Source organism: Azorhizobium sp. AG788, from assembly GCF_943371865.1.
GTDB lineage: Bacteria > Pseudomonadota > Alphaproteobacteria > Rhizobiales > Xanthobacteraceae > Azorhizobium.
Window position 1 is genome coordinate 1 of record NZ_CALRWL010000055.1, and the last position, 41,659, is coordinate 41,659.

General features: G+C 66.5%; 36 protein-coding genes, 1 tRNA gene and 1 pseudogene. 11 read left to right on the top strand and 27 right to left on the bottom strand.

The features are described from left to right. Positions 1–1,387: DUF6600 domain-containing protein (locus AAG816_RS23320; RefSeq protein WP_341992085.1), on the bottom strand; the 1,387-nt coding region annotated here is incomplete at its 3' end. Between the two features lie 368 nt (positions 1,388–1,755). On the opposite strand from AAG816_RS23320, the gene AAG816_RS23325 reads away from it, so the two are divergent. From AAG816_RS23325 to AAG816_RS23340, 4 genes are all read left to right on the top strand, one after another. Further along, the gene (locus AAG816_RS23325; protein ID WP_341992123.1) at positions 1,756–2,727 is read left to right on the top strand and encodes a tripartite tricarboxylate transporter substrate-binding protein; all 972 of its coding nucleotides are present in this window, start codon (positions 1,756–1,758) and stop codon (positions 2,725–2,727) included. 141 nt (positions 2,728–2,868) lie between these two features. Further along, a complete protein-coding gene (locus tag AAG816_RS23330; protein ID WP_341992086.1) occupies positions 2,869–3,330 on the top strand; it encodes a tripartite tricarboxylate transporter TctB family protein in 462 nt (153 codons plus the stop codon). A gap of 10 nt (positions 3,331–3,340) precedes the next feature. Then, the gene (locus tag AAG816_RS23335; RefSeq protein WP_341992087.1) at positions 3,341–4,840 is read left to right on the top strand and encodes a tripartite tricarboxylate transporter permease; all 1,500 of its coding nucleotides are present in this window, start codon (positions 3,341–3,343) and stop codon (positions 4,838–4,840) included. 154 nt (positions 4,841–4,994) lie between these two features. Further along, positions 4,995–5,070: transfer RNA gene (locus tag AAG816_RS23340), tRNA-Lys, on the top strand. Positions 5,071–5,078: 8 nt separating this feature from the next. Here the strand turns inward: AAG816_RS23340 and AAG816_RS23345 are convergent. From AAG816_RS23345 to AAG816_RS23360, 4 genes are all read right to left on the bottom strand, one after another. Continuing rightward, complete coding sequence (locus tag AAG816_RS23345) at positions 5,079–5,471, bottom strand: hypothetical protein (RefSeq protein WP_341992088.1); 393 nt, start codon at positions 5,469–5,471, stop codon at positions 5,079–5,081. Positions 5,472–5,528: 57 nt separating this feature from the next. Continuing rightward, positions 5,529–6,227, bottom strand: coding sequence for a DJ-1/PfpI family protein (locus AAG816_RS23350; RefSeq protein ID WP_341992089.1), 699 nt, complete (start codon positions 6,225–6,227; stop codon positions 5,529–5,531). Between the two features lie 431 nt (positions 6,228–6,658). Continuing rightward, positions 6,659–7,618, bottom strand: a complete 960-nt coding sequence (locus AAG816_RS23355; RefSeq protein WP_341992090.1) for a GTP-binding protein — start codon at positions 7,616–7,618, stop codon at positions 6,659–6,661. Next, positions 7,615–9,102 carry an amidohydrolase family protein gene (locus AAG816_RS23360; protein WP_341992091.1) on the bottom strand — a complete coding sequence of 496 codons (1,488 nt, stop codon included), beginning with the start codon at positions 9,100–9,102 and terminating at the stop codon, positions 7,615–7,617. Before AAG816_RS23360 ends, AAG816_RS23355 begins: the two co-directional genes overlap by 4 nt. Positions 9,103–9,326: 224 nt before the next feature. On the opposite strand from AAG816_RS23360, the pseudogene AAG816_RS23365 reads away from it, so the two are divergent. Further along, positions 9,327–10,266, top strand: a pseudogene (locus AAG816_RS23365) (GlxA family transcriptional regulator). A gap of 142 nt (positions 10,267–10,408) precedes the next feature. Here the strand turns inward: AAG816_RS23365 and AAG816_RS23370 are convergent. Then, positions 10,409–12,541 (bottom strand): TonB-dependent siderophore receptor, encoded by a 2,133-nt coding sequence (locus tag AAG816_RS23370; protein WP_341992092.1) that lies wholly within the window; start codon positions 12,539–12,541, stop codon positions 10,409–10,411. A 317-nt stretch (positions 12,542–12,858) separates the two neighbouring features. Then, positions 12,859–13,245, bottom strand: a complete 387-nt coding sequence (locus AAG816_RS23375) for a hypothetical protein (RefSeq protein ID WP_341992093.1) — start codon at positions 13,243–13,245, stop codon at positions 12,859–12,861. Between the two features lie 307 nt (positions 13,246–13,552). On the opposite strand from AAG816_RS23375, the gene AAG816_RS23380 reads away from it, so the two are divergent. Next, the gene (locus AAG816_RS23380; RefSeq protein ID WP_341992095.1) at positions 13,553–14,683 is read left to right on the top strand and encodes an alpha/beta hydrolase; all 1,131 of its coding nucleotides are present in this window, start codon (positions 13,553–13,555) and stop codon (positions 14,681–14,683) included. 542 nt (positions 14,684–15,225) lie between these two features. Here AAG816_RS23380 and AAG816_RS23385 read toward each other — a convergent pair. The 17 genes from AAG816_RS23385 to ccoN all read right to left on the bottom strand — a co-directional run bounded on the left by AAG816_RS23385 (position 15,226) and on the right by ccoN (position 33,235). Then, positions 15,226–16,440, bottom strand: coding sequence for an FAD-dependent oxidoreductase (locus AAG816_RS23385; protein ID WP_341992096.1), 1,215 nt, complete (start codon positions 16,438–16,440; stop codon positions 15,226–15,228). 137 nt (positions 16,441–16,577) lie between these two features. Next, complete coding sequence (locus AAG816_RS23390; RefSeq protein ID WP_341992097.1) at positions 16,578–16,826, bottom strand: hypothetical protein; 249 nt, start codon at positions 16,824–16,826, stop codon at positions 16,578–16,580. Positions 16,827–17,156: 330 nt separating this feature from the next. After that, positions 17,157–18,371: an ABC transporter substrate-binding protein gene (locus AAG816_RS23395; protein ID WP_341992124.1), complete on the bottom strand. Its 1,215-nt coding sequence runs from the start codon at positions 18,369–18,371 to the stop codon at positions 17,157–17,159. Between the two features lie 258 nt (positions 18,372–18,629). Further along, entirely contained in the window at positions 18,630–19,691 is a 1,062-nt protein-coding gene (locus AAG816_RS23400; RefSeq protein WP_341992098.1) for a Glu/Leu/Phe/Val dehydrogenase dimerization domain-containing protein, read from the bottom strand. Further along, positions 19,688–20,437, bottom strand: a complete 750-nt coding sequence (locus AAG816_RS23405) for a DJ-1/PfpI family protein (protein WP_341992100.1) — start codon at positions 20,435–20,437, stop codon at positions 19,688–19,690. The genes AAG816_RS23400 and AAG816_RS23405 overlap by 4 nt, the downstream gene beginning before the upstream one ends. A 500-nt stretch (positions 20,438–20,937) precedes the next feature. After that, entirely contained in the window at positions 20,938–23,187 is a 2,250-nt protein-coding gene (locus tag AAG816_RS23410; protein ID WP_341992101.1) for a TonB-dependent receptor plug domain-containing protein, read from the bottom strand. Between the two features lie 285 nt (positions 23,188–23,472). Further along, positions 23,473–23,892 carry a DUF2946 family protein gene (locus AAG816_RS23415; RefSeq protein ID WP_341992102.1) on the bottom strand — a complete coding sequence of 140 codons (420 nt, stop codon included), beginning with the start codon at positions 23,890–23,892 and terminating at the stop codon, positions 23,473–23,475. 487 nt (positions 23,893–24,379) lie between these two features. After that, on the bottom strand, positions 24,380–25,078 hold the full coding sequence (locus AAG816_RS23420; RefSeq protein ID WP_341992104.1) for a sulfite exporter TauE/SafE family protein: 699 nt from the start codon (positions 25,076–25,078) through the stop codon (positions 24,380–24,382). 9 nt (positions 25,079–25,087) lie between these two features. Beyond that, a complete protein-coding gene (locus tag AAG816_RS23425; protein ID WP_341992105.1) occupies positions 25,088–25,672 on the bottom strand; it encodes a hypothetical protein in 585 nt (194 codons plus the stop codon). Further along, positions 25,669–25,827 carry a cbb3-type cytochrome oxidase assembly protein CcoS gene (gene ccoS, locus AAG816_RS23430; RefSeq protein WP_341992106.1) on the bottom strand — a complete coding sequence of 53 codons (159 nt, stop codon included), beginning with the start codon at positions 25,825–25,827 and terminating at the stop codon, positions 25,669–25,671. Before ccoS ends, AAG816_RS23425 begins: the two co-directional genes overlap by 4 nt. Then, a complete protein-coding gene (locus AAG816_RS23435) occupies positions 25,827–28,046 on the bottom strand; it encodes a heavy metal translocating P-type ATPase (RefSeq protein ID WP_341992107.1) in 2,220 nt (739 codons plus the stop codon). Before AAG816_RS23435 ends, ccoS begins: the two co-directional genes overlap by 1 nt. Beyond that, positions 28,043–28,543 carry a FixH family protein gene (locus AAG816_RS23440; protein WP_341992109.1) on the bottom strand — a complete coding sequence of 167 codons (501 nt, stop codon included), beginning with the start codon at positions 28,541–28,543 and terminating at the stop codon, positions 28,043–28,045. The genes AAG816_RS23435 and AAG816_RS23440 overlap by 4 nt, the downstream gene beginning before the upstream one ends. Further along, positions 28,540–29,994, bottom strand: coding sequence for a cytochrome c oxidase accessory protein CcoG (gene ccoG, locus AAG816_RS23445; RefSeq protein ID WP_341992110.1), 1,455 nt, complete (start codon positions 29,992–29,994; stop codon positions 28,540–28,542). The genes AAG816_RS23440 and ccoG overlap by 4 nt, the downstream gene beginning before the upstream one ends. Further along, a complete protein-coding gene (gene ccoP, locus AAG816_RS23450; protein ID WP_341992111.1) occupies positions 29,991–30,860 on the bottom strand; it encodes a cytochrome-c oxidase, cbb3-type subunit III in 870 nt (289 codons plus the stop codon). The genes ccoG and ccoP overlap by 4 nt, the downstream gene beginning before the upstream one ends. Next, positions 30,847–31,029 (bottom strand): cbb3-type cytochrome c oxidase subunit 3, encoded by a 183-nt coding sequence (locus AAG816_RS23455; protein WP_341992112.1) that lies wholly within the window; start codon positions 31,027–31,029, stop codon positions 30,847–30,849. The genes ccoP and AAG816_RS23455 overlap by 14 nt, the downstream gene beginning before the upstream one ends. Before the next feature lie 2 nt (positions 31,030–31,031). Further along, positions 31,032–31,769, bottom strand: a complete 738-nt coding sequence (ccoO, locus tag AAG816_RS23460) for a cytochrome-c oxidase, cbb3-type subunit II (protein WP_341992113.1) — start codon at positions 31,767–31,769, stop codon at positions 31,032–31,034. 11 nt (positions 31,770–31,780) lie between these two features. Next, positions 31,781–33,235, bottom strand: a complete 1,455-nt coding sequence (ccoN, locus tag AAG816_RS23465) for a cytochrome-c oxidase, cbb3-type subunit I (protein ID WP_341992114.1) — start codon at positions 33,233–33,235, stop codon at positions 31,781–31,783. Positions 33,236–33,425: 190 nt separating this feature from the next. Between ccoN and AAG816_RS23470 the strand changes: the two genes are divergently transcribed. Further along, positions 33,426–34,283 (top strand): DUF2189 domain-containing protein, encoded by an 858-nt coding sequence (locus AAG816_RS23470; protein WP_341992115.1) that lies wholly within the window; start codon positions 33,426–33,428, stop codon positions 34,281–34,283. Between the two features lie 42 nt (positions 34,284–34,325). Further along, positions 34,326–34,586, top strand: a complete 261-nt coding sequence (locus tag AAG816_RS23475) for a hypothetical protein (protein WP_341992116.1) — start codon at positions 34,326–34,328, stop codon at positions 34,584–34,586. Between the two features lie 246 nt (positions 34,587–34,832). Here the strand turns inward: AAG816_RS23475 and AAG816_RS23480 are convergent, their stop codons facing one another. The 3 genes from AAG816_RS23480 to AAG816_RS23490 all read right to left on the bottom strand — a co-directional run bounded on the left by AAG816_RS23480 (position 34,833) and on the right by AAG816_RS23490 (position 36,113). Further along, positions 34,833–35,030: a hypothetical protein gene (locus AAG816_RS23480; protein WP_341992117.1), complete on the bottom strand. Its 198-nt coding sequence runs from the start codon at positions 35,028–35,030 to the stop codon at positions 34,833–34,835. Between the two features lie 40 nt (positions 35,031–35,070). Next, positions 35,071–35,628 (bottom strand): copper chaperone PCu(A)C, encoded by a 558-nt coding sequence (locus AAG816_RS23485; RefSeq protein ID WP_341992118.1) that lies wholly within the window; start codon positions 35,626–35,628, stop codon positions 35,071–35,073. A gap of 95 nt (positions 35,629–35,723) precedes the next feature. Beyond that, positions 35,724–36,113 carry a DUF2946 family protein gene (locus AAG816_RS23490; protein ID WP_341992119.1) on the bottom strand — a complete coding sequence of 130 codons (390 nt, stop codon included), beginning with the start codon at positions 36,111–36,113 and terminating at the stop codon, positions 35,724–35,726. A gap of 240 nt (positions 36,114–36,353) precedes the next feature. On the opposite strand from AAG816_RS23490, the gene AAG816_RS23495 reads away from it, so the two are divergent. The 3 genes from AAG816_RS23495 to AAG816_RS23505 all read left to right on the top strand — a co-directional run. Beyond that, the gene (locus AAG816_RS23495; RefSeq protein ID WP_341992120.1) at positions 36,354–37,472 is read left to right on the top strand and encodes a cytochrome c peroxidase; all 1,119 of its coding nucleotides are present in this window, start codon (positions 36,354–36,356) and stop codon (positions 37,470–37,472) included. 568 nt (positions 37,473–38,040) lie between these two features. Then, positions 38,041–39,009 carry a helix-turn-helix domain-containing protein gene (locus AAG816_RS23500; protein ID WP_341992121.1) on the top strand — a complete coding sequence of 323 codons (969 nt, stop codon included), beginning with the start codon at positions 38,041–38,043 and terminating at the stop codon, positions 39,007–39,009. 77 nt (positions 39,010–39,086) lie between these two features. Continuing rightward, the coding region (locus tag AAG816_RS23505; RefSeq protein WP_341992122.1) for an autotransporter-associated beta strand repeat-containing protein at positions 39,087–41,659 on the top strand (2,573 nt) is incomplete at its 3' end.

Consider the following 41,659-nt stretch of genomic DNA (forward strand, 5'->3'; position numbering starts at 1 on the left):
CCGCTGGGGGCGGCGGTGGCGCACCGGGGGGCTGGGCCGCGGGCGCGCCCGGGGGCGGAGCTGCGGGCGCACCGGTGGGCTGCGCGGCTGGCGCGCCGGGCAACAGGCGCCCGCCGGGGGCGCCGGGCGCCTGCGGCAAGGCCGGGGGCACCGCGTTGGGCCGCTCTTGTTCCAGGCGCTGGATCACGTCAGCCGCACGCTGCTGGCGCTGCTGAAGCACCCGCTGCTGCATCTGTTCCTGCCCCCGCATGCGCTCCAGGCGTCCCCGCTCATAGCGCTCGCGATTGCGCTCCGCCTCGGCCCACTCCTGCTGGAGTTGCTGGGTGCGAGCGTCGCGGAACTGGTCCAGGTCGCGGCGGTAGGCCTGCTGGTTGCCGGAGAAGCGGGCATCGCGGAGGGACTGGCGCTGGTCGACGCTCAGCACGGAGAGCAAAGCCGCAGACGGCGCCAGACCGTTGCCGGGGTCCGGCCCCACATATTGGCGAATGATCACCCGCCGGTCCTGCGGCACGCTGCGCATCACTTCCCGCGGCGGCGAGATCTGCTGGGCGCGGGCGATATAGGGCCGGTAGATGCCGATGCGGGCGCCGGCGGAATCGTCGAATTCCTCCTGATAACGGTCCACATAGACCAATCGGCGGGTGACCACCTCCCGCTCCACGGTGGGACCGAAATCGGTGGGCGGCACAAAGCGCGTCGCCACGCGGCCATTGCCGAAGCTGGGATCATAGACCCGCGGATCGCTGCGCAGCCAGCCGGCCAAGGCGGCGATGGGCAGCACGCGGGCGGTGAGGTCCGGGGCCACCAAATACTGGTCCTGCACAAAGACCCAGCTTTCCGCCACCGGCACGTCATAGCGGCGCGGGGGGCCGTAGGCATAGCCAGGAGCGTCCGGGGCGATGGGCGCCCAGCCGGTATGGCCGCCGCCGCGGCGCCATTTCACCCAGGCGGGCGCCCAGGTGTCACCGGGAACCCAATACCAGCCATAGTCGGGCTCATAGCCCCAGCGGCCGTAATGGTAGGTGGCCCAGGCGAAGGGCTCGGCGGAATCCCAGTACCAGCCGTCCTCGGTCCACAGCCAGCGGCCTTCCTGATAGGGCCGCCAGGCGGCGTCCAGGTCGGCGGGCACCCAGACATATTGATAGACCGGATGGACCACCCAGCTGCCGTGCTCCGCCAGCGGCGCGTAAAAGACGTTGATGTCTACCCGCGCGGCGCCGGGGTTCGCGGGGGAGCCGGGAGGCAGGGGGGCGCCCTGGCCGGAACGGGGGGACACCTGTGCCTGGGCAGGGGCCATCAGCCCCGCCAGAAGAAAGCTTGCCGCCACCCCCGCCACCAGCGCCTGCCTCGGTGTGGATTGGGGGTTCGCGTCGCGAACGGTCTTCATCGGCGTCGCCTCCAGTTTGCTGTACGCTCAACGGTGAAGATGAAGGCGGGGTTCCATGACGTCTCTTGGAAATAACAATGGTAAAACAAGGTGTTATTGAGATGGGTGGGGCGGCGCTGCGGCAGCTTTGCGGCGGGTGGTAGCTGTGCACGGCGAACGGCAACTGCACGGAACGGCGGCAGCCGCACCAGAGATTTTCCGCCCTTGCCCCGTCCCGGACGAAAGGAGGACTTGACGGACGGTATGGCGCGCCGTTCAACAAGCATAAGGCGCATGACTTAGCGTCAGAGAAGCCCCGGGAGGGGATAGACCAGGAGAGTGGTATGACCTTCAAGATGGCTCACGCGGCCCGCGCCGCGATCCTCACGATGGTGGCGGCGAGCGCCCTGGGCATCGCGTCCCTCGGGGTGACATCCCGGCCCGCGCTGGCGCAGGCGGCCTACCCCGCGCGTCCGATCACCGTGGTGGTGCCGTTCGCCGCCGGCGGACCCACCGACACAGTGGCCCGCCTCGTGGCCGAATCCATGACCAAGACCCTGGGCCAGCAGGTGGTGGTGGAGAATGTGGGCGGCGCCGGCGGCACCCGCGGCGCCGGGCAGGTGGCGAAGGCCGCGCCCGACGGCTACACGTTGCTGCTGCACCATATCGGCCAGTCCACCGCCCCCAGCCTCTATCGCAAGCTGCCGTACAAGCTCAGCGATTTCGAGGAGGCCGGCCTCATCACCGCCGTGCCCATGACGCTGATCGCCAAGCCCGGCTATGAGCCGAAAACCATCGCCGACGTCATCGCCTATGTGAAGGCGAACAAGGACAAGGTCACCTATGGCAATGCCGGCGTCGGCTCGGCTTCCCATCTGTGCGGCATGCTGTTCATGTCCGCCGTCGGCACTCAGGTCACCACGGTGCCCTATCAGGGGACGGGCCCGGCCATGAACGACCTCGTGGGCGGGCAGATCGACCTGATGTGCGACCAGACCACCAACACCACCGGCCAGATCAAGGGCGGCAAGGTGAAGGCCTATTCGGTGACCACCAAGGACCGGGTGAAGTCGTTGCCGGACCTGCCCACCATGGAGGAGGGCGGCCTGAAGGGCTTCGAAGTGGCGGTGTGGCATGGCCTCTACGCGCCCAAGGGCACCTCGCCCGAGACCATCGCCAAGCTCAATGCGGCGCTGACCGTGGCGCTGGATGACCCCAAGGTGGTCGCCCGCTTCGCCGACCTCGGCACCGAGCCGGAGCCGAAGGATCGCCGCTCGCCGGCCTTCCACAAGGCGTTCCTCACCGCGGAAGTTGCCAAGTGGAAGCCGGTGATCGAGGCTGCTGGCGTCTACGCCGACTGATCGGTCGGCTGATCGCCGTCACATCCGTTACCAAACGGCGCGCCGTCGTGGCCGCTGCGATTTCCCTGACGCTGCGGCGGCCGGGGGAAACGCGGCGGCAACGGCGGCGCAACGTCATCTTAAGCGAGGGAAAAGCGGGCCATGGGCTTCGTACGCAATCCTAAGGATGTCATCTCAGGCCTGTTGTTTATCGCGCTGGCCGGGCTGTTTGCCTGGCAGTCGCGCGAATTGAACATCGGCACCGCCATGCGCATGGGGCCGGGCTATTTCCCGCTGTTCCTGTCCATACTCCTGGGTGGCCTCGGCCTGATCGTGCTGGTGAACGGGCTGCGGGTGCCGGGGGAGGCGCCCAGCGGTATCGTCTGGCGGGCGCTGATCCTGCTGACCTTGAGCACGCTGCTGTTCGGCTTTGCCATGCGGCCGCTGGGCTTTCTGCCCGCGCTGGCGGCGACTGTGTTCCTGGCGACCCTGGCCAGCCGCAAGTTCAACCTGGTGACCGCACTCAGCATCACCGGGGTGATGTGCGTGTTCTGCTGGGCGGTATTCATCCTCGGGCTGGGGTTGCCGATACCGCTTCTCGGCCCGTGGCTCGGCGGTTACTGAGGAGACGCCCGTGGAACTCATCGACAACCTCTCGCTCGGCTTCTCCGTCGCGCTTTCGTTCCAGAACCTGCTGTATTGCTTCGTGGGTGTGCTGCTGGGCACGCTGATCGGCGTGCTGCCGGGCCTGGGGCCGATCGCCACCATCGCCATGCTGCTGCCCATCACCTTCGGGCTGCCGCCGGTGTCTGCCCTCATCATGCTGTCGGGCATCTATTACGGGGCGCAATATGGTGGCTCCACCACGGCGATCCTGATCAACCTGCCGGGGGAATCGTCCTCCGTGGTGACCGCCATCGACGGCCACCAGATGGCCCGCCAGGGCCGCGCCGGGGCGGCGCTGGCCACCGCTGCGCTGGGCTCCTTCTTCGCCGGCACCGTGGCCACCTTGCTGCTGGCGGTGTTCTCGCCGCCGCTGGCGGAACTGGCGCTGAAGTTCGGCCCGCCGGAGTATTTCTCGCTGATGGTGCTGGGGCTGGTGGCCTCGGTGACCCTGGCCTCGGGCTCGGTGGTCAAGGCGCTGGCGATGATCGTGCTGGGCCTGCTGCTGGGCCTCTCGGGCCAGGACATCTACACCGGCGTGCCGCGCCTGACCTTCAACATCGACGAACTGGCCGACGGCTTCGACTTTGTGGCCTTGGCCATGGGCATGTTCGGCATCGGCGAGATCATCCGCAATCTGGAGGATGAGAGCCAGCGCTCGCTGGTGGCGGCCAAGGTCAAAAGCCTGATGCTGACCAAGGACGAGTTCAAGGCCATCATCGCGCCGGTGCTGCGCGGCACCATCCTGGGCTCATTCCTGGGCATCCTGCCGGGCGGCGGGGCGATGCTGTCTTCGTTCGCGGCCTATTCCATCGAGAAGAAGATGTCCAAGACCCCCGGCCGCTTCGGCAAGGGGGCCATCGAGGGCGTGGCGGGGCCGGAGAGCGCCAACAATGCCGGCGCGCAGACCTCCTTCATCCCCATGCTCACCCTGGGCATTCCCTCCAACCCGGTGATGGCGCTGATGATCGGTGCGCTGATCATCCAGGGCATCACCCCCGGCCCCAATGTGGTGACCGACAAGCCGGACCTGTTCTGGGGCGTCATCGCCTCCATGTGGATCGGCAACTTCATGCTGGTGCTGCTGAACCTGCCCCTGATCGGGATCTGGGTGCGGCTGCTCACCGTGCCGTACCATGTGATGTATCCGGCGATCATCGCGTTCTGCTGCATCGGGGTTTACAGTGTCAACAACAACACCTTCGACGTCTACACCATGGCCCTGTTCGGGGTGCTGGGCTACGCGCTGGTGAAGCTGGATTGCGAGCCGGCGCCGCTGCTGCTGGGCTTCGTCATCGGGCCGATGCTGGAGGAATATCTGCGCCGGGCGATGCTGATCTCGCGCGGCGATCCCATGGTGTTCGTCACCCGGCCGATCTCCGCGGTGCTGCTGGCGCTGGCCGCGGCGGCGCTGGTGATGGTGCTGTTGCCCTCCATCCGCCAGAAGCGGGAAGAGGCGTTCAAGGAGTAGTCATGGGCCCCGGCCGCCGGTCCTTCCGGGCCGACGGCCGGGGTTTTCCACAGGCGCCGCATCCAGATGGCGTTTTCCGGTTCCGGTACTGGACAGGGTGGGGGGAGGCTGTTACATCACCGTCCTCCCACACGGGGTTCACACCTCAGGGCGGGGGCGCATAGCTCAGTTGGTAGAGCAGCTGACTCTTAATCAGCGGGTCCTAGGTTCGAGCCCTAGTGCGCCCACCACTTAACTCTCAAAGACTTAGGTGGTGGTTCGGCCGGTCCAGAAGTGGAACGGATTGGCCGGTTTGCAACTCAGTTTGCAGTTTTTCCCAACCATACTGTGAATCGAGCGTCAGGGCGGCGCTTTCGGCCAGCTCGAATCGCCCGCACGAATAGTGCACATCCAAAATCGCATTGACGTCATCAAGCTCATGGCCGGTGTCCCCCTGTCCACCAGCGAGGTGAACCGGGTGGCCGTCGCCATTGCTGCCGCCTTGCCCGATCCCAAGGCTCTGGAGAGCCTGTGGCCGCAGCTGGCGCGCTATGCCATTTCCGCCGCCGGGACTGCGCTGGCCACGCGCGGGATCGGTGGTGTCGCCGACTGGCAGGCCCTGGCATCCGCTGCTCAGGACAATTGGCGGCACTGCGACCGCTCTTCGTCGCCTCGCCGCGCAACGGCGATCCGCGGTGCCGTGGCCTCGTTACCCGGCTCGCCCAGCGAGCCGGGCCGCTGCCTGGTTCACAGCCTCGAGGCGCCGCGCCTGTCCGGGCGCCATCTTCTCGCGCATGAGGGCGAGAACCTCAGCCGGGGCTGTATCCGGCGAGCCCGACGTGAAGGGGGGGGCGGGATTGTATTCCATCCTGAGCTGGACCATCTCCGCCGTTCGCCGGTCGATCAGCAGGGAGACCAGCGTCAATGCGAAATCGATGCCGGCCGTGATGCCGCCTCCGGTAACGCGGTCACGGTCGACGCACACCCGCTCTTCCGACAGCGTCGCACCGAACGGGGCCAACGCGTCCCGTGCGCTCCAGTGCGTCGCCGCGCGGTAGCCCTGCAGCAATCCGGCCGCGCCGAGCACCACGGAACCGGTGCAGACGGACGTGATGTACTTCGCGCCGTCGGCCTGCCTGCGCAGGAAATCCAGAACGTCCTCATCATTGAGGAGCGCATCTGTCCCGTAGCCACCGGGGACGCAGATCACATCGAGCTGGGGGCAATCGGCGAAGGTGCAAGTCGGCGTCAGCGTTAAAACGGAATCGCTCGGCACCGGTTCGATGCGCTTCCAGACCAGATGCACCTCGGTGCCGGGCGCACTGGAGAAGACCTGGAGTGGACCTGTCAGGTCCAACTGCGTGACCTGAGGAAAAACGAGTAATCCGATTTGAATTGATGTTTTCAAGAAGGTCTCCCGTGTTTTCATGAGGGAAAGAATGACATCACATTATAAATGTCGGAAATGCCTTATTTCCCTCAGAAGCTGCCAAATTCGGTCCATTGGCCCGACGCCGCGGGCTATCTCGCCTTGAATCCGCAATGCGTCGCGGACTGCGAAGGCCCACTCATGCAGCCGCCGCCACGGCAGTCGGGACCGGTGCTCCGCGGGAGTAACGTCAGAATGCCGACCGGCGATCGCGCGCAAACGACTCGACGAAGACTATCGGGTGACGCGGAATCTCGGCCCAAGCGGCGCTGAGAGAGGAACGATACATAGAAAATATTTGGGCGATTGCATCGGGGGCGGGCATCAGTTGGCCGCCCGTCCACGCGCCACCGGCCACCAGCGCCTGTCCGGCACGTCGATGCCAGTGCGGCGCGTTTACGCCGACACCGTCATTTAATCGCGACCGCTGCGTTTGCGGGCGCCATCACCGCGGCGTCCAGGAGCGTCGTGACCTTGCCGCGATCCAGGCGTCCGATCTCGGCAATCAACACCAGACGGTTCATAGGGCCGTCCCCTGCCGTGTCGACGCCGGGCGAGATCGTGACGCGGGTGCCCACAAGCTGGAACACCACAGGCTGGTCGGGCTGATGATCGAAGGTGACGAAGCCCTTGCCGCGGAGCAGGACCGACGAGAGCTGGCCGACGGCCCGCTGGAAGCGTGGGAGCGATAGGGGCGTGGATGCCGTCCAGCTCATGGTCTCGAAGCGCTCGGTGGCCTCAATGGCCCGCAGCGATGGTCGGACCGCCGCAGCGTGATGACCCTGTGAGAAAAGGACCGGCGAGGGGACCGCGCCGTCGATCGCGTAGAACGTCCGTTTCCCGGCGTGCCGGGCGGCGACGCCCGCTTTTGCGTCCTCAAGCTCCGCAGGCGCCACCAGGTCCGCCTTCGTGACGATGACGAAATCCGCTGCACGCAGTTGCGATCGCCAGAGTGGATCATCCAGGAGCGCTGGCCTGTCCGCAATCTGCCTGGCATCGACGACGCACACCACGGTGTCGAGAGGTGTGGCTACGAAAACCACCGGATCGAGCAGCGCGCTCGCGATCGCGGCGGGATCGGAGGCGCCGCTCGTCTCGATGATGATCGCATCGGGGCATGGCCGCCGGCGCGTCAGCGTCACGAGGGTCCGCAGCAGATCGCCTTCGAGACTGCAGCAGATGCAGCCGTTCTTCAGGCTGACAATCCCGTCCGCCGACGGCGCCAGGAGGGTCGCGTCCACGTCTATGGCGCCGAAATCATTGACGATCGCGGCAATTCGCCGGCCATCCGGGTTGCGCAGAAGGTGGTTGACCAGCGTGGTTTTCCCCGCGCCGAGCGCTCCCGCCACCAGCAGGACGGGAATTGTCATTGCGCCAGGGGCCGGCGGACCGGGCGGCCCGGCCGTGCCTCCCGGATCAAGTCCCCGTTTGCGATGACGGGCTCACCGCCGACCAGCAAGTGCCGCACCCCTTCAGATGGGCGGTTCGGATTGCGAAAGTCGGCTCTGTCGGTCAGCGTATCGAGATCAAAGCACACGATGTCGGCATCGCAGCCCACCTGAATCCGGCCCTTGCGGCGCATCGCGGGCGCGCTCTCTTCGAGCAGTCGGGCCGGAATCAGGGTGCACTTGCGTACGCCCTCCAACAGGGACATCGCTTGGCGCTCCCGCACCCATTTGCGCAGGAAGCGCGTGAACGTCCCGCTGGAACGCGGATGGGAGATCACGTCTTGCGGCAGCGGCCAGTGATCGCCGAGATAGGTCGAGCCGTCGGGAAGCAGCCAGGAGACGGCATCGGACGCGATGGCGCCGCCCGGATAGAGAACGGAAACGTCGAGGAGATCCCGGTGGCGATCGTTCATCGCGACGTCCAGGAAATGCCACAGCACGAGCGCGCCGGGATCCTTCGCCTGTGCGGTGACGAGGTCGTCACGATCAAGGAAGCGGTGGCCCGAGGTCAAATGCTCGATCGTGTCGTAGCCCCCGCCCGTGCGTTCTGGAAATGCCGGATCGCCGAAGAAGGCCGCCCCGATGACCGTCGAACCGGTTCCGTAAGGATAGGCTTCCACTGTGACCTTGAGGCCCTGCGCCTGGGCGTTGGCGACGAGCTCGGCCGCGCGCTCCACGTCCTGAAGGCTTGTCGAGTTGAAGTGACAGATATGCATGTGTGCGCCGGTCGAGCCCGCAAGCCCGATCAGGCGCGTGTAGGCGTCGATGGAGCTTTGTGGATCAACGTTCGACATGTAGGCGATATGCGTGAAGGTCGGCACACCGATGGAGGATGCCAGACTGCAGAGTTCGGAGATCTCCTTGACCCCTGCGCCCGGCGCATAGGCATTCGGGAAGCCGATGCCGAGACCTCCTTGATCAAGCCCATTCCGCACCCGCTCCAGAATATTGGCCATCTCGGCTGGCGTCGCGACGTCCACGGTCCAGCGGCTGTCCGCCATGGCCCGTCCCATCCCGGCGAGGCTCGACTCGGTTTGTTGCGCGGTCATCGCGGCGATGCGGGTGAAGATCCAGCCTGTGGAGGCCCCGTAATTCAGGACGCGCCCCGCGTGGGCTTGCTCGTCGTACCAGCGCGCAACCGGCCACACACCGACCTCAAGTTCCAAGGTCGTTGTTACGCCGTCGAACGCCTGCATCCGGTCTGCGGGGAGGCACTGCCCGTGCGCGTGCAGATCGATGAAGCCGGGCGCGACCACAAGGCCATGGGCCGGAATAAGGTGCGCCGCCGGTTCCAGATCGCACCCGACCGCTGCGATGCGGCCGTCGCGAAGCGCTACGTCGGCAATTCCATCGTGGCCCGTCTCGGGATCCAGGACCCTGCCGCCGACGAAGACAATGTCATACATGCCGGGGCCGCTCTCTCCGACCAAGGACGCTCTCATCCTCGCAAGAGAGGGGGAGCTCGGCACCGCGCGCAGCTCCGTCGAGCCGGTCGACACGTGGCGACGCGAGCAATCCGATCGGGAAAGCGCTCGGCAATGACATCTCCCACCATGAGGTTGATCAACACATGTTGCCATGAGTACGGCAATGGAAAAATGTCGTTGTTCCCTCACTTTCGGTCATCCTCATGATTGGAATCCTTGTCTTTCCCGATTTCCAGATCCTGGACGTCGCCGGGCCAATCTCGGTTTTCGAGATTGCAAGGCGCGACGCGGCAAAGATTCCAGAGATGCAGGTTGTCGCCCTCACTGAAGGGCCGGTGCGCAGTTCGTCGGGCGCCGCAATGCTCGCCTGCGATATTCACTCCTGCCCCCCGATCTCCACGCTGATCGTGGTTGGAGGAGAGGGCGTTGAGCAATCTTTGGCCTGCTCAGCGACCTTGGCCTTTGTGCGCCGGGTAGCGGCGGGCGACGCGCGCGTCGGCGAGTGTCTGCAGCGGCGCCTACATCCTGGCCGCAGCGGGGCTGCTGGACGGTCGCCGTGCCACGACCCACTGGTCGCTCACACGCGATTTCGTGTCTCGCTTTCCGAAAGTCAGGTTCGAGCCCGACAAGATCTTTACGCGCGATGGCCGGATCTGGACGTCGGCGGGCATCTCCGCGGGCATCGACCTTGCGCTCGCGATGGTGGCCGAGGATCAAGGTGATGAGGTTGCCCGGCAAACCGCTCGCCACCTCGTGCTCTATCAGCGCCGCAGCGGCGGGCAGTCACAATTCTCCTCTCTTCTGGAATTGAAGGCACCCAATGGCCGCTTCGCGGCACTCCTGTCGTGGGTTCGCGAGCACCTCGACGCGTCGCTCACCGTGGAGCAACTTGCGGAACGTGCCGGCATGAGCCCGCGCCATTTTGCGCGCGCGTTCGCCGCAGAGACCGGAACGAGGCCATCCAAGGCGATCGAGAAGCTGCGGCTTGAGGTGGCACGCGAACGGGTCGAGTTTTCAAGCGAGACGATCGACGTCGTCGCGCAATCAGCGGGATTTCGTGACCCTGAGCGGATGCGGCGTGCTCTCATCCGAGCCTTCGGTCAACCACCGCAAGCCATTCGTCGCTCCGGTCGCGCCGATTGAGAGCAGCTGAGCGCGAGCTCAGCTTGCCGCAAAGCTTACGGATATCTCCTGCGGGCTTGCCAAAACGCCCGACGGCCGAGTGCGCGCCGGGCTGCACCGGCGGCGAATTTCGCCGCCGGTCCGAGGTCAGGGGCTCTCGCGCTCAGTAGCGCTGCGACAGAGTGAGGTAGACCGTACGTCCCGGCGCGGCGGCCACAGAGCCCATCATATACTGGTACGGCAGATAGTATTGCGCATCGGCGATGTTCTTGATGGCAAGATTGGCTGTGAACCCCTTGTTCTTGTAGCGGATGGCGGCATCGACCGTCACATAGCTCTCGGTGATGTAGGTGTTTGTCAGCTCGATCGGTGCCCCCGAGGCGGCATGCAGCCCGGCACCGGTGCTCCAGCCCGCAAGCATCCCGCCGCCGAAGGTGTAGTCCACCCAGAACCCACCGGAGTGCAGCGGAATGCCCACCAGCTTGCTGCCAGCCGGGGCGCCGTTGGGGATGTCTTCCGTCAGCTCGGCATCCACATAAGCGTAGTTGGCCATGAGCTTCCAGTGGCTGTCGGGCTGCCAGATGATATCGGCGTCAAAACCGCGCGAGCGCTGCTCGCCGATGGCAAGGCTGGTCAGCCCGAACGGGTCACTTGGATCGGTAACGGGCACATTCGAGCGGTTGATCTGAAATATGGCGGCACTGCCGGACAGGCCGTTCTTGAAGTCGAACTTGATGCCGGCCTCGACCTGCTTGGAGAGCTCGGGCACCGCTGCGCCCGAGTAGAAATAGAAGGGGTTGCCTTTCATGCCCTCGCTATAATCGGCGAAGATCGAGAAGTCCTTGGTCAGGTCAAAGACCGCGCCGATGCGGGGCAGGAGCCGGGTCTCGCTGGTGGTGTCGCTACGCAGATAGGTCGGTGAATACTGATCGATCTCAAGCCGTGCCAGGCGCAGGCTGCCCAGGACGTGGAGCCGGTCCGCGATGGTGGACTGCAACTGCACATAAGCGCCGAGAGTCTGATACTCATTATCGCCGTCGCTCATGGCGACGCCGGTCGGTGCCTCCCAGGCCGGCCATGAGGTGGGGGCAAGCAGATCGACCGTGGCCAACGGGCCGCCCATATACATGGTGGCCTTCTCGGACATATGGCTGTAGTCGGCACCGAAAAGCAGCTTGTTATCGAACATGCCGGAAGAAAATTCCGCCAGGAGGTGCGAGGACGCCGAAAACTCGGCGCGGTTTTCCTTGACATTGGAGCTGTAGAGCGGCCACGACGCAGTGCCCGGATCCGGCTCGTTGGAGATGATGATCTGCGAAATCTGATCGTAATGGGTCTCGCCGTAGCGCATCTTGGTGCTGCTCGACCAGATGTCATTGAACCTATGGTCGAGCGTGGCCGTGATGCTTCTGCTGTCGATTGTGGTGGGTGGGATGTCCGGATTGCCGATGAAAAGGTCGCGGTTGAGCCGGAACGGCCCGGTGAGGGTGCCGACCGCGGGCAAGCCCTGATAGTCCTGCTGCTGCCAGTGCGAGACGAGCCCCTGAATGGTCAGCGACGTATCTTCATTGTTGGTGAGGGTGAGGGTCGGGTTGAACGAATAGCGCTTGGCCTCGATGACATCGACGTTTGATCCAGCCCAGATATAGGTGCCGGTGGCCCGGAACAGAGCGGTGCCGGCGCTATTCAGCGGCTGGTTGATGTCGAAGTAAGGCGCGTAATAGCCGTCGCTGCCCACGGTGCCGCCAAACTCGTAGAAGCGGTTGGCGGTGGGCATCTTGGACACCACGTTGATCACGCCGCCAATGGGCGATCCGACGCCGCCGCCATAGAGGATGGCATTGGGGCCCTTGAGCACTTCGATCCGTTCCACGTTCGCGAAGGAGTTCGGGTCACCCGTGTTCAGGTAGGTGGTCATCCCGTCGAGATATTGCTCGGCGACGAAACCGCGGATGTAGTTGCCGTTGTAGACGGGCGTTTGCAGCGGATTCTGACCGACCGCGCCGCTGACGTTCTGCAGTGCCTGCTGCATGGAGGTGACGCCCTGGTCGTCCAGCACGCTGCGCGGAATGACCTGGATCGACTGCGGGATCTCGCGCAGCGGCGTGGCGGTCAGGGTGGCGCTGGACGCGGTCAGGGCGCGGTAGCCCTCCACATCGCCGGCCGTGGTCGCGGTGATGTCGGACAGCGTACTCTGGACGATGACCGGTTGGAGGCTGATCTCCTGGATCTGCTGGGCGAACCCGGAGGTGGGGATGGTCGCGGACGCGAGCAGGGCGATGGTCCGGCCATTCATGCGGCGTCTCTTCGAGCGTCTCACAAGGCTGTTCATGGGGCTTCTCTTGGGGCTTTTCGGTCCTGCCGCCGGCGGCCGCTCCGCGGGCTGCGGAGCCATGCGCATCGGCGCCGGGGGCATGAGGATAAGGGTGGGGGCGTATGCCACGGCTCGGCACGTGGCGGACGCGGCGCCGCACCCCGGGTTCAGGGCCGAACCCGGAACCCGATCGGCAACGGCGGATCGCCGCGTGTCAGACCTTGACGGTCGCGCGCGTGGTCGTGCAGCGGAAATGGCGATGGCCGGTCAGGCACCGACGTCGGCCGGCGGGCGGCCGGTCAGGCCGCGGACGGCGGCCCGCGGGCATGGAAGCTCGCGGTCTCGATCTGCGGGCCATGGCGGGCGTCGGGACGCGTGAAAAGCTCTGCGGCACGCGCCAATCGCGCTGGCGCTGATGCCGCCGGCGCGTGGGGCGGCAGGCCGATCGCCGCCACCATGGGGCAGGCGATGGAGCAGCAGGGCGGAAACCCCCAGCCGGCATCTTCCGGAGGTTCATCGTGCCCGGAGCGTTCGCCGGCGCACCAGGCGGTCGCGTCGACATCGGCCGTCGCCGCCACACTGAAGCGCGTGCCGGCGGACACGCCGATGAGCAGCAACTGGAAGACGAGCAGATACGCCACGCTGAGCGCGGTCAGGTATCTCCATGTCTTGGGCCTGCTGCTCACGAGTGATCCTCAACGGGGTCAGGACGACGCCCCTGCAGGTGGGGATGATCCGCCCACGCGCTGCTGAGCTATCGATTATTCGATGACGTGTCGATGGAGGGTGACGCCTCCTGCAGCTCATGTCCAGCGCTGAGTTCGCGCGAGCGGCGAGTGAATTGCGCGCACGGGCGGAATGTCGTTGAACCTCCTTGGCTGTGGCAGCAAAGGAGGGAAAAATGTCATTTCGATCCGTTGCCTGCTGCTTCTAGATTGCTCCAGTGGATACGGAGGGTGCCTTGGGCAACGCAGTGCCCGGCGCGCGGAATAAATGCTGCTCTGGTGTGTCATTCCGCAGTTGGAAGGTCGTTTTGCGGTCTTGAATTGGCGACAGATGGTTCCCTCACGTGCTTCGCTGACCGGCCAGCCCGATCGTTCGGGCATCCAGCCGAGCGCCGTGGTGAATGGCCAATATCCAGCAATTCCTGCTACGCCACGACCTACGGTCACCCCCAAAGCGGGGTTTCGAAGGCGAAGGACTGTTATGAGCCCACGCTCCAGAATTGCCAGTCTCGGCCTTGCCGCGACGCTCCTGTGGACCATGGCGTCGGCGCCGGCCACTGCCGCCGGCGGATCAATCATCCCGCTCTATCCCAAGGGCAGTGTCGCACCGCTCGGCGTTCCCGAGTCCCAGACAAAGCTGAAGGCGGGCCCCACGCTGATCTTCAATGTCAGCGAACCGACGCTCGAACTGTTCCGCCCTGCGCCCGGGCGGGCCAATGGTACGGCCATGATCGTCGCGCCCGGCGGCGGGTTCGTCGGCCTGGAATATGACGCCGGCGGGACCGACATCGCCCGCCGCCTCGCGCAGCAGGGCATTACTGCGCTGGTGCTCAAATATCGCACGATCCAAAGCTCCGGCGATCCGATGCAAATGCCCGAAGCCCATCTGAAGGAGATGGACACGCTCATGGCGCGGGTGAAGACCGGCCTTCCGGTCGAAATGCCGCCCTTTGCCGGCGAGCCCCATGCGGTGGAGGACGGCGTTCGCGCCATGGCGATCGTGCGGCAACACGCGCAGGAATGGGGCATTGATCCCAAGCGGGTCGGCGTCATTGGCTTTTCCGCCGGAGCCTATCTCGCCGCCGATCTTGCGATCGGCGACAAGGCGTCGCGACCGGATTTCGTCGTTCTGCTCTATGGCGGACTGCGAACGCCGGTGCCGGCCGATGCCTCTCCCGCCTTCATCGCCGCCGCGGCAGATGACCCGTTTCAGCCGAACGATGCCGTGCAACTGTTCACCGCATGGCGCAAGGCCGGGGTGGCGGCCGAACTCCATGTATATGCGCACGGCGGGCACGGGTTCGACCTCAAGCCCAATGGCGCGACGAGCGATCACTGGTTCGACGAACTGCTCTGGTGGATGCGCTCTCGCGGCCTCATGTCGCCGGCGAAAAAATAGCCGAGCGACGCCGTGGGGCCGGTTTTGAGGAATGCCCATCGAAGCTCGACAATGCCGCATGCACTGATTTCACGTCGAAGCCCTGACTCTGCGATATGCGCGCCGCCGCTCATATGAAGCGCCCCGAGAATCCTGGACGCCTTCTTGAATGCGGGACAAGCCTGCACTCCCGATCACGGAGACCGGTCGACTCGGTCGCGCGCTCACTCCGCTGGCTGTACGATGTACCCGCTCGCACGCCACTTCCGGCCGGATACGCTCTATGGCCGTTGAGGGGGAGCCGGTCTTGGCTCTGAACATTCGCGCGACGTGGCGGGGGCTGAGCCCGGCTTGGTCGGCGCGGGGGCAGAACGGGACCGCTTCAGGTGGGCTCGCCTGCTGGATGCCGGTGTCCACCTGATCTGGCAGCGCCTTGAGCCGGTGTCCAGCGACACCGTCCCCACCATCCTGCCGACGACCACCTTCGCCGCGCCCCGTTCTGCCCGGCAGCATCGGCTGGAGCGTCCCAGCGGTGCGCAAGGGGGCGTTGAGCGGCGCAACGATTATCGCACGCCGCCATCGAGCCCCGTGATCGCGCTGGCGTCGCCGTCCATCGCCCGCGCTAATCTCGCGGCGGTGACAGGGCCGAGAGTGAAGCCTTGGTGTCCATGCCCGAAGTTGAGCCAGAGACCGGGATGACGCTTGGCCTGGCAGACCAGGGGCAGCATGCCCGGCAGGCATGGGCGGGTCCCCGACCATGGCGACGGCGCGATGGGGGCCCCAACGTCCACCAGAGACCGCGCCGCTGCCTCTCCGCGCGCCAACTGCCGCGGGTGGTCTTGGGGCGCGGCGGCGGACAGCTCGGCCGCCGTGGCGATCTGCAATCCCTCCAACATGGGCGACAGCACCACCGAATGATCCGCCAGCAGCATGGGGCGGCGCAGACCGGCATCGCCCGCATAGCGCCGGTGATAGCCCCGCTTGCGCACCATCGGCACGTGATAGCCGAACGTCTTGAGCAAGGCCGGCGACCAGGGCCCGAGGGCGATGACCACATGTTCCGCGCCTTCGCCGGCCACGTGCCACCCTTTGCCGACGGGCTTCAGCGAGAGTGCGTCGCCAACCACGATTCGGCCGCCCCGTTTCGCAAACAGCTGGGCATAGGACGCCACCAGTTCGCCTGGCGCGAGGCAACTCCAGGGCGCGGTCCAGTGGATTGCGCCCGCCAGGGGACGACGCAGGCCCGGCTCCGCGCGGGCCAAGGTGGCCGGGTCGGCGAGCGTGAATGCGGCGGCGTAGCGCTGCTGGCGCCGTTCCGCCTCCAGGATGGCTGCGGCGAGACCGCGCTGCGTGTCATGGGCCTCCCAATAGCCGTCCCTGCGGATCAGATTGTCGGCCCCGGCCGCCGCGATCAGATCTGCATGACGCGGGACCGCTTCGGACACCAGTTGCTGCCAAATGGGAATGACCTTCTGCAGGGAGCTCGGCAGCGATGATCGCCAATAGCTGAAGAGGGCCGGCGCCTCGCTCGGCAGCGAACGCCAGTTCAGTTCGACCGCATTCTTGGCGCCAAACGCCATGCGCATCAGCGACAGCGGGTTGGCCGGAAGGGCGTAGGGCTCGACCGCTTCCGCCTGGATGAGCCCGGCGTTGCCGTAGCTGGTTTCGCGGCCGGGCGGCGACCGATCGACGACCACACAGTGGTGGCCCCGGTCCTGCAACGCAAGGGCGGTCGAGATGCCGACCATGCCGGCCCCAAGAACAGCGATCTGTGCCATATGGTCCCCTCAAAACCCTGGTGGGGGCGCACATGGCGCCCCCTTTGCGCTCGCCCGGCCGAGCCCCTGGAGACTGCCGCGCACGATCTGCGCGTGAACTCTGGATCATGCCTGCGTGATGGATTCAAGCGCGGACGTCATCGCGAGGCATCGAACAGCCCGGTCTTGCCGATGAACACGCGTTGTGTGCCGCTGCGCGGCGCGCGCGCCGGCGTCAGACTGGCGGCATCCGTTTCGACCACGAGCACCTTGTGCATGGGGGCCAGGTTCACTCGGAGCGCAGCAAGATCGCGGGCTGGCCGTGTGCCTGCCTTGGCGAGGCAGATGAAGTCGGCCGCAAGCACCTGCGCCGTGCAATGGGCTTCCGCGTCGATCACTGTCACCAAGGGGCCGGCCACTGCGGCGTGAAGGGCAGGCCGATGGCTGACGTCCGCAGCCCTCCCATTCCCCCGCGATGCCGATCTCCGCAATCTCGTCGCGTCCCGTTTCGGGATCGATCAGTCGTCTCACGATGATCAACAGATCAATAACACCGCTCGACACGCTCTCCTGGCCCCGCAGAAGAGGAAGACGACACATGATGCGCTCGGGCGGGGCCGCCGTGGGTCTGCGGATTTTCCCCGCCCGAGGGATGGAAGAGGGAACCACCAGCCGGCGACGGGTGCAATGGGCCATCTCACGACAGGCACCCGCAGCGGCCCCGCTGGTTCAGGGCCTCACTTCGCCTTCGCGACGACCAGGGGGCATTCGCTTTCGCTCAACGGCCGGTAGGCGTCGGCAGCAGGGATTTTCTCGACGACCTTGTAGTAGGCCCAGGGCTTCTCCAGCTCCGCGGGCGCTTTCGCCTGGACGAGGTAGAAGTCGTGGACAAGCTTGCTGTCAGCGCGCAGCATCGCTCCGGGCGCATAGAAATCATCCACGGGTGTGGCGCGCATCTTCGCCAGCACGCGATCGGTGTCGTCGGACTCCACCGCCGCAACCGCCTTCAGATAGTGCAGCACTGCCGAATAGACCGACGCCTGCGGGGCCGTGGGCATGGTGCCGCGCACCGCGAAAAAGCGCTTCGCGAACGCGCGGGTATCGTCATTGAGGTCCCAGTACCAGGAGGTGACGGTGGTCAGTCCCTGCGCGGTCTTGAGGCCCATGCTGTGCACATCGGTGAGGAACATGAGCAGGGCGACCGGCTTCTGCGGTCCCGAACTCATGCCGAACTCGTTCCACTGCTTCATGGCGGTGACGAGTTGCTCGCCGGCGTTGGCGAAGGCCACCACCTTCGCGCCGGAACCCTGCGCCTGCAGCAGGAAGGAGGCATAGTCCGCGTTCCCGATCGGATGGAAGACCGCTCCCACCGACTTGCCGCCGGCGGAGGTCAGGACCCGCTCCGATTCCGCCACCATGTTCCGCCCGAAGGCATAGTCGGCGGCGATGAAGAACCAGGAGGTGAGGCCCTGTCCGGCGAGCTTGCGCACGGGGCCGGCGACAAGATTGTAGTTGTCGTGCAGCCAAGCCAATCCGGTGGGCGAGCATTGCTTTCCCGTGATGTCTCCGGTGCCGACAGCCGCGTAGATCACCAATTTGTTCTTCTCGCGGGCAATGGACTGGATGGCCAGCGCGACCGCCGAGTTCCCGACGTCCGCCACCATGTCCACGCCGTCTTCCCCATACCACCGCCGCACGATCTGCGCGCCGATATCCGGCTTGTTCTGATGGTCTGCGGTGACGAGTTCGACCTTGAGCGAGGGCGAGAGCTTGTGGAAATCCTCGATGGCCAGTTTCGCGGCCGCCACCGAGCCCGGCCCGGCCAAATCGGACAGCGGCCCGGACTGATCATTGATCACCCCGATCTTGACCACCCCGCCGGAAATCTCCGCAGCCGCTGGCCCGGCCAGTATCGCTGCGAGGGTGAATGCACCGACGGTCGATTTTAGCATCCTGCGAAATGCGCCGCCCCGAAACGATGGTTTGCGATCCTGCGCCATGTTGTCATGTTCCCCTGATGGCTGGATTTGTCGCGGGTTTTTGTAGTGCAGGCCGGCACGCGAAAATGACCTTGCATGTCGGCAGCCATGCCGTTCGACGATGGAAGCTTGCGCCGTGTGTCGATGGCCTACAACGGCGCAATTCCATCATTTTCTGCCATCACCCGGCGCTGTTGCCGCGCCGGGCCGGCAGCGTCGATCCAACGCTTTCTACGCTGGCGATCGCTGGCCGGGCGTGGCGGCACCGATCAGGTCCAGGGCCATGGCATCGGCGACCCGCGACGGCGATTGTCCCGTTGCCTCCGCCCGATCCAGCACGGCTGCGAGCCGGTCCGGAATGCGGCGAACGCGATCGCGGACTTCGCCCTGCTGGTTGCCCAGATATTCTGCCGCGACGTTGATGATTCCACCGGCATTCACAATATAATCCGGCGCATACAGAATTCCGCGGCTGCTCAGGTGCTCATCATCGGACGTCGATGCGAGTTGATTGTTGGCCGCGCCCACCACGAGCCGTGCCTGGATGTGGGGTATGGTCTCCGGATTGAGCCCGCCTCCCAGCGCACAGGGCGCGAAGAGGTCGACAGCGCTGCGGTGAATGTCCTCGGCAAGGACGACCTCCGCGGGGACATCGGCGAGGAGACGCTCGACCGCATGCCCATGGACATCGGCCACGATCAGCCGCGCGCCATGGTCGTGCAACGTGCGACACAGACCTGCCCCCACATTCCCGAGGCCCTGCACGGCGATCTGGCTTCCCGCAAGGGCAATCCCACGACGGGCGAGAGCGTGCTCAATGCACAGAAAAACCCCCAGCGCGGTCCACGGCGAGGGATCGCCACCGGCTGTGGTGCCATTGGCGGGCAGTCCGAGGACAAAGGGCGAAACCGCGCGCGCGATTTCCATGTCGCGCGGGGACGTTCCCACGTCCTCCGCCGTGAGATAGTCCCCTCTCAATTCATCGAGCACCCGGCCGAACGCGCGGAACAGAGCCTCGCGATCGAATGGGCCCCGCGGTCGCTGGATCACGGACTTGCCGCCCCCCAGCGGCAGCCCCGCCATGGCATTCTTGTAGCTCATCCCGCGCGCGAGCCGCCGCGCATCGCGCAACATGTCTTCTGGGTCGTCATAGTGCCAGAACCTGCACCCGCCGGCGGCCGGACCGAGCGCGAGGGAATCGAGGGCGATCACGCCCGACAGATCGGAACTCTGATCTTCGAACCAGACGATGCGTTGACCGTCCTCGTCCGATGTCCGGATCTGCAGCGTCATCGCGGAACTCCAGGGCGGCTCGATGGCACGTCCGCATCGTCCGGATGCACCGGAAGGTGGCCGTCGCGCAGTCGCGCAGCGGCTTTCTCACTGGAAAGTCGCCGCTCTTCGAGCATCGGACGTGCCGCCGATCGAATTTCAGCCAACAATTCGGGTGGGGCGTTCTGCTCGGTGATGTCGAAGGGTGGTTTCGGGGCGTATTCCAGCATCAGTTGCAGGCGCTTGGCGACATCGTCCCCGCACAGTTCCGCCGCCACCTGAAACGCGAAGTCGATACCGGCCGTGACCCCGCCGCCGGAAATGCGATTGCGATCCACCACGATGCGTTCCGCGATTGGGATGGCTCCGAAGATCGCCAGTTGATCGCGCGAGAGCCAATGGCACGCTGATTTGTAGCCATTGAGAAGGCCGGCGCCCGCGAGGATAAAGCAGCCCGCGCACACCGACGTGACGTACCGCGCATTCGCGCCGGCATGGGCCACGAAGCCGATGACCTCAGGATCGTCCATCAGCGCCATCTGTCCAGGACCGCCGCCGACACAGAGCACATCGAGCGGCGGACAGTCCTCAAACGTGGTTGTCGGCATCAAGGTCAGGCCGACATCGCTCGTGATCGGCTCGATGCGCTTCCAGAGCAGGTGCATCCGCGCCCCCGGCAGGCGCGCGAGCACTTCGAACGGCCCAGTGACATCGAGCTGCGTCATCCCGGGGAAGAAGAGAAGTCCGATCTCCAGTGTTGCTTTCACGGATGTCCCCAGTTTGCTGAGCCCTCATCCTAAAACGCGACACGTGGCGGCGGATACGCCGTTCTTCCCTCCTTTCCGGTCACGCGATCTCGTACCCCATGGAGGGATCGATCGGCGCGGCCCCCCTTTGCTGGAACGCGGGCGGTCACTTTCACGCGCTGATCAAAGGAATAGTAATCCAGTCATATGATTGGATTGTCACCGTCACCATGTGAGTCTTCCCTCACAGCGCGTCGATGCTGTCGGGTGATTGGGCCCGCTCTGCTCCGTCTCCCTCAGGCCTTTGTCCACAACTGCGCGACCTGGCTGAAGCTGGTCGGTCGCGCTCTCGCACCCGGTCTCCGCCGCTTCCGCCGCGGTTCATCGCCTGATCGACGGCATTGGAAAATGCCGTCGATTTCGCGCTCTGGGCGCCGCAGGTCGTCGTTCCCACGGGCGCCACCGGCCACATTGTGGCGAAGGATTGCGTTGCGTGAGCAGGTGCTTACGGTGATGACCCGTCAGAAGTTCACGGTCACCCGCGTGTTGAACGAGCGGCCCGGCCCCGCCACCGGGTATCCCCATGCCGGGGATGTCCCCATCATCGATGAGACCTGGTAGTTCACGAGATTGGCGCCACCGAGGGGTAAGTTGTATTCGGTGTCGAGGATGTTCGCGATGCCGAAGTCCACCTTGAGCCGCTGCACCTGATAGCTGGTGCGGAAGTTCAACAGCGCATAGGCCGAGGTTTCCACCTCATTGTGGACCTGGCTGACCTCGGTCTTCTCGCCGACCAGTTGCACTTCCAGCGTGTTGGTCCAATGGCCCAAGGTGTGGTCGAGGGCCAGCGTCGCATTCACGGGCATGATCTGGTAGAGATTGACGCCGTCGGTGCGCTGGCCGCGCACGAAATTCAGCGCCCCCCGGAAGACGCCCTGGCCCAACTGCGGATTATCCCACAGAGCGAGTTTGCCATCGATATTCACGCCGTACAGCCAGGCGTCGACATTGGCGAACTGCAGGAACACGAAGCTGTCGGTGGCGGTCAGATTGTTCGACAGGTTGGCGAGGCAGCCCGGAAGCGCGCAGCGCTGGACGTCGATATAGTCCTGCACATAGCTGTAGTAAGGCGAGACGCGCAGCTCCCACGCCTTCTTGGCGGGGTCGTTCCAGGTGGCGGTGAAGCTCACCGTATTGGCCTTCTCCGGGACCAGATTGATGTTGCCAACATAGCCGTTGCCGTCGCCGAACCAGCCGATCATGTCCATGGCCATGGCGTTGGTGGACCAGGCGTAGCGCTCATAAAGGTTCGGCGAGCGGGTCTTGCGGGCAAGGCCCAGTTCGTACGTGCTGGAGGCGTTGGGCTGGTAGCGCAGGATGGCGGAGCCGTCGATATTGAAATCGGTGCGGGCATGGTCGAGGGCGTTGAAGGCGGCGGCGTTGGCGCCATACATCATGGCGTTATAGCCCTGCACATCGCCGGTGTTCATCCAGACGATGTCGTTGCGGGCGCCGATGATGGTGGACCATTGCGCGTTCAGCGCGTGCTCCCACTCGGCAAAATATCCAAAGCGCAGCCGCTGACCGTTGTTGATGTTATAGAAGGTATTTGGCCCCATCATCATGGATCCGCTCACCGGCGGCCACCAATCATCGAGCTTGTTGTAATAAAGCTCGTTGCCGATCCGCGCGATGTCGCTGGGGGACAGGCCGATGGTGGCCTTCACCGCATATCCGAGATCGGTGCTGCGGGTATCCATGGGCATGTCGCCGCTCTTGTCCGGCTCGATGAAGCCCATGGTATGCCGGACCCGGCTAAAGAAGGTCTTCGCTTCCAGCTTGCCCCAGTCGAACATGCCTTCATAGGCGCCGTTGAAAAAGATGCTCTTGTTCTCGGTCATGTCCATATATTGGTTCACATACCCCTGGTAGGGAATGAACTGACCGCCGATCTGGAAGGTGAAGATCTGGTCCTGGAATTGCTTGGAGATGCTCAGGGCGTGGTTCTGCGTCTCGTACATGGTGGACTTGATCACCGTGCCGTTGCCGGAGCTGTAGTCGCTCGCCCGCGCCCAGCCGCCGGTGTAGGTGATGTTGGTGTCGGCGTTGGAGACGGTGGCATTGACGTCGGTGCCGTAGGAATTGCCGTTGCTGCGGTAGAAACCCGACACGCTGCCGCTGGTGGTCAGGGCCTGCCCGGCCGTGAAGGTGGGCTGGGCCAGGGTGACGTCGGCGCGGGCGCCGGTGAAGTCCCCGCCGACGCTCACGGGCGCCGTGGCCGTATAGACCTTCACCTTCGAGACCATGGCCGGGTTCAGATAGGATAGCGGCGGGTTCATCTCGTTCGGGCATGCCGGGCTGAAGATCATGCCATTGATGGCCACCTGCACCCGGTCAGCGCTCATGCCATTGACCTGCGGCAGGCTGGAGACTCCGCCCGCGCCCCAGGCCGCCCCGCCGGGAATGCGGGAGATCAGCGAGCCGGTGTCGCTGGTGAAGACGGTGGCGCGCGCGGCCTCATCCCCGGTGATGATCCCGGTGTCCGTGGGCGTGACGCCTCCGATGCCGTCGCCTTGGCCGCTGGTGCCGGCGGGGGGCCTCACGACCACGGTCGTCAGTTCGACCGGCGCCGGTGGCTGGGTCAGCGTCTGGCCCGCGGCACCGGTGGCCGCCAGGGACGAGAGCGAAAGGGTGAGCAGAACGGGGGAGACCAGGGACGTCTTCGCGCGCCCGCCCCGGCGCAAACGACCGCGAACATAAGAATAAGCCATGGAGAACTCCGGAATTTATGAACGTGTCCGTGTCCGGGGCGCACATGTGCTGCCGGTGCAGATGACGGACCTGAAAGCGGTGATGACAGGGGCCTGCGCGGAAGGCAGGCACGAGGATGCCGGCGCGATGCGCGCGCCACGGCGCGACGACGCTCACTCCCTTCGGAGCGAGCGTCTGGCGGGGCGGCGCAGACGCAACGGAACAGTCCAGGGAAAGGGACCGGCACCGCCTAAGTGGCGACCGGCCAGTGCGCGCCGAGGGTCTCGAAGGGACGACGGCTGCGCTTATATCGACAGGGGTGGGGCTCGGGGCCGGTGGTCGCGGCGCGTTAAGGCCTGCGGAACCGTGGGTGTCGGCGGCACATGCGCCTGACTGGCGATGGCGATGCGCACCAGCATTGGCGTGGCCGGCGGCGGCGGCAAGATGGCCACATCCACCCGCGACAGGCACTGCGGGCAATGGACCGCAGCTTTCCCGCCTGTCCCGCCGTCGCTGTCCGCGCGCCCGCCGGCAGGATCATTGATGCAGATGGGAACGGGATCGGCCCGCACCGCACCAGCCTGCTGGGCGACGACCGCTGAGGTGAGGAAAATCTGGAAGACGAGCGAAAACGAAATCAGCCACGGCAGGGAGGCCGCTACCGATCTCTGCATGGTTTTCGCGACGTGACGCGCCCATCCATTCATTGGATGCAGACGACTCATGAACTCAGCCCCCACAATGGCTGAACTATGGCATTTCTGCCCAAGGAATGACACAAATTATTCAGCGGTCCCTACGCTCGTTCAAGCTGTCACGCCATCATCGTCAACAATGCGCGTTGTTGGCCCACCCATCCGGCTACGGGACTGAGCATAGGAATGCAACGTCAGACCCCGGCGACGTTCAAACGGCTTTTGGACTGAAATGTTTCCAATGATGCGAAGGGGCGCAGGTCAATCCGCCTGCGCAAACATCTGCATGTTCTGAGAGGTTGCCGGCAGCGGCAAGTATAGGCGCCGCTTGGCGCGCTTCATGGGCCATGCCGTAAGCCAAACGGCGGACGGATCAGGAGACGCGCTCGATGGGCGCGTGCCCGCGGAACCCCGCGGAACAAGGGCGGTCGGAACCCGGCAACGGCGGCTCGCCGATCGGTTCGCCGCCGCAGGGAAAATGCGATCCGGCCTCGGACATCTCACGCCATGGTCGGGGCTACAGACTCCGGCACAAAGCGGCCCAGCCGGAGGTTGGAACCACGACGCTGGCCGTGGCGAGGGCAACCAGGGCCAGGCCAATGGCGATGCGGGTTCCCGGGCGCGCTCCCAGGCGGCGCAGGGTCAGGATTCCCAACGCGGTGGCGGTCACCGCCGGCAAGGCGCCCAGGGCGAAGCCGGTCATCACCAGCGCCCCGCCCGTGCCGTTGCCGCTGAGCATGGCGTAGAACAAGGCGCCATAGACCATGCCGCAGGGCATCAATCCCCAGGCCACGCCCGCCAGCACCGGCGCGGCCGGCCCCGCCTGCGCCAGCCGGAACCGCCCTGTGGTGATCCAGCGGCTGAGCGGCGCCAGCAGCCCATCAAGGGCGCTGAGCGGTGGCGCCAGGCCGGTGAGACTGAAGCCGATCCAGGCCAGGCACAGCGCCGCCACCACCCGCAGCCCCTGGTGCAGCGCCGCCTGATCGAAGGCCCCGTAGAGCACCGAGCCGAACAGGCCGAGGATGCCGCCGGCAGCCACATAGGCCAGCGCCTTGCCCCCCTGGGCCAGCAGAAGCGTGCGGATGCGCGTGCCCGTCCCCGTGTCCGGCGACAGGACGAACATCAGGCTCGAGGCGATGCCGCCGCACATGCCGGCACAATGCAGGCTGCTGGCGACGCCCAGCAGCAGTCCGCCCAGGAAGGTGAGGCTGTCCACCCGATGACCTCAGGCCAGATCGTCTTCGGGTTCGGCGCTGAAGTCGATGGCAACCATGACCAAGGTCAGGATCATCACCGGCACCGCCGCCAGCGCCACATAGAACGCCACCTGGATGCCCACCAGGACGCAGGCGATCACCAGGATCATCAGCAGATTGGCCACGGTCAGCGGCAGCACGTCCGGGCGGGCGAACGAGCGCAGGAAGGCCCCCGTCGCCCGGGCCACGCCGCGCCCCCGCCCGGCGGGAAAGGGCGCGATCCGGCGCAGCGGCTGGGCGAGTGTCCCCCACAGATGGGCCACCGTCATGTAGGCGATGGTGAACACCAGAACGAACGGCAAGGCGATGAGCGCCCCCCCGGTGCGCAGCAGTTTCAGCCCCAGGCGCAACGCGCCCCGGATCTGGGTCTGACGCCCCCTTGCGGCGCGGACCAAGCGGGGCACCAAGGCCGCGCACAGCCAGACCAGAAGGCCGCCCAGCAGGCCCCAGGGGCCGAAAAACACCCCTCCGATGGTCATGCAGAGCGCTGCGTTCAACAGGAACACCACAGCGCTTTTGATGGCGGCGGGGTTGGCGGGGGAAGGCGAAGTCATGACCTGGGCTCCGGGTGATCGTCGTCGAGAAGAATGCGCTGCGCCGCCCCGTCGAGGTCGTCATATTGGCCATGCCGCAGCGTCCAGAGGAACGCCAGCAGGCCAAGACCGCCGAGGGCCAGAGCAAGGGGAACAAGAAACAGCAGCGCGCCCATCAGATCGCCCCTTTGGGGGCGCGGCCGGCGCGCAGGGCATTGAGCGTAACGGTGAGCGAGCTTGCCGCCATGGCGAGCGCCGCGCCCAGCGGCGAGACCAGCCCCAGCACCGCCACCGGCACCAGCGCCACATTGTAAAGCGCCGCCAGCACCAGGTTTTCCCGGATGATGCGCAAGGCCCGCCGCGCGATGTCGATGGCATCCACCAGGGCCGCGAGCCGCTGGGACGGCAGCACGATGTCCGCGGCGCTCTGGCTGGCCCCGGCGCCATGGGTGAAGCTGGCCGAGACATGCGCCGCGGCGAGCGCCGGGGCATCGTTCAGGCCGTCGCCGACCATGAGCACCCGCCGGCCCGCCTGACGGGGGTCGTTCAGATAGGCCATCTTGTCCGCCGGCAGCAGGGCGCCGCGGGCCTCCTCCAGGCCCACCTGCGCGGCAAAGGCGGCCACCGCCCCAACCCGGTCGCCGGACAGCAAGGTGACGCCCAGACCACGCGCTCGGATGTCGCCCACCACGCCGGCCGCGTCGGCGCGGGGCGGATCGGCAAAGGCGAAGCGGGCGGGCGCATGCCCCGGCCGGGTGAGCCAGACTTCGCTATGGGACGAGGTGTCGGCGGGCGCCACGCCGCAGAAGGACGCGCTGCCCAGACGGCATTCGCCCCCCGCGCCATCCAGAACAAGGCCCTGGCCGGGCCATTCCACCACATCGGCGGCCGGTACCACGCCGGGGACGGCGGCGCTGATGGCGTGGGCCAAGGGATGGCGGCTGCCGGCGGCCATGCGCGCGGCAAAGGGGATCGCCTCCGCATCCTGCGGCCAGGACACCACATGCGGCTGGCCTTGGCTCAAGGTGCCGGTCTTGTCGAACACCACCGCGTCGATGCCCGCCAGCCGCTCCAGGGCATCGCCGGAGCGCAGCAGCACCCCGCGCTTCAGCAATGCGCCCGTGGCCACCACCTGCACCGCCGGCACCGCCAGACCGATGGCGCAGGGACAAGCGATGATGAGCACGCTGACCGCAACCTGCAGCGCATCCGCCGGCCCCACCCCCACGCCCAGCCACCAGCCGAGGAAGGTGGCCAGCGCAATGCCGTGGATGACCGGGGTCCACAGCCCGGCCACCCGGTCGGCCAGGGCCACGGCCGGCCCGCGCTGGGCCTCGGCCTGTTCCACCAGCCGCACCATCTCCGCCAGATGGCTGCGGTCGATGGCATGGGTGGCGCGGATGCGCAGCACGCCGCCGCCATTGACGCTGCCGGCGAGCACGTCCCGCCCCGGCGCCACGTCCACCGGCAGGCTCTCGCCGGTGACGATGGACACATCGAGGCTGGAGCGCCCCTCCACCACCTGCCCATCCACCGGCAGGCGCTCGCCCGCCCGCACCAGCACCACCATGCCCACGCGCACCTGATCGGCCGGCACGATCTCCACCCGGCCATCGTCGCGGCAGACGGCGGCGCCATAGGCCCGCAGCATCAGCAGCCGCTCCACGGCGCCCCGCGCCCGCGCCCGCACCCGGAAATCGAGATAGCGCCCCACCAGCAACACGAACAGCAGCGCGGTGGCGCTGTCGAAATAGACATCCCGGCCCTGGCGCAGCAGTTCCACCAGGCTCATGGCGGTGGTGAGCAGGATGCCCAGGGCGATGGGCACGTCGATATTGGTGTGGCCGCCGCGCACCGCGCGCCAGGCGGAGCGGAAAAACGGCTGCCCGCCCAGCGCCACCGCCGGCAGCGTGACCATAGCGGACAGCCATTGGAACAGGGATTGCGTGGCCGGCGCCATGTCCTGCGCCTGCCCGGCCCACACCGCCAGCGACAGCATCATCACATTGGAGGAGGCGAAGGCGGAAATGGCCAGCGCCCGCAGCAGCATGCGCCCGGTTTGGTCATCCACGCGCTCCAGATGCGCCGGATGGAACGGGGCCACGTCATAACCCAGCGCCTCCACCCGGCGGGCCAGAGCATCGGCATATTCGGGCGCGCCGGAGAACTCCACGGTGAGGCGGCGCAAGGTCAAATTCAGTCGGGCGCTGCGCACGGCGGGATCGCCGGTCAGCGCGTCCTCCACCGCACGGATGCAGGCGGCGCAATGGGCGCCCTCCACCAGCAGATGGATGCGCCCTCCCGCCGCGCACGGGTCCACGAATGCCGCCACCGAGCGGGTCGGTTCCGCGAGGGCGTCTTGGCGAGGAGAGGACGCTGCAACGGCGGCGGTCACGGCAGCACATCCACTTCGAAGATGCGATGCAGAACCTCTGCGCCCCGTTCGATCCGCACCCGCACAAACCAGCGACCCGCGAGCGGGGCGGCGAACATCGCCGTCTGCTCCCCCGGTTTCGTCGACGCGAATGCGAGCGGCAGAATCTGCGGAAACTTGGTCATCCGCTCCACCGTGCCGCGCACGACCATGTCGGTCAGCGGCGTGTGGTCGGAGCCGGTCACGGTCAGGGTGATGCGCCCGGTCAAGGCGCCGGTGGGCGTGAAGGCGACTGCCGCAGTCCATCCCTGCGCCGTCTCGGCCTCGCGCGCGGCGATCACCGCATCATAGGCAAGGCCGGTGCTGTAGGGCCGATCGGTCACCAGCCCGCTGAACGTGCCATAGGCCAGCATGACGAACCAGGCCTGGAGCCCGGCCAGTGCCAGGAAGAAGCCGACGAAGGCGAACGGAATCCAGCGATCCCGGCGCTCCGGCGGCGCGTCTGCCCCCGGCCTCATGCCCCCGGTCCCCAGAAATAGCTGTCCACCGTGCCGATGCGCGCTCCGGTGGCGGGATCGGTGAACACGAAGGTCACCGGGGTCCGGCCGGAGGGAACATTGCCTTTGGGCACAGTAATCAGCAAGCGGTCTCCGGCGGTGCGGTCCGCATCCACCGGCAAGGTCAGGGTGGACGCCCCTGCGCCCTCCTGCGAGCCGGCCCGCAGCGTAGCGGCTGGCAGGCCTTCTACAGACAGCGTGACCGCTGGCAGATGGCCCCGGCGATGGGCCAGACGGAACACATAGTCATTGCGCACGCTGCCGTCAGTCAGCCGCACGAACGGCGGGTTGCGCTGCGGATCTATGTCGATGGTGACGCTGGCCAGATGGCTCATGCCATAGCCGATGCCCCCCAGCGCCAGCAGGCAGGCGGTGGCGAACAGCATGGCCTTCGGCCGCAGCCAGGTGATGCGCGCGGGCGTGAAGGAGCGGCGGGCCTCCGCGCTCTCCGTATCGAAGCGGATCAGGCCGGCGGGCCGATCGATGCGGGTCATCACGTCGTCGCAGGCATCGATGCACAGGCCGCAGCCGATGCAGCCCATCTGCAGGCCGTCGCGGATATCCACCCCGGTGGGGCAGACCGTGACGCAGCGGGTGCAATCGATGCAGTCGCCGCGGGTGCCCTCGGCTGTGGCGCTGTTGACCAATTGCTCAAGGCTGGGCGCGGCCAGATCCGGGCGTAGCGGCACGCGCTTGCGCCCGCGCGGCTCGCCGCGCCAGGCCTGATAGGTCACCACCAGGCTGTGCCGGTCCAGCAAGGCCGCCTGGAACCGTGGCCAGGGGCACATGTGCAGGCACACGCGCTCGCGGGCATAGGCCGCCAACAGCCAGGTGGTGAGGGTCAGCAGGCCGACGGTGACATAGGCCCCCAGCGGTGCGGTGCCGGACACCAGCCGCAACGGCAAGGTGGTGACATCGACGAAATAGGCGGTGAAGCCGAAGCCCGTCACCACGGCGATGGCGATCCACAGCGCACTGCGCACCGAACGCCCCAGGGGGCTGTCGCGGCCGGTCAGCCGCTCGGTCCAGCGCTCCACCGCGAAATAGAGATCGCTCCACACCGTCTGCGGGCAGGCAAAGCCGCACCACACCCGGCCGGCCAGGGTGGTGGCGTAGAACAGGCCGCAGGCCGCCAGCACCAGGACGCCCACCGCCAAAGGCAGGTCCTGCGGCCAGAACTCCAGGGCGAACGCAAACATGCGCCGCCCGGCCACATCGAACAGCACCGCCTGGCCCGGCAGGCTCTCGCCCCGGTCGAACCGCAGCCAGGGCGTGACGAAGAACAGCGCCAGCAGACCCACGGTGAGCAGGGTCTTGATGCGGCGGTAGCGGCCCTGCACCGCCTGCGGCACGCCGCGCCGCGGCACCGGGCGGGCGGCGCGCGGCGCGGTCAGTGTCGCCGGCCCCGTCACCGCTCGCCCCCGCCCAGGGTATGGACATAGACCGCCAGCATGCGGACGGCCTCCTCCCCCAGCTTGGCGCCGAACGCGGGCATCATCCCCATGCGGGGATGGGTGATCTGGCGCACGATGGCCGCTTTGCCGCCGCCATAGAGCCAGATGCCGTCATTGAGCCGGGGGGCGCCCATCTCCCGGTTGCCGTCGCCGGTGGCCCCATGGCAGGCGACGCAATTCTGCGCGAAGATCGCTGCCCCCGGCATGGCGGCACGGCTGGTGTCGTCCGCGGGCTTGGAGAGCGTCAGCACATAATCCGCCACCTGATCGATCTCGCGGGCGCTGAGCATGTCGCCGAAGGTGGGCATCATGCTCTGGCGGGAATCGGCATCATCGTTGCGAATGCCGTGCTGAACGGTCTGGGCGATGTCGGCCAGCGTGCCGCCCCAGATCCAGTCATCATCCAGCAGCGAGGGAAACTGCCCGATCTGGCCGCCGGCGCCCACCCCGTGGCAGGGCGCGCAATTCTCGTTGAAGATGGCTCGTCCGCCGGTCACGGCGAAGCGGCGCAGATCGTCATTCTGCTCCACCTGGTCCAATGGCACTGCCATCAGGCGCTGGCGCCACTGGGCCTGGGCGGCGCGGGCATCCACCACCTCTTCCTTCAGCTGGCCACGCGAGGTCCAGCCCAGGGTGCCGGGAAAATAGCCTTCGGTGATGGCGAACGAGGGATAGAGCCACATATAGATCACCGCCACCACGCAGGAGGCGATGAACACGCTGACCCACCAGTGGGGGATCGGCGTGGACAGCTCCTTGATGCCGTCCCATTCATGGCCGGTGGTGAGATAGCCCGTCAGGGGGTCGCGTTCACGGACGGCCATCGGCCTCGTCCTCCACGTCAAAGGGGATGCGGGCGTTCCGGTCCATCTGCGCGCGGGCAGAGGGGCGGAAGGTCACCGCGATGATGGCCAGGAACAGGACCACGGCCACGACCAGCCAGCCATTGATCAGAATGGAAATAAGCCATTGCGGCAGGTGCAGTTGCGCCATGACTAGTCCTTCCCCTCCAGGCGCACGTCGGAGAAGTCCACCAGCGTGCCGAGGATCTGCAGATAGGCGATCAGCGCATCCATCTCGGTGATGCGCCCCGGCTGGCCGGCGAAAGGCCCCACTTTGGCCTTGGGATAGCGGGCCAGCAGGGCGTCGGCATTCTCGCCGCTGGCCTGTGCCTTGATGTCTTCGAGCGCCTTCGCCCGCATCTCGGCGGTGTAAGGCACGCCCACCTTGGTGAGCGCCGCCAGATGCAGGTCGATGTCATCCGTGCGCAGCTCCTTGTCCTTCAGGAAGGCATAGGCGGGCATGATGGACACCGGCACCACGCTGCGCGGGTCTTCCAGATGGGCCAGATGCCAGGCGTTGGAATATTTCGAGCCGACCCGGGCCAGATCCGGCCCGGTGCGCTTTGAGCCCCACAGGAAGGGGTGGTCGTACATGCTCTCGGCGGCGATGGAATAATGCCCATACCGCTCCACCTCGTCGCGGAACGGGCGGATCATCTGGCTGTGGCACAGATAGCAACCCTCGCGGGTGTAAATGTTGCGGCCCAGTTGCTCCAGAGGCGTGTAGGGCCGCATGCCCTTCACCGGGGCGATGGTGGTCTCCAGCTTGAACAGCGGCACCAGTTCCACCAGGCCGCCGATGGACATCACCATCAAAGTGAACATGAACAGCAGCGCCGTTGAGCGCTCGATGATTGCGTGGCCCTTGGGGGCGAGCGAAGGGGTGGCCATCGGACTGTCTCCTACGCCGTCGCCGCGGCGGTGATCCGCGCGCCGGTGGGGATGGGCTGGCGCAAGGTCATGGCGACGTTCACCGCCATGAGGATGCCGCCGGTCAGATAGAGGACCCCGGCAAAGGCGCGGATGACGTAATAGGGATGCAGCATCGCCACGCTGTCGGCGAAGGAATATTGCAGAAATCCGAACTGGTCGTAGGCCCGCCACATCAGGCCCTGGGCGATGCCCGACACCCACATGGCGGTGATGTAGAGCACGATGGCGATGGCGGCGAACCAGAAGTGCCATTCCACCAGCCGCAGGGACCACAAGGGGCGCCGCCACAGCCGCGGCACCATGTAATAGATCGCTCCGAAGGCGATGAACGCCACCCATCCCAGCGCGCCGGAATGCACATGGCCCACGGTCCAGTCGGTGTAGTGGCTCAGGCTATTCACCGCCTTCAAGGCCATGAGCGGGCCCTCGAATGTCGCCATGCCGTAGAAGGCGACGGCCACCACGAGGAAGCGCAGGATCGGGTCCGTACGCAGTTTTCCCCAGGCCCCGGACAGGGTCATGATGCCGTTGATCATGCCGCCCCAGGACGGCATCCACAGCATGATGGAAAAGGCCATGCCCAGGGTCTGCGCCCAATCCGGCAGGGCCGTGTAGTGCAAATGATGGGGACCGGCCCAGATATAGAGAAAGATCAACGCCCAGAAATGGACGATGGACAGCCGATAGGAATAGATCGGCCGTTCCGCCTGCTTCGGCACGAAGTAATACATGATGCCGATGAAGCCGGCGGTGAGGAAGAAGCCCACCATGTTGTGGCCGTACCACCACTGCACCAGGGCATCCTGCGGGCCGGAGAAGGCCGAGTAGCTCTTGGTGGAGGTGAGCGAAATCGGCACGGCGAAATTGTTGACGATGTGCAACACCGCCACGGTGATGATGAAGGCCAGATAGAACCAGTTGGCCACATAGATGTGCGGTTCGCGCCGGCGCACCAGCGTGCCGACGAAGATGGCCATATAGGTCACCCACACCACCACCAGCCACAGGTCCGCATACCATTCCGGCTCGGCATATTCCCGGCTCTGGGTGACGCCGAGCACATAGCCGCTGAGGATCAGCAGCAGGAAGGCCTGGTAGCCCCAGAACAGGAAATTGGCGAGGCGCGGCCCACCCCACAGCCCCACCTGGCAGGTGCGCTGCACCACATAGAGTGAGGTGGCGATCAACGCATTGCCGCCGAAGCCCAGGATGACCGCCGAGGTGTGCACCGGCCGCAGCCGCCCGAAGGTGCTGAACTCGTTGAAATTGAGCAGGGGAAAGGCGAGCTGCGTGGCGATCCAGGTGCCGGCGGCAAAGCCGAACAGACCCCAGGCGATGGTCGCGAGCGTAAACCTGCGGACCACGGCCTCATTGTAATGGGGGATGGAACCGGCGCGGACCGGGTGGGCGTCTAGGGTCGACATCAAGGCCTCACGAAACGGTATCGACGCAGGCCCGCATGGTGCGGCCCACGGTGAAACTCAGAGGGAAAGCGGGGTAGGGCGCGCTGCGGATAAGGCTTGCGTCGTCATGGATTTCGGGCAGCATCAATCGTGTCCGGAACGGAGCCGCAGAGCGCCGCACGGACATCCTGTTCTCCGGGAGGAGTACGCCATGCCGTCCATCGTTCCGCGCACCCATCCGGATGCGCGCAAGACTGTTGCTCAAAAGCTGGATGCGCCGTTTCTGGCCTTGCCGGAGGGCTATGTGCCGGTGCCGGCGTTCCGCACCTTGACCTGGCATGACCTCACCGTCGCGTTGCGGGCGGGCGTTGCGGACTTTCGCGCCGCGCCGCTCTATGGCCTCGCCTTTGGCGCGGTCTATGTGGTGCTGGGGTTCGGTGGCCTCGCGCTCGCCCTGGCCCTGAACTGGGACTATCTGATCTTCCCGGCGCTGTCGGGCTTCCTGCTGTTCGGCCCGTTCGCCGCGCTCGGTCTCTACCAGATCAGTCGCTGCCGTATGCGTGGCCAAGCCTTCCGGCCCATGGACATCTTCCTGGGCGCCGTGCGCGGCGGAGGGCTGCAAATGGCGCTGTTCGGCTTCTTCCTGATGTTCGCCACCATCGTCTGGCTGAAGGCGGCGACCCTGATCTACGCTTTGTTCTTCGGGCTCACGCCCATGCCGCTCAGCCATTTGCTGGAAGCGGTGTTCACCACCGCCCATGGCCTGCGCTTTGCGGCCACCGGCATTTTGGCCGGTGCGGCCTGTGCCAGCGCCGTCTTTGCCACCAGCGTGCTCGCGGTGCCGTTGCTGCTCGACCGCGATGTGGATGTGGTGACGGCAATCGTCGCCAGCATCCAGGCCGTGCGCGCCAATGGGGCGGTGATGCTGGCCTGGGGCCTGCTGGTGGCGGTGCTGATCGGCGGATCCGTTACCCTCGGGCTGCTGGGCCTGCTGGTCACGCTGCCGGTGGTGGGGCATGCCACCTGGCATCTCTATATCCGCGCCTTGCCGCCCGCAGCGGAAGCGTGAGAGAAGCGCAGGCATCGCGCTCTCAGCAAGGACGTCTCTGCCGTGTCTGCACCTGTTCTCATCAGTGTCCTGGGTCTGGTGGTCATTGGGCTCTATGGAGCCTTGCGCCCGCGGGAAGAGCCCGTGGGGTGGGTTATTGGCCTCAGCCATGGCGTCCTGGCCCTGCTGGCGCTGGCCGGGGCGCTGGCGGCGCGCGATCTGCCGTTCCGCTGCGGCATGATCCTGCTGGGGGTCTATGCGGCGGCCATGTGCGCCAATGAAGCCATCCATCGCGCCCGCACCGGCCGCCCGCGCCAGGCCTGACGCCTCCCCCGCCTCGGCGGTGGAGCCGCCGGGGCCTGCCACGCGCAGCCACGCGGTGGACGTGAGAACGACGGCTGACGGCATGCGCGTTTCATCCTTTCCTGACTCATGGATCAATAATTTCAAAGGCAAACAGCCGACCCCCGCCGCGCCTTCTGCGCGTCGGCATGACACCGGCAATCCGCAAGGCCTTGATCTGCGAGATCAGGCGCCGCGACCCTTTGGGCTTACATGTCGGCTCTATCCCTAGGCATGCATCATCGCTGGCAGGACGAACCGGAACACCAGCGCCATCTGCCCGAAGATCCAGGCCACGGCGGCCGCATCGCGGACATCCACCCCGTTGCCGCTGATGTCGATGACGGCCCGGGCGGCCTGGAGATCCAGTGCCACGACGCCGCCCACCAGCAGGCCGCCGGCGATGGCCCCGGACAGAAACGTCACGCCGATATCCAGCAGGACGGATGGCGCCGCGCCGCTCATCCTATTTGGCCGCGGGCGCATGGTCGTGCCCCCCTGCGGAGGCGCCGACCGCCTCGACCTTGAATTGGACCGCCACCGTTCCAGCCTTCTCGAAGGTCAGGCTGCCGTCCACCAGCGCGCCCTGCTTCAGCGGCTGCTTCAGACCCATGAACATGAGGTGATACGAGCCGGGCTTGAGAACCACCGTTCCATGGGCGGGAACCACCAGGCCATCGGCCAGCGGGCGCATGGTCATCAGCCCGTTGGTCACGGCCATCTCGTGGATCTGCACGGTCTTGGCAATGCCGGACGACGCTGAGACCAAGCGGTCTGGGGTATCTCCCTTATTCGTCAACCCCAGATAGCCGGCGGCCACCGTGGCACCCTGCGGCGTCGCACGCGACCAGGGATGCTCGATCTCGATCGTCCCCACTTTGAACTCATGCGCCAGCAGCGCCTGCGCGGACGCCAGCACCACGGCGCAGGCGAAGACTGCAACCCCAAGTAATTCTTCAATGCGCAAGTGCCCGAGGAGGCGAGCCCGCACGGTTGTTCGAGGCAAGCGTTTTGAATAGAACATGACGTGACTCCATAGCCGTGGCGTTCCGCGTCAAGGCGGACCACACAGAGAGCGACAGGCGAACACAGAGGTCCCACAGACATAGCTGTGGGCGATCACACTGCGCGCGGCGGTGCTCGGGCTTTGGAGGGGGAGTAAGTCTGGTCATGCGGCGCAAAGGTCGTCGCATCGAACGCGACAGCGATCACCGCTACGGGTGTCAGCGCCAGCAGGCTGATAATGGCGGGCGGCGGCGACAAGGGCGCGGCGCCGGACATGACGCAGCCAAACCCGCAGCAGGCGGGCAGATGGTGGTCGCCATCCACCGGCGCCGTCGGCCCACCCTCGGCCCCGGCATTGGCGCAGATGGCGCCGCCAAATTCATCCCACAGCGCAGGCGCCGCCTGCGCACCGAGGGCCATGCCGGTCAGCAGCACCTGCAGGACGAGCAGATAGGCTGCCGCGTAGGCAGTCCATTCTCTCCATGCGGGGCGGGGGGCGCTCACGGGCAATCGGCCATCTTTGATCTGAATCAAAACCACTATGCCATTAAAGCTGCCCGATCCGTAGAGGGTTGCTCTGCGGCAAGGTGAACCGGCCTTGTGCGTTTTACTGCAGCATATGGACAAACTGTCCAATTGCGCAGAAGGCCACCGGACCTGAAACACTGCATGTGATGGCGCGAGACGGTCGGCGCACTTACGGAACTGCCCTCAATGAAAATTCCCGGAGCGACCGCAGTCGCAATGGCCGTTTCGTCTCTGGTCATCGGCCTCGCGGCGGCGGCCGCGGGTCCGGCCGGCCCGTCGCCTTCGCCCCTGTCCCGCGCGAGCCTCGGAGAGGCCCTGTTCTTCGATGTGAACCTGTCCCGTAACCGGACACAGTCCTGCGCGACCTGTCACGATCCCGCGCATGGCTTCGCCGATCCGCGCACCGGCGCTGCCGCGGGTGCGGTGTCGGTGGGAGACGATGGCGCGTCCCGCGGCGTCAGGAACGCACCGACGGTCAGCTATGCCGCCTTCAGCCCGCGCTTTCGCAAAGGCGCGGACGGCCTCTATGTGGGCGGGCAGTTCCTGGATGGCCGGGCGGATACGTTGGAGGCGCAGGCCGGACTGCCCGTGCTCAATCCGGTGGAGATGGGCATGCAGAACACGGCGAGCGTCATCGCCCGGCTGAAGGAGAACCCCGCCTATGTGGACGCATTCAAGACGCTGTTCGGGCGCGAGGTCTTTGCGACGGACGCCCGCGCCTTCGCCGCGCTTTCAGCGGCCCTTGCCGCCTATGAGCGCACCCCCGCCGTCTCTCCGTTCGATGCCAGATATGACCGCTACTTGCGCGGGGAGGAGATGCTGACGGACCAGGAGGAACTCGGGCGCGTGCTGTTCTTCTCCAACCAGTTCACCAATTGCCATCTCTGCCACAAGCTCACCCCCTCCGGCGGCGATGGCGAGACATTCTCGAACTATCGCTATCACAACATCGGCGTGCCGAAGAATGCGGCGCTTGGCGGGCCGGTGGACCACGGACTCCTGGAGAGAAAAGGCGTAAAGGACACGCGCCATGATGGGCAGTTCAAGGTGCCAACCCTGCGCAATGTCGCGGTCACCGGCCCCTATATGCACAATGGCGTGTTCAACGACCTGCGAACGGTCATCCTGTTCTACAACAAGTACAATTCGACCTCGCCCGAACGTCAGGTCGATCCAGAAACCGGCAAGGTCTGGGATCCGCCCGAAGTGCCGGACAACCTCTCGCAGAAAGAGCTGGAAACCGGCCCGGCGCTGGATGACCGTCGGATCGACGCGCTGGTGGCGTTCCTGAAGACGCTGACAGATCGTCGCTATGAGCCGCTCCTGGGCAAATAACGCCCCGACCGGCGACAGGCGCGGACCGTGGGAGGTTGCGTGCCCCCGACCATCCGACCACCTCCCATTCATCAGTGGCCGGGCCCCGCTGGAGATCGCCCACCTGTGGGCGGGCGAGACACCGCGCCCATCGTCGTGCCGCCGGACCCCATTCCCGAAAGGACACCGGCCGTTTATCGGGCGCTCATCGATCTGCGGCTCGCCCGCCAGACCGGTCTGGCAGTGGCCGACCGTCGGCTTGGCTTGAGCACGACGCCGACATCGCCTCGCTCGCCGGCATTCACCGCGCGGTCGCACGGCGGTGCGACGGAGCTGCAGCGCGATCCGATTGCCGCAATGTGATTGGCGGATCGCCCTCTCATATGGTGATAGAGAACCCGTTAGCCGCTCAGCGTGCGATGCAAGCTGATCAGCGCGCGCCCCAGGCAGGGCTCTGTTCGATGCATCGCGCTTTTCGCGGATATATCGGGCCAACTGGGGCGGCATTGGCGTGACGGTGAGTTCATCGCCAGCGGACAGGCCCTGAGAGGGGGAGGCCCGCGGGCGAGTGGCAGGATTGCAAAAGGCGATGCGTATATTGCAAGCGTTTCCGCAGGATGGCTTTTCCTACGAACGTCACGGCGAGATCGCCACCCTGGCGCCGCAGGCGTGGCAGGCCTGGACCCATTGGCCGGCGGATGCGCCGATCGGCGGGCCACCGGAGGCCGTGGAAGACCGTGTGCTGCTCGCGGCCCTGGACCGCATCGAGCGCGATCTGTCGATATTGGTGGATCTGGAGACCATCGCGTCGGAGGTCGGCCTCAGCCCGTTCCATTTCCACCGCCGGTTTGCCGAAAGCATGGGCGAAACCATCGGCGCCTATGTGCGCAGAACCCGGCTGGAGCACGCGGCCACCATCATCTGCCGCACCCCGACGCCGATCCTGGATGCGGCGCTGCGCACCGGCTACAACAGCCAGCCGGCATTTACGCGCGCATTCGCCCGGCGCTTCCACGCGACGCCGAGCCGCCTGCGCGCCGCGGTTGCGGCCAGCATGCCCACGGCAAGCCGGCTGCACCATGATCTGGTGCAGGGGACGGCGGAGGTGCGCCGGGACAAGACTCCGCTCATCGCCATGCGCTTTCATGGCGGGCTGCATCTCATTCCGGGCCATTGGCGCCGTTTCGCCCGCATGGTGACAGCGGCGGGACTGTCGCTGGACGGCGCACAGCCGGTGGGCATTCTCTATGATGATCCCGCGCTCACCGCCCCGGAGCGCATGCGCTATGATTGCGCGCTGGTGGATCCCGGCTCTACATTTCCCCCGTTGCGCGCCCCGCTGCGGCGCATGCGGATGCGGTCCGGCACTTATGCCAGCCTCGACGTGGCTGGTCCCCACCATCTGATTGCGGAGGCCATCTTCGGTGTCTGCGTCCTCTGGATGCCGCGCGCAAAGCGGGTGTTCGGCGATGCCCCCGCCTATGAAGTGTATGGGGCGCCACCCTGGGCCGCGGGGGGCCATTTTTCCGCGCGCGTGCTGGTGCCGACCGACGGGTGAGGTGACAGCAACCGCGATCAAAGCACCCGGTCCCGGATCTGTTACAGGGGGCACCCGCATTCACGGAAAGTGCCCTCATGCGCCGCCTGCTCGCCCGCCACGGGCAGTTTCCTAGCCCCCTGCCTCCCGGTCCTGTGGCGGGCGCCATCTTGGCGGCGCTCGGGACGCTGATGGCGCCGGCTCTCGTGCAAGCCGCGGATCTGGTGGTAACAGGCACGGTCACGCTGCCGGCCCACACGGTGTCCAGCTATGACGCCACGCGCATCGGCGTGGGCGGGATCGCCGGCACGCTGAACGTCTCGGGAGCCTTGACGCAGCTGATCAATAGCGCTGCCACCGAGGTGGCTGCTGACGGCAACGGGACCTTGCTGGTCACCGGCGGCGGCACCGTGGCGGGGGCGGGGGGCGTGGTCGGGGCCCTGGCCGGCACCCTCGGCAGCGTGACCATCTCCGGCACCGGCTCCACCTGGGAGACCAGCGGCAATCTGACCATCGGCAGCAATGGACAGGGTGTCGTGCTGGTGGCCGATGGCGGCACGCTGGTGTCCGACTCCGCGGTGCTGGGCGAAGTGACCAACACCGCCGCGGGCAGCGTGACGGTCACGGGGGCGGGCTCATCGTGGCGCAACCTCGGCAATCTCAGCGTCGGAGGCTTTGGCTACGGAACCTTGGCCGTTGCCGACGGCGCCCTGGTCACCACCGGCACCCTTCAGGTTGCCGGTCTCCTCACGCCTGCCGCTGCCACCATGGTCTCGGGGCCGGGATCGCGCCTCATCGTCAACGGCCCCCTCCTGGTGGATACCAATGGGGCGATCTCGGTGCTGAACGGGGGCCGCCTGAGCACGTCCGGCGATGCGCTGCTGGGGATCGGGGTGAGTGCCGGCACTGGTGGCGTGACCGTGTCCGGCGCCGGATCGCAGTGGACCGTGGCGGGCGCGCTCACCGTGGGCGATCTCGGTCGCGGCGCCTTGATCATCGCCGAGGGGGGTGTCGTCACCGCCGGCGCCGCGACCGTGGGGGGCACCATGAGTGCGGGCAGCGTGGCGGTCTCCGGGGCTGGGTCCCGCTGGGACACCGCCGGTACCGTGAGCATCCGCAGCGCCAGTGCGGTGGAGGTCACGGCTGGGGCGACCGCCACGGCCGCGGATACCTTCATCGGCACGGACAGCGGCCTGGCCTCCGCCGGGCTCACGGTGCGGGGGGCCGGGAGCCGTTGGGCGGCCTCCAATGCGCTGATCATCGGCTACGCCGCGGCGGGGAGCATGACCGTGGCCGATGGGGCGCGCATCAGCAGTGCCAGCGGAGTGCTCGGCTATGGCGGCGGCGCCACCGGCACGGCGAGCCTGTCGGGGGCGCAGACCGCGTGGCGCACCGATGACCTCTATGTGGGCTATCTTGGCGCGGGCGCGCTGAGCATCGCCGATGGCGCGGGCGTGACCGCCAACTTTGCCGTGATCGGCTGGCAGACGGGGGCCGCGGGCAACCTGCAGGTGTCCGGGCCGGGCGCTGCGCTGGTGGTGGCGGACGAGATGTTTGTGGGATTTGGCGGCACCGGCACGCTCACCGTCAGCGCGGGCGCCACCGTGACCTCGGGCAGCTCCGGCATCGGCATGAGCCCGGGGGTGGTCGGCGGTGCACTGGTGACGGGCACCGGCTCCAGCTGGACGGTGGGGGGCGGCCTGTTTGTGGGAACGGACGGGCAGGGCATCCTCACCGTTGCCGCCGGCGGGAGCGTGCGGGCGGCAACCCTTGAGCTCACGGGTTATTCCGGGGCGGTCACCGTGACCGGGCCCGGCTCCACGCTCACGGCGAGCCAATCCATCCTGTTGGGCGGTGCCATGGCGGCGACGCTGACCATTGCCGATGGCGGGGTGGTCACTGCCGGCATGGTGCTGATGGGCTCGGGCTCGTCGCTCCCTGACGCCGGGGGGGCCGTGATCATCGGCGCCGCGCCTGGCACCGCGCCGACCGCCCCCGGCACGTTGAACGCGTCGGTGGTCGATGTGGTCGAAGGCACCGGGGCCATCGTGTTCAACCACACGGCGGACGCCTACGTCTTCTCCCCCGCGATCCAGGGGGGCACGGCCGTGCGGGTTCTTGCAGGAACCACGACATTGACCGGCGCCAACAGCTACTCCGGCGGCACCACCATTGCCGGCGGCACGCTGGTGGGCAACACCACCAGCCTCACCGGCAATATCGTCAACAACGCCAGCCTGGTGTTCAACCAGGCCACCACCGGCACCTATTCGGGCGTGATCTCCGGCACCGGTTCGCTCACCAAGACCGGGGCCGGCACGCTGATCCTCATCGGCGACAATACCTATACCGGCGGCACGCTGATCTCGCAGGGCATCTTGCAGATCGGCAATGGCGGCACCACCGGCACCATCGCCGGCGATGTGGTCAACAATGCCACCTTGGTGTTCAACCGCTCAGGTACCTACAACTTCCCCGGCAGCATCACCGGCTCCGGCGCCGTGGTGATCGTCGGCGGGTCCACGGTGAACTTCACCGGCGCCAGCGGCTATAACGGCGCCATCACCGTCGCCGATGCCAGCTTCGTGCTGGCCAGCGGCTCGGTCTCCAACTCCAGCTATACCATCGGCAATGGCGGCACGATCTCCGGCACCGGCACCATCGCCGGCCT

Excerpts from the sequence above, each read along its gene's own strand:
- AAG816_RS23485 (WP_341992118.1), bottom strand. The coding sequence starts at position 35,628 with ATGTTCTATTCAAAACGCTTGCCTCGAACAACCGTGCGGGCTCGCCTC.
- AAG816_RS23425 (WP_341992105.1), bottom strand. The coding sequence starts at position 25,672 with ATGACTTCGCCTTCCCCCGCCAACCCCGCCGCCATCAAAAGCGCTGTG.
- AAG816_RS23470 (WP_341992115.1), top strand. The coding sequence starts at position 33,426 with ATGCCGTCCATCGTTCCGCGCACCCATCCGGATGCGCGCAAGACTGTT.
- AAG816_RS23325 (WP_341992123.1), top strand. The coding sequence starts at position 1,756 with ATGGTGGCGGCGAGCGCCCTGGGCATCGCGTCCCTCGGGGTGACATCC.
- ccoS (WP_341992106.1), bottom strand. The coding sequence starts at position 25,827 with ATGGGCGCGCTGCTGTTTCTTGTTCCCCTTGCTCTGGCCCTCGGCGGT.
- AAG816_RS23395 (WP_341992124.1), bottom strand. The coding sequence starts at position 18,371 with ATGCTAAAATCGACCGTCGGTGCATTCACCCTCGCAGCGATACTGGCC.
- ccoO (WP_341992113.1), bottom strand. The coding sequence starts at position 31,769 with ATGGCCACCCCTTCGCTCGCCCCCAAGGGCCACGCAATCATCGAGCGC.
- AAG816_RS23355 (WP_341992090.1), bottom strand. The coding sequence starts at position 7,618 with ATGACAATTCCCGTCCTGCTGGTGGCGGGAGCGCTCGGCGCGGGGAAA.
- ccoP (WP_341992111.1), bottom strand. The coding sequence starts at position 30,860 with ATGGCCGTCCGTGAACGCGACCCCCTGACGGGCTATCTCACCACCGGC.
- AAG816_RS23495 (WP_341992120.1), top strand. The coding sequence starts at position 36,354 with ATGGCCGTTTCGTCTCTGGTCATCGGCCTCGCGGCGGCGGCCGCGGGT.
- AAG816_RS23500 (WP_341992121.1), top strand. The coding sequence starts at position 38,041 with ATGCGTATATTGCAAGCGTTTCCGCAGGATGGCTTTTCCTACGAACGT.
- AAG816_RS23330 (WP_341992086.1), top strand. The coding sequence starts at position 2,869 with ATGGGCTTCGTACGCAATCCTAAGGATGTCATCTCAGGCCTGTTGTTT.
- AAG816_RS23415 (WP_341992102.1), bottom strand. The coding sequence starts at position 23,892 with ATGAGTCGTCTGCATCCAATGAATGGATGGGCGCGTCACGTCGCGAAA.
- AAG816_RS23360 (WP_341992091.1), bottom strand. The coding sequence starts at position 9,102 with ATGTATGACATTGTCTTCGTCGGCGGCAGGGTCCTGGATCCCGAGACG.
- AAG816_RS23410 (WP_341992101.1), bottom strand. The coding sequence starts at position 23,187 with ATGGCTTATTCTTATGTTCGCGGTCGTTTGCGCCGGGGCGGGCGCGCG.
- AAG816_RS23400 (WP_341992098.1), bottom strand. The coding sequence starts at position 19,691 with ATGACGCTGCAGATCCGGACATCGGACGAGGACGGTCAACGCATCGTC.
- AAG816_RS23440 (WP_341992109.1), bottom strand. The coding sequence starts at position 28,543 with ATGAGGCCGGGGGCAGACGCGCCGCCGGAGCGCCGGGATCGCTGGATT.
- AAG816_RS23380 (WP_341992095.1), top strand. The coding sequence starts at position 13,553 with ATGCTGCTCTGGTGTGTCATTCCGCAGTTGGAAGGTCGTTTTGCGGTC.
- AAG816_RS23370 (WP_341992092.1), bottom strand. The coding sequence starts at position 12,541 with ATGAATGGCCGGACCATCGCCCTGCTCGCGTCCGCGACCATCCCCACC.
- AAG816_RS23455 (WP_341992112.1), bottom strand. The coding sequence starts at position 31,029 with ATGGCGCAACTGCACCTGCCGCAATGGCTTATTTCCATTCTGATCAAT.
- ccoN (WP_341992114.1), bottom strand. The coding sequence starts at position 33,235 with ATGTCGACCCTAGACGCCCACCCGGTCCGCGCCGGTTCCATCCCCCAT.
- AAG816_RS23385 (WP_341992096.1), bottom strand. The coding sequence starts at position 16,440 with ATGGCACAGATCGCTGTTCTTGGGGCCGGCATGGTCGGCATCTCGACC.